A 55444-nucleotide genomic window follows, 5' to 3' on the forward strand; every position below is an offset into this window, starting at 1 on the left:
TCGGGGAAGCCCTTTTCTTCATCGATCTTGCGCCAGTATTCGGCGGGGAACTCCGCACAGAGAGCGCGTACGCCGTCACGGATGGCCTGGAGTTCGTCGTTGTTGTGGTTCATGGGGTTTCCTCTGGGGCAGCGCTGCCTGGGCGAGCGCGGGATTTCTTGTGTGTTGCTTTCGGATCGCCGGGGAGCTCAGTCGAACAGCACGTCGGCGCGCTGGCACAGGCCGCTGCCATTGGCGGCCCACAGTTCGGCCACGCCGGGCTCGGTATGGCGGCCGCCGACGCGAAAGGTTTCCGGCGCGATCAGCGGGCGCACGCCGCGGAAGCTGAAGCGGCGCAGGCGCGCCAGCGGGTTGGCGCGGGCGAAGGCGGCGAGGCTCAGGGTGGCGGTCAGCGGGCCGTGCACCACCAGGCCGGGGTAGCCCTCGCTGGCGGTGACATAGGGCCAGTCGTAGTGGATGCGGTGGGCGTTGAAGGTCACTGCCGAGTAGCGGAACAGCAGGGTCGGATCGGGCGCGATGCTTTCCTCCCAGTCCGCCTGGGGCGTGGCTTCGCCTTCGCCCAGCTTGGGCGGCGAGGGCTCGCGGTAGACGATGTCCTGCTCCTCGCGCAGGCACAGCTGGCGGCCCTGCCAGTACTCGTGGGCGAGGGTGACGAACAGCAGCGAACCGGTGCGTCCGGCCTTCTCGTCGATGCGCTCGATGCGCGTCTTGCGGAAGGCTTCGGCGCCGACCCGCAGCGGTTCGAGAAACTCCAGCCGGCCGCCGGCCCACATGCGGTTGCGCCCGTGGGCCGGCGGCATGAAGGTGCCCAGCGTCGGGTGGCCGTCCGGGCCCAGGCGATTGCCCGCCACCTGGTCGTTGAAGAAGCACCAGTGCCACAGCCACGGCAGTTCTTCACCATGGGCCGGCGCCGGTGCGCTGAAGGTCGCCGCGATGCGCTGCACGAGGTTGCGGCTGAGCTGGTCGTGTACTTCCTGGGTGCGCCCCAGCCATGCCGAGGGATCGAAGTCGGTCATGCCGTGTATCCGCTTTGAGGGTGATGACCGGCATGATGCGGGCGCGTGCGCGGAGGGAGGAATTTGCTTTTGCCGAAGCCGGCTTGAAGCCCAGGCTAATACGCGCGGCGCCGGGCCGGTCACGCCCGGGTTCGATCTGTGATATCTGTAGGAACCAGACGACGACTCCCTCGGCCCTGCGGTGATTGCCCCATGTCGGCCCAGCCTCCAGCTCCGTTTTCCGTGCTCATCCTGGTCTTCCCGCACTACAACCTGGCGGCGACCAGTGCCTTCATCGATCCCTTCCGGGCAGCCAACTACCTGAGCGGGCATACCCAGTTCCACTGGGAGGTCGCCTCCATGGCCGGCGGCCCGGTGGTGGCGAGCAATGCCATGAGCACCGACACCCTGCCGCTGGCAGACGTGCCGGGTGTGCCCGACCTGGTCATGCTGTCCTCCAGCTGGAACCCGGAAACCCTGCACAGCCCGGCCCTCAGCGCAGCCCTGCGGCTGTGGGCGCGCGAGGGCGTGGTGCTTGGCGCGCTGGACACCGGCACCTACCTGCTGGCCGAGGCCGGTCTGCTCAACGGCAAGCGCGCCACCGGGCACTACGAGCACATCGATTCACTGAAGGAGCTTTACCCGGAGGTGGACATCTGCGAGGACATGCTGGTGATGGACGGCAAGCGCATCACCTGCTGCGGTGGTGCTGCCGCGGCCGACTGCGCGCTGCACATCATCCGCTCGCTGCACGGCGACACCCTGGCCAGCGAGATGGCGCGCTACCTGTTCCATGAGCGCCTGCGCCCGCTGGGTACCCAGCAGAACCCCGAGGCGCCGCAACCCCTGGGCAACACCGTGCCGGAGCTGGTCAAGCAGGCCATCCGCCTGATGGAACAGCACCTGGAGGAGGCCGTGCCGATCCCCGAGCTCTGCGCGCGCCTCGGCATCTCCCAGCGCCAGCTCGACCGGCTGTTCCAGCAGATCGTGCAGAAGAGCCCGGCGCTGTACTACCGCGATATCCGCCTGGATCGCGCCCGCTGCCTGGTGACCCAGACCGGCATGTCGCTGATGGAAATCGCCGTGGCCTCGGGCTTCGCCAACCAGTCGCACTTCAGCCGCATCTATCGCCAGCGCTTCGGCCTGACGCCACGCCAGGACCGCCTGGACGGGCGCATCCCGTTCGAGTTCCGCGCCTGGCCGATGCACCAGATCACGCCCTGACGTTTCCCACCGCCCGGCCTGCCTGAGACCGCTCAGGCGGGCGGCTGCGCCGTGGTCGCGCGCTGGCCGCGAAAGCTGATACCGGGTCGCAAACGCGCCGCTCATATCCAAAAACGACCACGACCAGAAAAGAAAAAATCGCGGCGAATGCTGCACATTTGCCGCTCCGCGCAACGACCACTATCGGCCCCGGACAAGAACACAAACCGAAGAAAATCTTGTACGGGAAGGCCGCTGATATGTCTGAAGTCATCTCGAAGGACCAGCTCCAGAGTATTGCCCGGGGCTACCACCCCGACCCGCTGCTGTCGCAGTCCCTGCGCAAGGAAGCCTACGTCGAGCCGCAGTGGTTCGGCCTGGACGAGCAGCAGATCATCGCCCGCTCCTGGCAGTGGGTCTGCCATGTGGAGAAGGTCCGCGAGCCGGGCAGCTACACCACCTGCGAAATCGCCGGCAACCCGATCGCCGTGGTGCGCGACCAGGACGGCCAGCTGCGGGCCTTCTACAACGTCTGCAAGCACCGCGCGCATCCGGTGCTGAGCGGCGAGGGCAAGGTCAAGCGCATCATCTGCCCCTACCACTCCTGGTGCTACGGCCTCAACGGCCAGCTCACCGGCGCGCCCCATGTCGGCGTCCTGAAGGAGTTCGACAAGGGCGAGATCCACCTGAGCCCGGTGCAGGTCGAGGAGTTCTGCGGCTTCATCTTCGTCAACCTCGACCCCGCCGCGCGGCCGCTGCGCGAGCAGTCCGGCGAGCTGCAGGAGGAGGTGCTGCGCTGGGCGCCGGACGTGGCCAACCTGACCTTCGGCCACCGCCTGACCTACAGCATCAAGTCGAACTGGAAGAACGTCGTCGACAACTTCCTCGAGTGCTACCACTGCCCGACGGCGCACAAGGACTTCTGCACCCTGGTGGACATGGACACCTACCGCGTGCAGACCCACGGCATCTACTCCAGCCACATGGCCGAGGCCGGCAACGGGCAGAACAGCGCCTACGACACCTCTCAGGCCAAGGTGCGCACCCATGCGGTGTGGTGGCTTTGGCCCAACACCTGCCTGATGCGCTACCCCGGGCGCAGCTCGATGATCGTCCTGCACATCATCCCCGCCGGCCCCGACCTGACCTACGAGACCTACGACTTCTTCCTCGAAACCCCCGAGGCCAACGAGATGGAGCGCGAGGCCATCCGCTACCTCGACGAGGTGCTGCAGGTGGAGGACATCGCCCTGGTGGAGAACGTCCAGCGCGGCATGCGCACGCCGGCCTTCGAGCAGGGGCGGATCGTCACCGACCCCAATGGCTCGGGCAAGTCCGAACACGCGCTGCACCACTTCCACGGGCTGGTGCTGGATGCCTATCGCAAGGGCGCCGGGCTATGAGCCGGGCTATGAGTCGGGCCATGAGCGGCGCACTGGAAGGGAAGGTCGCCTTGGTCAGCGGCGGCCTCGGCGGGATCGGACAGGCAATCTGCGCGCGCTTCGTCAGGGAAGGCGCGACGGTGTTCGCCGCTGACCTGCGCGAGTCCGCCAGCGTGCCGGGAGCGCGCTTCATCGAACTCGACGTGAGCAGCGAAGCGAGCGTGCGCCGGGCCATGGCGAGTGTGCAGGAGCAGGCCGACCAGCTGGACATCCTGGTCAACGCCGCCGGCATCGAGATCGAGAAGACCATCGAGCAGACCAGCCTGGAGGACTGGAACCGGGTGTTCGCGGTGAACGTCACCGGCACCTTCCTCGTCTCGAAGTTCGCCCTGCCGCTGCTGCGCCGGAGCGGCTCGGCGAGCATCGTCAACTTCGGCTCCTACGACGGCTTCATCGCCGATCCCGGCCTGGCTGCCTACTGCGCCAGCAAGGGCGCGGTGCATGCGCTGACCCGCGCCATGGCCTGCGACCACGGCCCCGAGGGCATCCGCGTCAACGCCATCTGCCCCGGCTACATCGACACGCCGATGCTGCGCAGTTTCTTCCGCGACCACGGCGACATCCACAGCCTGGAAGCGGCGGTGCGCGACGTGCACCCGGTGCGCCGCTACGGCACCCCGGAGGACGTCGCCAACCTGGTCAACTGGCTCGGCAGCGACGAAGCCCGCTATGCCTCCGGGCAGTTGTGGGTGCTCGACGGCGGGCTGACCGCCCAGGTGCAGCAGATGCGCCTCTGAAAACGACCGCCCAACCAATGAAACTGTGAGAGCGACCATGCCCAAGTCCGTCATCATCACCTGCGCCTCCACCGGTGGCGTGCACACCCCGACCATGTCGGAATACCTGCCGATCACCCCTGATGAGATCGCCCAGTCCTCCATTGAGGCCGCCGAGGCCGGCGCGTCGATCATCCACCTGCATGCGCGCCACCCGCAGACCGGCAAGCCCGATCCGCGCCCGGAGCTGTTCCGCGATTTCATGGGGCAGATCAAGGGCCGCAGCGACGCGGTGCTCAACGTCTCCACCGGCGGCGGCCTGGGCATGACCCGCGAGGAGCGGCTGCGCGCGGCGGTCAGCCTGAGCCCGGAAATGGCCTCGCTGAACGTCGGCTCGATGAACTTCGGCATCTTCCCGATGAAGGCCAAGCACTCCACCTGGAAGCACGACTGGGAGCCGGCCTTCCTCGACAGCACCCGCGACTTCATCTTCCGCAACACCTTCACCGACATCGAATACATCGTGAAGGAACTGGGCGAGGGACACGGCACCCGCTTCGAGTTCGAGTGCTACGACCTGGGCCATCTCTACAACCTCGCCTGGGTCATCGACCAGGGCTGGATCAAGCCGCCGTTCTTCGTGCAGATGGTGTTCGGCGTGCTCGGTGGTGTCGGCGCCGACCTCGACAACCTGATGCACATGCACACCATCGCCCACAAGCTGTTCGGCCAGGACTACGAGTGGTCGGTGCTGGCTGCCGGCAAGAACCAGATGCAGTTCGCCACCCAGGCCGTGCTGCTGGGCGGCAACCTGCGTGTGGGCCTGGAAGACAGCCTCTACATCGGCCCCGGCGAGCAGGCGACCAGCAACGCCCAGCAGGTGCTGAAGATCCGCTCCATCGTCGAAAACCTCGGCCTGAAGGTCGCCACCCCCGCCGAAGCCCGTACGCGCCTCGGGCTCAAGGGCGGCGACAAGGTCGAGTTCTGAGGAGGCGATTGCCATGCACACCCGAATGCTGATCGACGGTGAACAGGTGACGGGCGAGGGCGCGGCCCTGCAGGTCATCGATCCCGCCAGCGGCGAGATCATCGCCCAGGTCCACGAGGCCAGCGCGCAGCAGGTGGACGCGGCGGTCCGTGCGGCTGAACAGGCTTTCCTGAGCTACGGCCGCACCACGCCGGCCGAACGCTCGGCGCTGCTGCTGCAGATCGCCGAGGTCATCCAGGCCAACGCGCCGGAGCTGGCCGCGCTGGAGAGTGTCAACGCCGGCAAGCCCTGGCCTTCGGCGCTGGACGACGAGATGCCGCTGACCCTGGATAGCTTCCGCTTCTTCGCGGGCGCCGCCCGCACCCAGGCCGGTGTCGCGGCGGGGGAATACGTGGCGGGGCACACCAGCCTGATCCGTCGCGATCCCATCGGGCCGATAGCCGCCATCGCGCCGTGGAACTACCCGCTGATGATGGCCGCGTGGAAGCTCGCGGCGCCGCTGGCGGCCGGCTGCACGGTGGTGCTCAAGCCGTCCGAGCTCACGCCGCTGTCCACGCTGCGCCTGGCTGAATTACTGCAGGACGTGGTGCCCAGGGGCGTGGTGAATGTGATCCATGGCAGGGGAGCGAGTATCGGTGATCGTCTTGTCAATGCTGCGGGCGTGGAAGGTGTCAGCGTCACCGGTTCGCCCGCCACCGGAGCCGCGGCGATGCGCGCCGCCGCGCAGCAGTTGCGCCAGGTCCATCTGGAACTGGGTGGCAAGGCGCCGGTGATCGTCTACGCCGATGCGGATATCGGCAAACTGGTGGCGACCCTGCGCGCCACCGCCTTCTTCAACGCCGGCCAGGATTGCGCGCAACCGTGCCGCCTGCTGGTGGCCGACGCCATCTACGAGCGGGTAGTCGCCGAACTGGCCGACGCCGTGGCCTCGATCCGCGTGGGCGCACCCCGCGAGGCGGGTACCGAGATGGGCCCGCTGATCAGCGCCGCGCACCGTCAGCGCGTGGCCGGCTTCGTCGAGCGGGCGCGGGGCAGGGCGGAGGTGGTCACCGGCGGTTACGCCGAGGATCGCCCCGGCTTCTTCTACCGCCCAACCGTGGTGGCGAACGTCGACAACGACGCGGAAATCGCCACCCAGGAACTGTTCGGCCCGGTGATCAGCGTGTCGCGGTTCCGCGCCGACGAGGACCCGCTGGCGATTGCCAATGCCGGACGCTACGGCCTGGCTTCCTCGGTCTGGACCCGCGACAGCGCGCGGGCGATGAGCGCCACCAGCCAGCTGCGCTATGGCTTCACCTGGGTCAACACCCACGGCGTGGCCACGCCGGAAATGCCCTGGGCGGCGATGAAGGGCTCGGGCCACGGCTGCGATATGTCGGTGTTCGCCCTGGATGCCTACACCGCGGTACGCCACGTCATGTTCGCGCACGGGTGAAGGCCATGACGGACAACAGAAAAGACATCGTGATCGTCACCGGCGGCGGCCGCGGGATCGGCCGCGCCATCGTCGAGCAGTTTCTCGCGCAGGGCGCGCAGGTCGCCAGCTGCGGGCGTGGCGAGCGGCCAATGGACCTGCCCGAAACGGTGCTGTGGGTGCAGGCCGACGTAGCGCAGAGCGCGCAGGCCGAGCGCGTGCTGCAGCAGACCATCGAGCATCTGGGCGTGCCCAGCGTACTGGTCAACAACGCCGGCGTGCAGGTGGAGAAAGCCCTCGACCAGACCTCCGACGAGGACTGGGAGCAGGTGATGGGCGTCAATGCGCGCGGCACCTTCAACTTTTGCCGCGCGGTGCTGCCAGTCATGGCGGAGCGGGGCGGCAGCATCGTCAACCTCGGCTCGATTTCCGGCCTGCACGCCGACCCCGGCATGGCGCTGTACAACGCCTCGAAAGCCTTCGTCCACGGCCTGACCCGTTCCATCGCGGTGGACCATGGCCCGCGCGTGCGCTGCAACGCGGTATGCCCCGGCTGGATCATGACGGCCATGGCCGAGGACGGTTTCGCCCAGGCCCGTGATCCGCAGAAAGCCAAGGCCGATGCCCTCGCGCGGCATGCCGCCGGGCGCTTCGGCCGGCCCGAGGACGTCGCCGGGCTGGTGGCCTGGCTCGCCTCTGATCAGGCCGCCTTCGTCACCGGCCAGTGCTATGTCATCGACGGCGGCCTGACCGCCGCTTCCCCCCTGCAACCGAGGTTCTTCTGATGCGTGAATTCCAGAATGTGGCGGTACTGGGCGCCGGCGTGATCGGCGCGAGCTGGTCGGCGTTGTTCCTCGCCTCCGGGCGCAATGTGGCGGTGTTCGATCCGGCCGAGGGCATGGAGGGCGACGTCCGCGAGTACGTGAAGAATGCCTGGCCCACTCTCGTCGAACTGGGTCTGGTGAAGGACGGTGCGCCGGGCGAACTGAGCTTCCATCGCACGGCCACTGAGGCGGTGAAGAACGCCGACTTCATCCAGGAAAGCGTCCCCGAGCGCATCGCCATCAAGCACGCGCTGTACGCCGAGATCGAGCCGCTGCTCAAGCCCGGCGCCATCGTCGCGTCCTCTGCCTCGGGGCTGCCGCTGAGCGAGATGCAGGCCGGCTGGCAGGACCCGTCGCGCTTCGTCCTCGGCCATCCGTTCAACCCCCCGCACCTGATCCCGCTGGTGGAAGTCATGGGCAACCAGCGCACCGCCCAGGACGCGGTCGAGGGAGCGGAGCGCTTCTACGAGCAGGTGGGCAAGGTCACCATCCGCGTCCATCGCGAGGTGCCCGGCCATGTCGCCAACCGCCTGCAGGCGGCGCTGTGGCGCGAGGCGATCCACCTGGTGAAGATCGGCGCGGCCAGCGTCGAGGATGTCGACACCGCGGTCTGGGCCGGCCCCGGCCTGCGCTGGGCGGCCATGGGCCCGACCCTGCTGTTCCACCTGGGCGGCGGCCCCGGCGGGCTGGAGTCGTTCTGCCAGAAATACAGCGAGAGCTTCCACCGCTGGTGGGACGACCTCGGCGATCCGCGCCTGGACGCCGAGACCGCCGCGCAGCTGGTGCAGGGCGTCGCTGCCGAGTCCGCCGATGGCACCCAGGCGGAGCTTGCGCAAGCCCGCGACGAGCTGATCACCGCGATGCTCAAGACCACCGCGAACCTGCGGCGCAAGTGAGCGCAACCCCGGCCAGCGCGGTGCTGGCCGGGGCCCTTTGAGGATGTCGAGGTAACCATGTCGGCCGAACGTCTGACCCTGCGGGTTTCGCAGATCACCCCAGCTGCCCGCGACGCCCTGGTCATCGAGCTGCGCGATCCGGCGGGCGCCGAGCTGCCCGCCTTCAGCCCCGGTGCGCACATCGAGCTGCACCTGCCTGACGGCTTGGTGCGCCAGTATTCCCTCTGCGGCGATGCCCGGCAGCGCGACTGCTACCGCGTCGGCGTCGGCCTGGCGCCGGCCAGCCGTGGCGGCTCACGGTATATCCACCAGCGGATGCGGGTGGGCGACCTGCTGCCGGTGACGGCGCCGCGCAATCATTTCCCGCTGTTCGAGGATGCCGCCGAGTTCGTCTTCTTCGCCGGCGGCATCGGCATCACGCCGATCCTCTCGATGATCCACTGGTGCGAAACCCATCGGCGGCCCTGGCGCCTGTTCTACCTGGTGCGCAACCGCGAGCGCGCCGCATTTCTCGACCAACTGGCCGGCGTCGGCGAACGCGTGACTCTGCATGCGGACGAAGAGGCCGGCGGCTTGTTCGATCTCCAGGGGGCAATCAGCCGGCTGCCGGCGCGGGCGCACCTGTACACCTGCGGACCGACGCCGCTGATGCTTGCCGTGGAATCGGCGGCGCAAGGCCTGCCGGCCGAGCAGGTGCATTTCGAATGGTTCACCCCCAGGGAGATTCCCCGGGCGGGGGCCGACAGCGCCTTCACCGTCAAGCTGGCGCGCAGTGGCAGGAGCCTGGAGGTCCCGGCCGACAGGAGCCTGCTGCAGGTGCTCGAAGCCCATGGGGTGGCGGTGGAGAACTCCTGCCGCGAAGGCACCTGCGCCTCCTGCGAGACCCGCGTGCTGGCGGGCATTCCCGAGCACCGCGACAGCGTGCTGAGCGAGGCCGAGAAGCGCCGCAACGACTGCATGATGGTCTGCGTCTCCCGCGCGCAGTCCGCCACCCTGGAACTGGACCTGTGAGCGCGCGCCGATGCTGACCTATTGCACCCGGGTGCAACCCGACTGGATCGATTACAACCAGCACCTGCGCGATGCCTACTACGGGCTGATCTTCAGCTACGCCACCGACGCGCTGATGGCGCACATCGGCCTGGACGAAGCCGGCCGCGCCGCCACCGGCCACACGCTGTTCACCCTGCAGGCGCACATCAGCTACCTGGCTCAGGCCAGGCTCGGCGAGTCGCTGCAGGTGCGCACGCGCTTGCTCGACCGCGACCTCAAGCGCCTGCACATCGAGCACAGCCTCTATCGCGAAGACTCGGACGAGCCGCTGGCCGTCAGCGAGCAGATGCTGATGAACATCGACTCGCGCATCGCCAGGGCCTGCGTTTTCGCCGAAGTGGTCGACGCGCGGATATCCACGCTGTTCGGGCAGTACCAGGGTGCGCGGCACTCCGGCTACTGCGGGAGAACCATCGCCATCCGGCGGTGATGCAGGGCCCCGTTGCCGGGGCGCGACAAGCCGTGAACAACAAGAACCGACAACAACCTCTGCCTTGAGGATTCATCAGATGAAAGCTTCATCGTTCCTGTTCCTGAGCGTGCTGGCCGGCCTTCCCCTGTTCACCCACGCCGCGGAGCCCGCGCAGTGCCAGCTGGTGCGCATGTCCGACCCCGGCTGGACCGACATCCAGACCACCACCGCCATTGCCAACACCCTGCTCAAGGGCCTGGGCTACAAGACCAAGGTGACCCTGCTGGGCGTGCCGCTGACCTACAAGGCACTGGCGGACGGCAAGACCATGGACGTCTTCCTCGGCACCTGGATCCCGACCATGGAGCCGGACCTGAAACCCTACCGCGACGCCGGCAGGATCGACATCGTCCGCTCCAATCTGCTGCACGCCAAGTACACCCTGGCCGTGCCCGAGGCGCTGTGGAATCGCGGGCTGAAGGATTTCGCCGATATCGCGAAATTCAAGGACGAACTCAACGGCAAGGTCTACGGCCTGGAGCCGGGCGACGGCGGCAACAACGCGGTGCTCAAGGCCATCGAGCAGAACGCCTTCGGCCTCAAGGACGCCGGTTTCAGCGTGGTGGCGTCCAGCGAGTCGGGGATGCTGTCCCAGGTCGACCGGGCGATCCGACGCAACAACGCAATCCTGTTCCTGGGCTGGGAACCGCACCCGATGAACACCCGCTTCAAGATGAAGTTTCTCACCGGCGGCGATGACTTCTTCGGCCCCGACTTCGGCGATGCCACGGTCTACACCAGCACCCGCAAGGGTTACGTGGACAAGTGCCCGAACGTCGGCCAGCTGCTGAAGAACCTCAGCTTCACCCTGGCCATGGAGAACACCATCATGGGCTCCATCCTCGACGACAAGATGGAGCCGGAAGAGGCCGCCCGCGCCTGGCTCAAGCAGAACCCGGAAGTGCTCGAACCCTGGCTCAAGGACGTCGCCACCGTCGATGGCAAACCCGGCCTGGAAGCGGTCCGGGGCAGCCTGTAGCGCGCCGGCGCACCGGCTCACTTGCCGGTGCGCAGTGCCAGGGCGGCCACGGCGCAGGCCAGCAGCGCCAGGAAGGACAGGTAGAAGGCGTCGCCGTACGCCATCAGGAAGGACTCGTGGCGGACCTGCACGGCCAGGCGGGCGAGGGTTTCGGCCTGTGCCGGCAGCCACTCGTTCAAGGCGAAGGCATCGCCGCTGTTCGGCAGGCGTTCCTGCAGGGCAGGGGAGAACAGGGTCAGCTGCTCGCCGATGCGCTCGGAGTGGAAGCGCTCGCGCTGCGAGACGATCTGCGTCAGCGCCGCAGTACCCACCGCGCCGCCCAGGTTGCGCAGCATGGAGAACAGCGCCGAGGCCGAGCCGGCTTCCTGCTTGGACAGGCCGGACACCGCCAGCACCGACAGCGCCACCATGATGAAAGGCTGGCCGATACCGCGCACCACGGTGGAGGGAATGATCACGTTGGCGGCGGCATCGGCATCCAGGAATACGCCCAGGTAGCAGCCGGCGGCCATGATCGCGAAGCCGCTGGCGACCATCAGCTTGGGCGGCAGCCAGCGCATCAGCCGCGGCATCAGCGGCGCCAGGAGCAGCTGCACGAGGCCGTAGGCGATCAGGCTGACGCCGATTTCGCGGGCGTTGTAGCCGTGCAGCTGGGACAGGTAGTTGGGCACCAGGAACACCAGGCCGAAGGTCGCCGCGCCGAAGATGAACATCGCCGCGCTGGCCACGCCGAAGTTGTAGCCGGCCAGCAGGCGCAGGTTGATGAACGAGCGCCGGCCGAACAGCTGGGTGTAGATGAACAGCAGCAGGGCGAGCACGCCCGCGACCAGCATCCAGACGATGAACTGCGAGCCGAACCAGTCCTTGCGGCCGCCTTCCTCCAGCACGATCTGGATCGCCCCCAGGCCGACGATCATGCTGGCGATGCCCAGCCAGTCGCCGTTGCGCAGCTTGTGCAGCTGCGCCGGCTTCGCCTCGATGGCCCAGGCCACGGCGGCGAGCAGCAGCACGCCGGGAATCAGCTGCAAATAGAAAATCCAGCGCCAGCTGTAGGCGTCGGTCAGCCAGCCGCCGATGGATGGCCCGGCGGCCTGGGCGACACTGTTGGACAGGCTGAACAGCGCCATGCCCATGGCCACCCGCGAGGCCGGCAGCTCGGTGATGATCAGCTGGAACGACAGCGGGATCAGCACGGCCAGGTTGGGGGCGAACGAACAGGCCACCGAGGCCGCCAGGAAGATGCCCGAGCCGACCAGCATCACCCGGCGCAGCGAGAACACTTCCACCAGCCAGGCGGTCAGCGGGATCATCACGATTTCCGCCACCAGGTAGGCCGTGGAAATCCATGAGCCTTCCTCGAAGGTGGCGCCCAGCGAGCCTTCGATCTCCGGCAGGGCGGCGCTGGTGACGTGGACGTTCATGCCGGCCATGAAGCAGCCGAACAGCCCACCGATCACCGCGACCCAGGCCTTCAGCGAGGTCTTTTCCGACTCACCGGCCATCGCGCTGTGCCTCGCTGCCTTCGCGGGTGTCCACCTCGGCGAGCACCGACATGCCCGGCAGGATCGGCACCTGCTGGCGCGCGTCGGCGTCGAGGGTGATGCGCACCGGGAAGCGCTGGACGATCTTGGTGAAGTTGCCGGTGGCGTTGTCCGGCGGCAGCAGGGCGAAGATCGCCCCGGAGCCGGGCGAGAAGCTCTCGACGCGGCCATGCAGGACGGCCGAGGGGAAACTGTCCACGCGCACCTCCACCGGCTGGCCGGGGCGCATGCGGCGCAGCTGGGTTTCCTTGAAGTTGGCGACGACGTAGGACTGCTCCACCGGCACCAGCGCCAGCAGCGGCAGGCCGGGGGTGACGTACTGGCGCTGGCGCACACGGCGCTGGCCGACCACGCCGGCGATGGGCGCGCGGATCAGCGTGTCTTCCAGGGCGTTCTGCGCCAGGGCGAGGCTGGCGTCCGCCTCGGCGGCGCGGGCCTTCTGCTGCTGCAGGCCGGCGGCGGCCTGTTCACGGCTGGCCTGCAGCACGCTGAGGCGGGTGCGTTGGCGGCTGGCGGCAGCTTCGGCGCGGCTCAGCGTCGAGCGCGCGCGGGCGAAGTCGGCGGTCACGCTTTCCAGGCGCTGGCTGCTGGCGGCCTGCTGGGCGACCAGCTCGCGATAACGCTGGAAGTCCAGTTGCGCGCGCTGGCGTTCGGCGCTGGCGGCGTCGATGTCGGCGCGGGCCTGGTCGATCCGTACCTGCTGTTCCTTGAGTTGCGCATCCAGGGTCAGAAGCGCGGCCTGCTGGGCGGCGACGGCGGAGCGAGACTCGCTCTGCCGTGCCTGCGCCTGCAGCAGGCGGGCCTGGTAGTCGCGGTCCTGGATGCGCAGCAGCGGGTCGCCGGCGGAAACGGCCTGGTTGTCCTGCACCAGCACCTGGGCGACGTAGCCGGAGACCTTCGGGCTGATGGTGATCCAGTCGGCGCGTACGTAGGCGTCGTCGGTTTCTTCCAGGTAGCGGCCGACGGTTTGCCAGTGCAGGCCGTAGCCCAGCGCAGCGACGACCAGCAGGCTGCCGCCAAGCCACAGCCGGCGGCGCTGGCGCTGTTTCTTCTGCTGCTGCAGCGCCTGTTCGGCGGATTCGGTGTGTGTTTCGTCGACGGCAATGTTCATCGCGCAGGTCCGGTGGCAGAGGTTGAGTGGTTGGCAAGCTGGTTGGCTGGCGCGTCCTGCCAGCCGCCGCCGAGGGCGTGGAAGAGGTCGATCTGCCGCTCGACCAGCAGCCGGTCGGCTTCGGCCTTGTCGGCTTCGAGGCGGACCATGGCGCGCTCGCTGTCGAGCACGTCGAGGAAGTCCAGGGCGCCGGCCTGGTAGTTGAGCTGTGCCAGGCGGAAGGCGTTGCGGCTGCTGTCCAGCGCGTTACCCAGCGCTTCGCGGTGTCCGGCCTCGCCGTGGTAGCGGGCCAGGCTCTGGCGAACCTCCTTGAGTGCCACCAGCGCTTGCTGCTGGAAGCGCGCGAGCTGCTGGCGCTCGTGGGCCTGGGCGCCGTCGAGGCGGGCGCGGCTGGTCAGCAGGTTGGGGAAGCTCCAGCTGATCAGCGGGCCGATGGCGTAGGTGATCGCCTCGTGCTGGCCTAGGTCGTGCAGGTGTTCGGCGGAGGAGCTGATCGACGCGCCGAAGGACACGCTCGGATAGAAATCCGCCTGGCGCACGCCGACTTCGTGGCCGGCGGCGACCAGCTCGCGTTCTGCCTGGCGGATATCCGGGCGCCGTTGCAGCAGCGCCCAGCCATCGCCCACCGGCAGTGCCTGGCGCAGCTGCGGGACGTTGCGGCAATCGCGGACCGCCGCCGGCAAGTGCCCCGGCTCGCTGCCGGTCAGCACGCCCAGCTCCTCCAGGGCTGCCTGGTGCTCGGCCTGCAGGCGTGGGAGCAGGGCACGGGTTTCCTCCAGCAGGCTGCGCACGCGGTCCACTTCCAGCTCGGTGACCAGCCCGGCGCGGCGCTGGCGGCGGGTCAGGTCGAGGCTGCGCTCCACGGCCTGCAGCGAATGCTGCTGGATGTCGGCCCGCGCGGCATAGGCACAGGCATTGGCATAAGCGCGGGCGGTGCCGGCGGCGACTTCGACGCGCAACTGGTCATGGGCGGCCTGCGCGGCCTCGGCGTTGGCCTGGGCGGAAAGGATCGACTGGCGCACCCGGCCCCAGAGATCGAACTGGTAGTCCAGGGCGAAGCCCGGTACCTGGTTCCACTGCGAGCCGGCGCGCCCGCCAGTGGCCTTGGCTTCGGTCTGGTCATCGCTGGTACGGCCGTAGAAGGTCTGCCAGCTCGCCGTGGTACTCGGCCAGCGCTGCGCCCGCGTCTGGCCCAGCAGCGCCAGCAGTTCGTCGATGTGGGCGAGGGACGCCTGCAAGTCCTGGTTGTGTTGCAGGGCCTGGGTGACCAGTTGGTCGAGATGCGGCTCCTGGTACAGGCGCCACCAGTTGGTGGGCGGCTCCTGCGCGACGGTGTCGCCGGCAAGGGCCTGCCAGTTGCCGCCGGAAGCGAGGTCAGGGGAGGGCGACACGTGCTCGCTGACGGCTGAGCAGCCGCCGAGCAGCAGGCCGGCGCTGGCCAGTGCGAACACCAGGTGTCGCGGGTGGGAAAGGGTCTTGGGCATGCTGAGGAGTCGTTCAGTTTCGGACTCCTGCAGGGTAGGGATTCAGCCCCTGGCGGCGCTCTCGCGATCCCGACAAGGATCGGCGCGAAAGTGACAACCGTGGAGGCGCGGCGCTTTCAGCCGCGTACGGCCTGGTAGTGGCTGGGCGACTGGCCGAGGATGCGCTTGAAGGTCTGCGAGAAGGCGCTCGGGCTCTGGTAGCCGTGCTCCAGGGCGACCTCCAGAACGGAGGCGCCGGCAATCAGCCGTTGCAGGCTGAGGACCATGCGCACGCGGCTGCGCCAGTCGCCGAAGTTCATCCCCAGTTCGCGCTGGAACAGGCGGGCGAGGGTGCGGCTGCTCATGTTCAGGCGCTGCGCCCAGTCCTCCAGGCCGCTCTCATCCGCTGGCGCGGCGATCACCGCGTTGCACAGGCGCAGCAGGCGCGGGTCCAGCGGCATGGCAAGGTGGATGGCGACGGTCTGCGCGGCGTCCATCTCCACCAGCAGCAGTTCGTGCAGGCAACGGCGCCGCTGCGGGTGGCCCTCGCCGGATTGCAGGGCACTGGCGGCCACCAGCAGCTCGCGCAGCAGCGGGGTCACCTCGATCAGCTGGCACTGCTCGCCGCCCCACGGCCAGGTGGAGGCCGGCATGAACAGCGTGCGCATGCGCACGTTGCCGAACATGCGGATCTGGTGCCCGGTGCTGGGCGGCACCCACAGTGCATGGCCGGGCGGCACCACCCAGTTCTTCTGCGCTGCGCCCACCAGCATCACGCCCGACAGGGCGTGGATCAGCTGCGCCTGCGTGTGGCAGTGGGGGAGGATTTCCTCGCCGTCGTGGTGATCGAAAGCCAGGGCTTCCAGGGACATGGCGCAGGTCATGGGCGGATTTCTGTCGGTAGTTGAGGTGAATAAGGCAAGTCTACTGGGGTTTATGTTGTATTTCTTTGCTGTATTGGTTTTGTTCTGGCAATTAAAATAATAATTTTTCGTGGTTATTGGTGTTTTTCTCTTCCTGCTCGCTCAGGTTCGGCGCCCGTGTCCTGGCGGGATAAACTGGCGTCTATCGGCTGCGTACTGACTCAAACCCGTTGCCAATCGCAAGGAAAGACATGACCGACGTCGTCGACCTGTTCGACATCCAGTACCTCTGGAACCTGTTTGCCATCCTCTGGTTCGTGTTCTGCTGGATCGGCTACACCCGCTACGCCAAGACCAAGGCCCGCGACACCGCGTGCCTGGCCAGCGTCCTGCACCTCTACCGCCAGGACTGGATGCGCCGCGTGCTGCTGCGCGACAACCGCGTGGCCGATGCCAGCGTGATCGGCAACCTGGAGCGCAACGCCTCGTTCTTTGCCTCCAGCACCCTGATCATCCTCGCCGGCATCCTCACCCTGCTGGGCTCGGCCGAGCGCACGGTGTCGGTGCTGGCCGACCTGCCGTTCGTCACGCCGCCGACCCGTGGCCTGTCGGAGTTCAAGCTGCTGTGCCTGGCGGTGGTGTTCGTCTACGCCTTCTTCACCTTCAGCTGGTGCATGCGCCAGTACAACTTCGCGGCGGTGCTGATCGGCTCGGCGCCCATGGTGGGCGAGCGCAATGTCGGCGAGCTGGAGCGCAAATCCTTCGCCGAACGCGCGGCGCGGGTGGTGTCGCTGGCGGCGCACCAGTTCAACCAGGGCCTGCGCACTTACTACTTCGGCCTGGCGATGCTGGCCTGGTTCATCAACCCGTGGATCTTCATGCTGGTGACGGCCGGCGTGGTGGGCGTGCTCTATCAGCGCGAATTCCATTCCAGCGTGCTGCACGTGATGGTCTACACGCCGACGGCCCAGGGCGATGCCCCACGGGATGCCGACATTCCTCCCAGTGGCTGAAGCCAGAAACGACAAAGCCCGCGAATGCGGGCTTTGTCTTGTGCAGCAGCAGCGACTTACTGCTTCTGCTCGCCGCCGGCAGGTTCCTGCGGCGCGGTGGCCGGGGCGGCCGGTGCAGTCGGGGCGGCGTCCGGAGCCGGCGGCGTGGTCGGTGCCGGGGTAGCCGGTTGCTCGGTCGCCGCGGGCGCGGGCGGTGCCTTGGGCTCTTCTTTCTTGTCGCAGGCGGCCAGGCCGAGGCCGGCGACGATCAGCAGAGCGAAGGGAAGGGTTTTTTTCATTGGAGCCTCCATGTGCGGCTTTCCTCGTGATGACCCTTGGAGCCGGCATTGTGTGAATTAGTTCAACGAATAACCCTGAGTCCCCTTATTCCCTCACTGCAGGATTGAACTCGACCGGGGTATGATGCGGCCCCCGTGCAGTCAATCGGTCGTCCTCCGCCCATGTCCGACAATCCCCTCCTGGAGCGCGCCCAGCGCTTCCTTTCGGCGCTGCGCCACTGCCAGCTGCTGGGCATCCGCGCCCATGCCGCGGACGCCAGCGGCCTGACCCTGTGCCTGCCGTACAGCGAGGCCATCGTCGGCAACCCGGAGACCGGGGTGATCCACGGCGGCGCCATCACCACGCTGATGGACACCACCTGCGGCATCTCCACCGTCTGCGTGCTGCCGCAGTTCGAGATCTGCCCGACCCTGGACCTGCGCATCGACTACATGCACCCGGCCGATCCGCACAAGGACGTCTACGGCTTCGCCGAGTGCTACCGGGTCACCCCGAACATCATCTTCACCCGCGGCTATGCCTACCAGGATGATCCGGCCGAGCCCATCGCCCACGTGGTCGGCACCTTCATGCGCATGGGCAAGGCGGTGTCCGCCGGTGGCGTCAAGCGTGATGTCGACGGGGGCCAGGCATGAGCACGGTGAACATCGAGGCAATGGTCCGCGCGGCCCACGACAGCAAGAACTACGACCCGCTGCTGGAGATGATCCCCTACGCCCGGCTGCTGGGCATCCGCTGCCTGCGCCTGGGCGACGACGCGATCTTCCACCTGCCGGCCAACCCCGACACCATCGGCAATCCGACGTTGCCGGCGCTGCACGGCGGGGTGATCGCCGGCTTCATGGAACACTCGGCGCTGCTGCACCTGCTGATGTTCATGGGCATTCCGCACATGCCCAAGATCATCGACTTCTCCATCGACTACCTGCGCGCCGGGCACTTCCGCGACACCTATGCCCAGTGCCAGGTCTGGCGCCAGGGCCGGCGCGTGGCCAACGTCGCGATCACCGCCTGGCAGACCACCCGCACCGAACCCATCGCCACCGCCCGCGCGCACTTCAAGGTCGACGGCGCCTGAATGGACACGCTGCTGATCCTGCTCGGCCTGCTGCTGATCCTCGCCGGTTACCTCTGGCTGATCAGCCGCGCCTTCTCCTGCAGCCTGCTGTGGGGCATCGCCAGCCTGCTGCCGCCGCTGGCCCTGCTGTTCGTCCTCAGCCAGTGGCGCCAGGCCCGCAGCGCCGTGGGCCTGGGCGCGCTGGGCTGCATCCCGCTGGTGGTCGGCCTGGCCCTGCTGGCCGCACAGGACGCCACGCGCCTGGAAGCCATCCTCAGCCTGCAGTGGCTCAAGCCCGAGCCGGTGGTGAAACCGGAACTGGCGATCGACCTGCGCGGCGAACTCAACGGCAAGCCGTTCGAGCCGGAGCAGGCGGAATTCATCGACGGCGTCCTCAGCCTGCGTGAAGGCCAGGACTTCTACGCCCACCGGGAAATCCAGGTGCGCCTGGCGGCCCCGGCCAGCGGCCCGCTGCGCCTGGACGTGCTGCCCGATGACAAGGGCCGCCTGCCGGAAATCGAGCTGAGCTGGCTGGCGCCGGGCCAGGACCTGCCCGAGGCGATGCGCCTGCAGCGCGGCTACAGCCTGCACCTGGACCTGGCGCCGAAGGCCCCGAACCGCCTGCAGGGCGCCTTCCACCTGGTGCTGCCGGCCGAACTGCACACCACGCTGTCCGGCACCATCGAGGTCTACACCGACCGCCTGCGCTACCGCGACGGCCAGGTCGACACCCGTTTCGACTCCCGCGACACCCTGCACTACGTGCTGCAGGACTACCTGCAGCGCCGCTTCGCCCGGCGTGACGTGAGCATCAGCCGCGTTCCGCCGCTGGACACCCAGCGCACCTCCCAGGAAATCCCCCTGAGCGTGAAGGTCGGCACTGACAGCCAGGACCTCTACCTGGTGCTGGAGAAGACCGAGGGGCGTGGCTGGGGCGTGCGCGGCGACCGTTACCCGCCGCTCAGGGCCGAGTCGCCCAGCGTCGCGCCGGTTGCCGCTGTCGTACCGCTCCAGGAGCGGCGCCCGGCGCCAGCCGCGGCAGAAACCGGGCACCTGGCGCTGGAGCGCCTGCAGGCGGCGCCGCAGCGCTACGTCAACCGTGCCATGCGCGTGACCACCGAGCGCGGGCGCACTGCCGAGGGCGTGTTCGTCGGCCTCAATCCCGAAGGGCGCATCGTCATCCGCCAGGTGCTCGAAGGGCCGGGCGAGGCCAGCTACACCCTGCGCCCCAGCGAAATCCTCGATATCGAGCTGCCGGCCCGCTGAGCGCGGGGGTTTTCGCAAATTTCATCCAAGCCCTTGAATTGGCTCGGGAAGCCCCCATCTCGCTGACATCGGCCGCATGACGCGGCATTTGTCATCCTCGGAGCGAGAAACAATGAGCGCGGAGACTCAAAAAGAAACACTGGGCTTCCAGACCGAAGTGAAGCAGCTGCTTCACCTGATGATTCATTCCCTGTATTCGAACAAGGAAATCTTCCTTCGCGAGCTGATTTCCAACGCCTCCGACGCCGCCGACAAGCTGCGTTTCGAGGCCCTGGCCAAGCCCGAGCTGCTCGAAGGCGGCGCCGAGCTGAAGATCCGTGTGAGCTTCGACAGGGACGCGAAAACCGTCACCCTCGAAGACAACGGCATCGGCATGAGCCGCGAGGAAGTCATCGCGCACCTGGGCACCATCGCCAAGTCCGGCACCGCCGACTTCCTGAAGAACCTCTCGGGTGACCAGAAGAAGGATTCCCACCTGATCGGCCAGTTCGGCGTGGGCTTCTACAGCGCCTTCATCGTCGCCGATAAAGTGGATGTGTTCACCCGTCGTGCCGGCGCACCGGCCAGCGAGGGCGTGCACTGGTCGTCCAAGGGCGAAGGCGAGTTCGATGTGGCAAGCATCGACAAGGCCGAGCGCGGCACCCGCATCGTCCTGCACCTGAAGGACGGCGAGGACGAGTTCGCCGATGGCTGGCGCCTGCGCAACATCGTCAAGAAGTACTCCGACCACATCGCGCTGCCCATCGAACTGCCGAAAGAGGCTGCGGGCGAAGACGCCCCGGCCGAGACCGAGTGGGAAGTGGTCAACCGTGCCAGCGCCCTGTGGACCCGTCCGCGCACCGAGGTGAAGGACGAGGAATACCAGGAGTTCTACAAGCACATTGCCCACGACTTCGAGAACCCGCTGACCTGGAGCCACAACAAGGTCGAGGGCAAGCTCGAATACACCTCGCTGCTCTACGTCCCGGCGCGTGCGCCGTTCGACCTGTACCACCGCGAGGCCCCGCGCGGCCTGAAGCTGTACGTGCAGCGCGTGTTCATCATGGACCAGGCCGACCAGTTCCTGCCGCTGTACCTGCGCTTCATCAAGGGCGTGGTGGACTCCAACGACCTGTCGCTGAACGTCTCCCGCGAAATCCTGCAGTCCGGCCCCATCGTCGATTCGATGAAGTCCGCGCTGACCAAGCGCTCCCTGGACATGCTGGAGAAACTGGCGAGCAACGACGCCGAGGCCTACAAGGGCTTCTGGAAGAACTTCGGCCAGGTGCTGAAGGAAGGCCCGGCCGAGGACTTCGCCAACAAGGACAAGATCGCCGGCCTGCTGCGCTTCTCCTCCACCAGCGACGAGAGCGGCGAGCAGAGCGTTTCGCTGGCCGACTACATCGGTCGCCTGAAGGAAGGCCAGGACAAGATCTACTACCTCACCGGCGAAAGCTTCGCCCAGGTGAAGAACAGCCCGCACCTGGAAGTCTTCCGCAAGAAAGGCATCGAAGTGCTGCTGCTCACCGACCGCATCGACGAGTGGCTGATGAGCTACCTGCCGGAGTTCGACGGCAAGCAGCTGGTCGACGTCGCCCGTGGCGACCTGGACCTGGGCAGCCTGGACTCCGACGAGGACAAGAAGGCCCAGGAAGAGATCGCCAAGGCGAAGGAGGGCCTGGCCGAGCGCCTGAAGGCCGCGCTGGGCGATGAAGTCGCCGAGGTCCGCGTGTCCCACCGCCTGACCGACTCGCCGGCGATCCTCGCCATCGGCGAACAGGACCTGGGCCTGCAGATGCGCCAGATCCTCGAGGCCAGCGGGCAGAAGGTGCCGGAAGCCAAGCCGATCTTCGAGTTCAACCCGGCCCACCCGCTGATCGAGAAGCTCGACGCGGAAGCCGACGAAGACCGCTTCGGCGAGCTGACCCACATCCTCTTCGACCAGGCCGCGCTGGCCGCCGGGGACAGCCTGAAGGATCCGGCCGCCTACGTGCGCCGCCTGAACAAGCTGCTGGTGGAGCTTTCCGCCTGAGCCCTGTAGAGGCTTGAACAGACGCCACGATTTCCATGCTGGAATCGTGGCGTTTTTCATTGGGCCTGGATGTGAACGACCCCGTGCCAGGATGATCGACTGCTCGGCAAGCGGATTCAGCGCGAATGCAAGCTACTGCGCAGCCAAGGGAGAAAGGCAATGACGCAAACCGTCGGGAGAACCACCGGGGCCTTCGAAGGCTTCGAGTTTGAAGGCTTCTGGGACGATGGAGACTACTCGCTCAGCCACTACACCGAGCCGGCCCCCAGCGACGAACTGATTGCCCGGATCGAGGCCGAGTGCGGCTATCGCCTGCCGGATGCCTACGTGGAACTGGCGCGCCTGCGCAATGGCGGCGCGGTCGAGCGCTGCTGCTACCCGATGAGCGAACCGACCTGCTGGGCCGAGGATCACATTGCGATTAGCGGTCTCTACGCCATCGGCAATACCGCGATCTATTCGCTGGGCGGTGAGCTCGGTTCGGCCTTCATGCGTGCCGAATGGGGCTATCCCGATATCGGCATCGCCATCGCCAATACGCCCAGCGCCGGGCACGAAATGATCATGCTCGACTACCGCCAGTGCGGGCCGCAGGGCGAGCCGCGGGTAGTGCATGTCGACCAGGAGGCCGACTACGCGATTACCGAAGTGGCGCCGGATTTCGCCACCTTCATCCGCGGGCTGGTCAGCGAGGACGAGTTCAACGACGACGCCGAAACCCTCGAAGCCGACCTCGCCACGGTGCAGCGCGGCACGCTGTCGCCCATCCTGCGCCGCGCGCTGGAAGCCGCAGCGTCGGAGCTGCCCGATGGCGAGCTGCGCATCCGCCGCCTGGCCGAGCGCATCGTGCGTGCCAAGGGCTTCTTTGCCCTGCATGCCGACGCGGATTCACATCTGATGTACGACGCCATGTTCTGGCTGTTCTCCCGGCTCAAGCTCGCCGAGTCGTACGAAGACTTCCACGACTGCTCCCGGGAGCAGAGCGACTACCAGCGCCCCTGCTACACGCTGATGCTGACCACCAGCTATGTGGCCGACCCCTACGGTTTCTGCACCGGCGGCTATGCCCCCGGCTTCCTGAGTGACTGGTGGGAGGCGCGGCTCGCCGCCGGCAGCATCGTTCATGGCGACGGTGGCTACCGCTTCACGGCCGACTACGCGGCTCAATTGGTTCGCACGCTGCTGGCGATAGACGAACCGTCAGGCCAGGCCGGCCATAGCGGAGAGTAAGGATGCCCGCAAAGCAGAAGTTCGACTGGAAAGCTCTTGAAGACGCTGCCGTGGAGCAGGTGGTCAACGCGGTGCGACGGATTCGCCAGAGCCATCCGGAGGAGACCGTCTACGGCGCAATGCTCCATGAGTTCTATGGCGACGGCTCAGTCCTCTACTGGCCGATGCTGACGGTGGCAACCGAGCAGGTCCTGGCCCAGGTGGCCGCTGACTATGGCGATGACGGCGAGAACCTGCGCTGGTCCGGCCCAGACCTGAGCCAGTGCGCCGAGGACCATGGCTTTGAACCGGGCGACGAGCAGGATCAATGGGCGACGCAGTGTGCCGAATTCGCCCAGGCTACGGCCGAGGGCAGCTTCAGCGCCTGGGAAGCGGTCTATGAACGCTTCCTGCACTGCTTCCCCCGTGCCGCCAGGCGCGCCCGTGCGCAGTTGCTCAGGGAAGGTCTGGTCGACAAGCACTTCATCGCCGTGGCCACGGACGAAGCCGGTGACCTGGTCCCGCTCAGCCTGACCCGGGCGCAGCTGCTACGGCACTTCCCGATGTACGACGAAGCCGAACGCGAGCGTGCCCGCCTCGCCGCATTGCCGCTGGCGGAACAGGTCGCCGAACTGGTACCGCAGGCCGTGCGCGCCGTACCGGCTGGTCCGCTGCTCGGCGAGTACGACGCCCTCGTCCGCGCCCTGGGCGAAGCCGCCGTGCCGGCGCTGCTTGACGTCGTCGCCGGGCGCAGCCCAGGCGAGGCGTGGCAGGCCAGCATGCTGCTCGCCGAGATCAATCACTCGACGGATGAAGTCATCGCCACCCTGGAGAGCGCCATGGGCGATGTCGCGGCCGGCGAAAGCGAGAGGGCCTGGGCCGCGTCCGCCCTGGCACGGCTCGGGCGCATGGACCTGATTGCTGCGCACCTTGGCGAGTTACCTGTCGAAGTGGCCGCGCGTGGGCTCAGCGCTCCCTACCGATCCTTCCGTGATCGCGGCAGGCACCGAACGCTGGATTATCGTCCGCTCGAAGATGTGTTGGCCCGGCACCCGCAGCTGGCTCCCGCCGTCGCCGAGGCCCTGGCGCCCGGCTGTGGCTTCTGCACGCTCAAGGCCGACGAAGTGGCGGCAGCCCGCCAGGGCCTGACCTCGACCTGGACCTTCATCCGCGAGCATGCCCGCGATGTGCTGGAGGAGTTCGAACAGCAGTGATGCTCGATCGCTCACCCGGAACAGCCATCCCCATTCAACGCCGGCAGGTAGCACCGACCTGGCAATCCTCGCTGTCTGCGCTCGCTTGCGTATCCATGGATATCCTGTCGAGACCGAGATTGTCGAACAGGATCCGCCGCGCTCCGATATGCTTTCCCGGCATTTACCAGAGGACAACCCAATGAGTCAGATCAGCGTGCAAGCCGTCGCCTACGCCGTCGATGGCCAATCCTTCGAAGGCCAGCTGCTGTTCGATGCAACGAACTCGACGCCGCGTCCCGGCCTGCTGATGGCGCCGAACTGGATGGGCATCAGCCAGGGCGCCCTGGACATCGCCCGCAAGGTCGCCGAGCGCGGCTACGTGGTGCTGGTGGCCGACCTCTACGGCAAGGATGTGCGCCCGAACGGCCCGGACCAGGCCCTCGCCGCCATGATGCCGCTGAAGAACGACCGCGCACTGCTGCGCCAGCGCATGCAGGCTTCGCTCAAGGTACTGCAGGAGCAGGCCGGCAAGGCCCCGCTGGACAGCGCGAAACTGGCCACCTTCGGCTTCTGCTTCGGCGGCTGCTGCTCCCTGGAGCTGGCCCGCGCTGGCGCTCCGCTGGCGGCTGCGGTGTCCTTCCACGGCACCCTCGACACGCCGAACCCGGCGGATGCGCAGAACATCCAGGGCGCGGTGCTGGTCCTCGACGGCGCCAGCGATCCGCTGGTCCCGCGTGAGCAACTGGGCGCCTTTGCCAGGGAGATGACCGAGGCCAAGGTCGACTGGGCCCTGACCAGCTACGGTGGCGCCTTCCACTCCTTCACTGACCCGCATGCGCAGGTGCCGGGCAAGATGCAGTACGACGCCAAGGTGGCGCGCCGCGCCTTCGCCGCGATGTTCGACCTGCTGGACGAGCGCTTCGGCGGCTGATCGCTGCGCTACGAAAAAAGCCCGGCTGAAGCCGGGCTTTTTCATGGGCGGTGCCGGGATCAGGAGGAGTGTGGCGCGGGTTGCGTCACGCCATCATCGGCGCGATAGCCGCGGACGCCGAACCAGATGATGTACAGGTAGCAGACCAGCGGCACGGCGAAGGAGGGCAGCAGGCCGATGTGGTCGGCGAAGAAGGCCTGCACCAGCGGCATCACTGCGCCGCCGACGATGGCCATGCAGAGCAGCCCGGAACCCTTGCTGGTGAGGTTGCCCAGGCCTTCCAGGGCGAGGGAGAAGATGGTCGGGAACATGATCGAGTTGAACAGGCCGATCAGGATCAGCGCCCACATGGCGACGTGCCCGCCGATGCTCAGCGCCACGCCGATCAGTACGGCGATGACCACCGCGTTGAAGGCCAGCAGGCGGTTCGGCGCGATGGAGCGCATCAGCGCGCTGCCGACGAAGCGCCCGACCATGGCACCGCCCCAGTAGAACGACAGGTACTTGCCGGCCTGGTCGGCGGGCAACCCGGCGATGTCGGGCTGGCCCATCAGGCTTACCAGGTAGCTGCCGATGGACACTTCGGCGCCGACGTAGCAGAAGATCGCGATCACCCCGAACACCAGGTGGCGGTGGGCGAAGATCGACTGGCGCCCGGCAGCGCCGTCGGTGGGTGCGCCGTGGTGGATCTGCGGCAGGCGGAACAGCGCGATCAGCACGGCGATGGCGAACAGCAGCCCGGCCAGCACCAGGTAGGGCGTCTTCACCGAGTCGGCTTCGCTGGCGGCGGAGCTGCCGATCTGCGTGGCGGCGCCGGCGCCGATGGCGAGGATGGTCACCGAACCCACCAGCGGGCCGACGGTGGTGCCCAGGGCGTTGAACGCCTGGGTCAGGTTCAGCCGGCTGGCGGCGGTGGATGCCGGGCCGAGCACGTTGACGTAGGGGTTGGCGGCGACCTGCAGCAGGGTGATGCCCGAGGCGAGGATGAACAGCGCGGCGAGGAAGAACGGGTAGGACTGCGCGCTCGCCGCCGGGTAGAACAGCAGGCAGCCGATGCCGGCGGTGGCCAGGCCGAGGATGATCCCGCGCTTGTAGCCAAGCGACTCCACCAGCCGGCCGGAGGGGAAGGACATGATGAAGTAGGCGCCGAAGAAGCAGAACTGCACCAGCGATGCCTGCACATAGGACAGGGTGAAGACTGCCTTCAGGTGCGGCACGAGGATGTCGTTGAGCGAGGTGATCAGCCCCCACATGAAAAACAGCAGGGTCAGCACGGTCAGGGCGCTGGTGTGACGCTGGGTGGTGGACTGGTCCATCACGGACTCCTTGGGCCAGGGGCTGGGCCTTGCCGGGGCAAGGGGTTGGGGAGGGGCGGCATACTGCTGGATCCGGCGTTGCGCTTCCTCATCCATTCACCCGATACGGCGGGAATCGGGTGAATTCCGATCGGTTTCTCTTTCTCGGGCATCAGCGTGGCAGTTCGATCCGCTGCGTCTCGCCCGGTACCGTCGGCCAGTCGCGCGCCGCCCAGCGTGCGCGGGCGCTGTCGATCAGGGCCGGGTCGCTGGCGACGAAGTTCCAGTTCATCCGTCGCGGGCCGTCCAGCGGTGCGCCGCCGATCATCACCGCGTGGCAGTCCCCGCAGGCGGACAGGGTGAAGGCCTCGCCTTCGGGCAGCACCACCAGTTCGTGCAGCGGCAGCGGGTCGTCGTCGAGCAGCGCTTCGCCTGCGATCAGGTACAGGGCCCGCTCCGGGTGCTCCGGCGGGATCGCCAGGGTGGCGCCGGCACCCAGTTGCAGGTCGGCATACAGGGTCGGGGAGAGCACCGGCACCGGCGACTGCAGACAGAAACCAGAGCCGGCGATCAGGCGGATGCGCACGCCCAGGCTGTCACTCTCCGGCAGGCTGGCACTGGCGTGGTGGCTGTAGCTGGGCTCGCGGCCTTCCTCATCCCTGGGCAGCGCCAGCCAGACCTGCAGGCCGTGCAGGCGCGAGCCGCTGTGCAGCAGCTCGGCCGGCGTGCGCTCGACGTGGGCGACGCCGCGTCCGGCGGTCATCCAGCTGACATCGCCGGGCAACACCAGTTGGTCCGAGCCCAGGCTGTCCTTGTGCTGCACCTGGCCTTCGAACAGGTAGGTGAGGGTGGACAGGCCGATGTGCGGGTGCTGGCGGATGTCCATGCCGTGCTCGGCCGCGAAGCGGGTTTCGAGCATGTGGTCGAAGAACACGAAGGGGCCGACGCTGCGGCGCTGGGCCGAGGGCAGGGGGCGCAGGATGGGCACGCCTTCGACGTCCTCGGCGCGCGGACGGATGCTCAGGGTCTCGCTCATGACGGTTTCCAGTGGGCTGATCCACGCATGATAGACGCTCGGCATCGCCGCGACCCGGCCGGCGTCAAGCTGTCATCAGCCTGTCACGGCGATGTCATAGCCTCGCGCGGACCCCAACAAGGAGCGCGACATGTCCATTTCCCGCCTGCCAGCCGTCCTGGCTCTCTCCCTGGCCTCCGTCTTTGCCGCCTCGGCCTTTGCCGAAGTGCGCGTCAACGGCCCGGTGGAGTACGGCGTCTTCGTCAGCAACTACAAGGATTACCAGCCCGGCGAGCGCGTGCTGAGCAGCAGCAAGGAGCAGCTCGAGTCCACCACCCGCGTGCCGGCCAAGCTGGGCACCAAGTTCGGCATGCGCTACCAGCTCAGCGGCAAGCAGGAAGGCGACACTCCGCTGACCCTGCTGTACTTCACCCCCGGCGTGGTGACTCCGGATGGCCAGCGCCACGACAAGTTCGAGGTGGTGCAGAAGCTGGTGGTCGGTGCGCCGAACGACGTGATGGCCTACCAGTTCACCGAGAACCACGAAGTGGTCCAGGGTCAGTGGCGCTTCATGGTGTTCCAGGGCGACCGCCTGCTCGCGGAAAAGACTTTCACCGTCGAATAATTCACGCGGTGTGACAGAGCCCGGCCCAGTGCCGGGCTTTTCTTTGCGCAGGAATATTCACGGATTGCATCCTGTGGATTGGCAGGGGGGAAACCTTTTGTTACTTTGCCTGCACGATAGTGCCAACTCGTAGTGGGGGAATCCTCGGCGAGGGGGTAGCGGAGTGCTTCGAAGCGCTCTGGCAGGAGTGTTACTGCACGGCCGCCCGATTTTCACGAGGCGACCGGCAGCCGAGAAACGAATAAGAACAGCGCCGGCCGCAATGACCGGGGCGATAAATCTTGGCCAAGGAGGTAATGCTGTCTATGAACAGTCAGATGGGTGTGCGCTCGTCAATTTTCTGGGCGCCACGGCGGGCGGGGGCGGTGATGGGACTTCTGCCGCTGCTGGTGGCGGGCTCGGCCCAGGCCCTGGAATTCAAGCTGGCCGACAACGAGATCACCGGCTCCCTGGACAGCACGCTGTCCTACGGTGCCATGTGGCGCGTGCAGAGCCGCGACAAGAGCAATATCAGCGACATCAACGCCGACGACGGCAACCGCAACTTCGATACCGGCCTGGTCTCCCAGGTGTTCAAGCTCACCTCCGACCTCTCCGCCAAGTACCAGAACTACGGCCTGTTCATGCGTGGCACCGCGTACTACGACACGCAGATCATGGACAAGCGCAACGACTACTACGACACCACCAACGGCGTGGAGCGTCCCAGCCAGTCGTTCCCTCAGGACGATCATTTCACCGATGACACCCGCCACATCGCCGGGCGCAAGGCCGAGCTGCTGGACGCCTACCTGTCGGGCAGCTGGGACGTCGCCGAGCACCCGCTGACCGGCCGCGTCGGCCGCCAGGTACTGAACTGGGGCGAGGGCGTGTTCTACCGGGGCGGCATCAACACCATCAACCCGGTGGACGCTGCGCGCTTCCACCTGCCGGGTTCCGAGCTCAAGGAAGTGCTGGTGCCGACCGAGGCCCTGAGCCTGAACTTCGGCCTGACCGACGACCTCTCCGTGGAAGGTTTCTACCAGTGGAAGTGGAAGGAGACCCGGCTCGATTCGGTGGGCACCTACTTCTCCGACACCGACCTGTTCAGCGATGGCGGCAACACCGCCTACACCACCGAGGACAACCCGCTGATCAAGGAGCTGCTGGCCGGCTACCCGACCGTGGCTTCCCTCGGCCTGCTGGGCAACGGGCCACATGGCCCCAATGCCTACCTCAACCCCAACACCGGCACCTTCAAGGTGGCCAACGTCGGCAAGGACATCGAAGCCAGCGACAGCGGTCAGTTCGGCGTGGCGTTCCGCTACATCGCCGAGGAGTTGAACTCGACCGAGTTCGGCTTCTACTTCGTCAACTACCACGCCAAGGAACCGCAGATCGCGGTCGACCTGCGCCGCTACCAGGGCGTCGACGTCGACCAGCTCAATGCGCTGCTCGGCCCGCTGGGCCTGGGCGAGGCGGTGCCGGGGCTGGCCACGCTGGACATGGCCAGCAACGCCGAGGCGCGCCGTGACTACGTCGAAGAAATCCGCATGTACGGCTTCAGCTTCAACACCACCCTGGGCGATGCCTCGGTGTCCGGCGAGATCGCCTACCGGCCGAACATGCCCATCAGCATCTCCGCCACCGACGACCTGCTCGGCGACCTGCTGACCCAGGGCGTGCTCGGCCAGACCAACCTCTACGACGGCAACGTCGCGGCCGGGCAGGCCTGCGCACCGGTGGCCGGCAAGCAGCTGTGCCGTGGCGAGCTGTTCGAGAACTACGAGCGTGCCGAGACCTACAACATCTCGCTGTCGACCATCTACAACTTCGGCCCGCACCTGACCTTCGACTCCATGACCGGCGTGGCCGAGATCGCCTCCGAGCACATCCGCGGCAGCAGCCTGGAATACACCGCCTGGGACGGCAGCAAGCGCAAGTTCGTCGGTGCCCAGGACAAGGCCTACGTCGGCGGCAACGGCGACGACGTGCAGATCAGCCGCGATAGTTACGGCTACACGCTGCTGCTCACCGGCAGCTGGAACGACGTCTACGCTGGGGTGAAGCTGTCGCCCTACGTCGTCTACCAGGACGATTTCAGCGGCAACTCCGATCGCACCGGCAACTTCATCGAGGGCCGCAAGGCCTACACCCTCGGCATCGACGCCAGCTACCTGAACACCTTCGAGGTCGGAACCCAGTACACCAACTACTACGGCGCCGGCTCCAGCAACTCCATGCGTGACCGCGACAACGTCTCGATCACCGCGAAATACTCGTTCTGATCCGGAGAGGACCATGTACAAGAAGAGTTCCCTGATCGTCCTTGCCACGCTGACTGCCCTGGCGGTCACCGATGCGCGTGCAGCGGTATCCGCCGACCAGGCCGCCCAGCTGAAAAGCAGCCTGACGCCCATGGGCGCGGAGAAGGCCGGCAACGCCGCCGGCAGCATCCCTGCCTGGAGCGGTGGCCTCACCTCGGCGCCGGCCGGCTACAAGGGGCCGGGTTCGCACCATGTCGACCCGTTCGCCGGCGAGAAGCCCAAGTTCGTCATCACCAAGGCCAACCTGGAGCAGTACAAGGGCAACCTGACGCCGGGGCAGATCGCGCTATTCAACGCCTACCCGGACACCTACCAGATGCCGGTCTACGAGACCCACCGCACCGGCTCCGCGCCGCAGTGGATCTACGACAACATCTTCAAGAACGCCACCAGCGCCAAGCTGGTCGAAGGCGGCAACGGCTTCTCCGATGCCTACGGCGGCGTGCCGTTCCCGATCCCGAAAAGTGGCGTGGAAGCGGTGTGGAACCACATCGCCCGTTACCGCGGCACCTACATCGTGCGGCGCTCCTCCCAGGCCGGCGTGCAGCGCAACGGCGCCTATGCACTGGTGACCTCCCAGGACGAGGCGCTGTTCCGCTTCTACGACCCGAAAGGCAGCTTCGAGAAGCTCGGCAACACCATGTTCTACTACATGACCTTCACCACTGCTCCGGCCCGTCTGGCCGGTAACGGCGCGCTGGTGCAGGAGACCCTCGACCAGGTCAAGGAACCGCGCCAGGCCTGGGGCTACAACCCCGGCCAGCGCCGCGTACGGCGTGCCCCGACGTTGGCCTACGACACGCCGATCGAAGACTCCGATGGCCTGCGCACCGCCGACGACACCGACATGTACAACGGCGCGCCGGACCGCTACGACTGGACCCTGGTGGGCAAGAAGGAAATCTACATCCCCTACAACAACTACCAGATCACCAGCCCGGAGGTTAAGTACAAGGACCTGCTCACCCCCGGCCACGTCAATCCCAAGTACACCCGCTACGAGCTGCACCGCGTCTGGGTGGTGGACGGTAAGCTGAAACCCGGCGCGCGGCACATCTACTCGCGCCGCACCCTGTATCTGGACGAGGACAGCTGGGGCGCCGCCGTGGTGGACCAGTACGACGGCCGCGGCGAGCTGTGGCGCGTATCGCTGGCCTACCTGAAGAGCTTCTACGAGCAGCCGATGGTGTGGACTGCCCTGGACACCTTCCACGACCTCCAGGCGCACCGCTACAGCATCCAGTGGCTGGACAACGAGGAACCCGGCACCGCCGACTTCAGCCAGCCGGCCCCCGACGACTCCAACTTCAGCCCCTCGGCGCTGCGCCGCAAGGCATCGCGCTAAACGCGCCAACGACAAAGGCCCCGCGAGGGGCCTTTGTTTTTTTGCGCCTCGCTGGAAGGCATGCACGATTCTGTAGGAGCGAGCTTGCTCGCGAACCCGCCCAGCTCTGCATTTCCCCGTATTCGCCAGTCCTCCCGGCGGATTCTGGGCAGAGCCCATTCCTACAGGTTGGCTGCGGCGTCACCTCCTGCGTAGGAGTGGACTCCGTCCGCGATGGCTTCGACGTTGTGCGGGGTACGTGCGTGGCACATCCCCACACAGCGCAGAGCCTCACCCCATCGGCGGCAACCGCCGCTTCACCGGGGACTTCTTGACGATGGCGGTGTTGGTCTCGGCAAAGCCGTTGAGGTGGTCGAGGATTTCGTCCAGCTGCTCCATGGAGCGCACGCACATCCGCGCGTAGAAGCAATCCTCGCCGGTGACCTTGTCGCACTCGGTGAACTCGGGAATGGCCAGAATCTGCCGCTCCACCTCCTGCAATTTCCCCGGCAGCGGGCGCACCCGGACGATGGCCTGCAACTGGTAGCCAAAGGCGCGCGGATCGACGTTCACCGTGTAGCCGGTGATCACCTGGCGTTCCTCCAGTTTGCGCAGGCGCTCGGCGACGCTGGGGGAGCTCAGGCCGCTGACCTGGGCCAGGGCCTTGAGCGACAGGCGCGAATCTTCCATTAGCGCGCCGATCAGCAATTGGTCGATCTCGTCAGTCATGATTGCCTTGAAAGGTAATTTCGAATATTCGCCTTGATAGTAAAGGTGACTGGCAGTTTTTGCCTGCGTCAGGCGATGGAGTGTACGGAATGGCCTGTTCATACTGATCACCACGGATTGGAGGTGAACCATGAACGAACAGACTCGACGCGGCACCCTGGAAATGATCAGCGCCATGCTGATCTGCGGCACCATCGGCTGGCTGGTGGTGGTCTCCGGGCAGCCGGTGCTGGACGTGGTGTTCTGGCGCTGCGCATTCGGCGCTGCGACCCTGCTGGTGATCTGCGCGGCCATGGGCTTCCTGCGCCCCGGCATTCTCACCCGCGCCACTTTCGGCCTGGCACTGCTCAGCGGCGCGGCCATCGTCGGCAACTGGGTGCTGCTGTTCGGTTCCTATTCGCGGGCATCGATTGCCATCGGCACCGCGGTCTACAACGTCCAGCCGTTCCTGCTGGTGCTGCTGGGCGCGCTGTTCCTCGGTGAGAAGGTGACGGCGCAAAAACTCGCCTGGCTCGGCGTTTCCTTTGTCGGCATGCTGGCCATCGTCAGCGCGCACGGTGACGCGGGGCAGGTGGGTAGCAGTTATCTGAGCGGCATCGCCCTGGCCCTTGGCGCGGCGGCGCTGTATGCGGTGGCAGCGCTGATCATCAAGCGCCTGTCCGGCGTGCCGCCGCACCTGATCGCGCTGATCCAGGCGGTGACCGGCGTCCTGCTGCTGGCGCCCTGGGCCAACCTGTCGCCGTTGCCGCAGGCCACCACGGCCTGGGCCAGTCTGGCGACCCTGGGCATCGTGCACACGGGGATCATGTACGTGCTGCTCTACGGTGCGATCCAGAAGCTGCCGACGGCGCTGACCGGTGCGCTGTCTTTCATCTATCCCATCGCCGCGATCTTCGTCGACTGGTTCGCCTTCGGCCACCGCCTGACCCCGCTGCAGTGGCTGGGCGTTGCAGCCATCCTGCTGGCCGCTGCCGGCATGCAGCGCGGCTGGAGCCTCGACCTGCGACGCCTGGCCTGGCGTTGAAATCCGTGCTTGCCTGAGAATGCGCAGGGAACCTGTGTCACCCGGCGCAGGTCCTGTAGGCGCGGATTTCAAGCAAGGATCGGACTATGACTGCGGCTGCCCTGACGGCAGATTCATTCAGCCTGAAAAGGCCTTCACCACGACTCCTCCACCTGCTGGGCGCGGCCGCGCTGCTGGCACTGGCCGGCTGCGGTACGCGCGCGCCCAGTGTGCCGGAGCCGACTCCGGAAGAGGTGCGCGGCAAGCTGGCGCAACTGATTCCCGCCGGCGCCTCCGACCGCCAGGGCTGGGCGAAGGACATCCAGGTGGCCTTCACCACCCAGCGTATTGCGGCGAGCACCGAGAACCTCTGCTCGGTGGTGGCAATCACCGAGCAGGAGTCCAACTTCAAGGCCGATCCGCCGGTGCCTGGGCTCGGCAAGATCGCCCGCGCCGAGATCGACCGTCGTGCCGGCAAGCTGCACGTGCCAGGCTTCCTCATCGATACCGCGCTGGCGCTGAAGTCGCCGACCGGGCGCAGCTACAGCCAGCGCCTGGCCGGTGCAAAGACGGAAAGGGAGCTGAGCGCGATCTTCGATGACTTCATCGGCGGCGTGCCGCTCGGTCAGCAGCTGTTCGGCCGCTTCAACCCGGTGCACACCGGCGGGCCGATGCAGGTCAGCATCGAGTTCGCCCAGGCCCATGCCGAGGGCTATCCGTACCCGGTGGACGGCAGCATCCGCCGCGAGGTATTCAGCCGTCGTGGCGGCATGTACTTCGGTATCTACCACCTGCTCGGCTATCCGGTGAACTACCCGCGCCAGCTGTACCGTTTCGCCGACTTCAACGCCGGCTGGTACGCCAGCCGCAACGCCGCGTTCCAGCGTGCAGTGACGGATGTCACCGGCATTACCCTGGCGCTGGACGGCGACCTGATTCTCTACGGCAGCTACGACGCCGGCAGCACCGAGAAGGCGGTGCGCACCCTGGCGCCGAAACTGGGCATGAGCGAGCGGGAAATCCGCCGCGACCTGGAGCTGGGCGACAAGCCGGAGTTCACGAAGTCCGAGCTCTACACCAAGGTCTTCGCGCTGGCCGAGCGCTCCGCCGGCAAGTCACTGCCGCGGGCGATGCTGCCGGGCATCACCCTGCACAGCCCGAAGATCACCCGCCAGCTCACCACCGCCTGGTTCGCCCAGCGCGTGGACGAGCGCTACCAGCGTTGCCTGGCGCGCGCGCCGCGATCCTGAACGAGGAACTGGGTCAGTCGCCCTCGGCCGGTTGGCAGACGCCGTGGGCGCCCTTGGCGCCGGTGTAGGACACCGCGGCGCTGCCGTCGTCATTGAGGCTGATGGAGATGGTCACGCCGTCGCCCCTGGCCTCGATGTACTTGTCGTTCTTCTGCTTGACCTTGGCTTCCTTGCCGTTGATGTACACCGGTCCACCTTCGTCGGTGTGAACCTGGATGTCGTCAGGGCAGTCGTAGTTGAGCATGGGGATGGCGGCAAAGGCGGGCTGCACAACGATCATCGATACAGCGATCAGTAGCGGTTTCATGGCGTCTCCCTGGGAATGCGAGCACGGCGCGTGACCGTGCGGACCTTCTCAGCGTAGTGCAGACGCCACCGGGTGCTACAGCGGCAAGGGTCGCAGGCGCGCGGCGGGCTCCGGCTCGGTGCCGCGCAGGACGAGGCGGGTGATGGTCGCGGCGGCGGCCTCGAAGTCATTGCCATCGGGTTGCGGCTTGCCGGTGATCATCGCGATCTGCCAGTCGAAATCCACGTAGGTGCGGGTCGCCGCCCAGATGCTCAGCAGCAGGTGCTGCGGGTCCACCGGGGCGAGCAGGCCGCGGTCGATCCAGGCCGCGATGCAGTCTAGGCTGCGGCGCGATTCGGCGTGCAGGCGTTGCAGCCACTCCGGCGGCAGGTGCGGCGCGCCGTGGAGCATCTCGCTGGCGAAGACCTTGTAGGCGTGCGGCCACTGGCGGGCGATGTGCAGCCGCGCGCGGATATGGGCCGGCAGCGCCCAGGCCGGGTCGTCGCATTCGCGTAGCAGGGCCGAGGCTTCCAGCACCGCGTCCACCACGTTCTCCAGCAGGCGCAGGTAGAGGTTCTCCTTGCTCTGGAAGTAGTAATAGACGTTGGACTTGGGCAGCTCGGCGCGGCTGGCGATGTCCTGGGTCTTGGTGGCGGTGAAGCCTTTCTCGGCGAACTCCTCGCCGGCCGCCAGCAGGATGCGCTGGCGGTTGCGGTCACGGATGCTGAGGGCGGGACGCTGGCGGCGGCGCTTCGGGGCGGGCGCGGTCTGGGGCATGGGGCAACATCGGGGCAGGGATACGGGGTATCAGAATATACTTTTCTATATAGCGATTGCCCACCCGTTCGGCCCGCTTGCCGATGGCCATTTATCTGCCATTGGATTGAACCTGCCGTGTGCTGGTTCTGTCAGAGCCAATCAGAAACCTGGGAAGGGGCTGAAATGCTGTTCGTAGTCATGCTGGGCGGACGCCATCCGCGTGCCCGGATCGAGGTCCATGACGTGGCCTTCGTTATCGGCGACAACCTGAAATCCACCTACCCGCAATTGCGTGAGGCCTGGTTCGGCAGCCCGGACGGGCTGCACATCGACTCCTGGCTGGAGGTCGACGGGGTGGAGGCCTACCGCGTCGAGTTCAGCCACGCGATGCCCGCAGCGGGCGATCTGCGGCTGTTCTTCGTCAACCTCGGCGGCTACGAGCTGGGCAGCTTCGGCGAGGCGCACCAGTATGTGCTGGTGGCCGCGCGCGATGCGGCCGAGGCCAAGGTCCGCGCCAAGCGCCGCATGCCGCGCAGCTGGGACAAGGCGCATACCGATGCGGTGATCGACGTCGACGACTGCATCGCCATCGATCAGGTCGGCGGCCGCTACGTGCACCTGGTGGAGGGCGAGAGCCGGGGCATCGTGCAGCGCAGCGACTACATCGTGCTGTGAACCCTCATGGTGCTGCGAGGCTTCATGGCGCTGACACGGCCCTGTCACAAAACCTGACGTATAAGAGGCGCAAAGCCGACCCCGCGCCGAGGTAGAGATGACCGAGAAACGCCGAGTGCTGTTCGTCTGCATTGCCAACGACGCCCGCTCGCCCATGGCCGAAGCATTGTTGCGACATACCGACGGCGAGCACTTCGAAGCCTTCAGCGCAGGCATTCATCCGACCGCCATCGATCCGCGCGCCCGCGATGTGCTGGAGCATGCGGGGATCAGTGCCGAGGGCCTGCGCAGCAAGTCCATCGGCGAGTTCCGTGGCCAGCATTTCGACTACCTGATCGACCTGTGCGACAAGTCCACCGACGAGGGCGACGAATTGCCCAGCTCCAGTGAGGTGATCGTGTGGAACTTCGTCGACCCGGCCAACAGCGACCAGCACGACCCGTTCCGCCACACCCTGCAGGAAATCAGCGATCGCCTGAAACTCTTCGAAATGGTGAAGAACCGCGACTGAAGTTTCTGGCGATGAGAAAGCAAAAAGCCCGCACGGATGCGGGCTTTTTGCTTCGTAGGCCACAGGATTCGCCGTTACCTGGGGAGGATTGCCGGCGGATTCCCGTAGAGATGGGGCGCTGGTCCTTCAGCACGAAGGCGATTCTGCTGGCGGCCGATGACAGACCGGTGACTGTCCCGTGAACAAGTGATGGCACTACGCCTTGATCGGTGTATCACTGGGGGACATGAGTACTATCGACTCCGACGAGTGGTCAGGCGCCGAGCACGCCGATAGAGTCACGGTCAAAGTCATGTCCGCGGCGCTGCATCCTGGCGTCGGCGCGACCCGAATCGGAGTGCCTATGAAGTCCCTGTCAGATATTGCCTTCTCCATGCTCGACCTGGTCCCTGTGCGCGACCAGGGCACCGCCGCCGAGGCGTTGAACAACGCCGTCGCGGTCGCCCGGCACGTCGAGCGCCTGGGCTTCAGCCGTTACTGGCTGGCGGAGCACCACAACATGGACGGCATCGCCAGCTCGGCCACCGCCGTGCTGATCGGCCATATCGCCGGCAAGACCGAGCGTATCCGCGTCGGCTCTGGCGGGGTGATGCTGCCCAACCATCCGCCACTGGTGGTGGCGGAGAACTTCGGCACCCTGGAAACCCTTTATCCGGGTCGCATCGATCTCGGCCTGGGCCGTGCGCCCGGCGCCGACCAGGCGACCATGCGTGCGCTGCGCCGCGATCGCCTGGGCGATGGCGCGGACTTCCCCGAGCAGGTCGCCGAGCTGGAAATGCTCCTCGGCCCGCGTCGCTCCCAGCAATCGCTGCTGGCGATTCCGGGGGAGGGCACCAACGTGCCGATCTGGCTGCTGGGCTCCAGCCTGTTCAGCGCCCATCTGGCCGCGCAGAAGGGCCTGCCCTATGCCTTTGCCTCGCACTTTGCGCCGCGCTACCTGCACGACGCGCTGCGCATCTACCGCGAGAACTTCCAGCCCTCTGCGGTGCTCGACAAACCCTACGCGATGATCGGTGTGCCGCTGGTGGCGGCGCCGAGCGACGAGGAAGCCGAGTACCTGGCGACCACCGCGTTCCAGCGTGTGCTGGCGTTGATCCGTGGCGACAGCCTGAAGCAGAAGCCACCGGTGAAGAGCATGGCCGGCCTGTGGCTGCCCCATGAGCAGGATGCGGTAGGCAATTTCTTCGGCCTGGCGGTGATCGGCGGCCCGGAAAAGGTGCGCGGCCGCCTGGAAATCCTGCTGGAGCAGACCGGCGTGGACGAGATCATCTTCACCAGTGACATCTATGACCACGAGCTGCGCTTGCGTTCGCTGGAGATCGTCGCGGGGCTTCGCTGAGGGCCCTGCAAACGCTATGGATGCCTGCGTGCGCAGGAGCGAGTTTGGTCCACGATGACTTGTCCGGCCTGCCGGCCACATCGCGGATGAATCCGCTCCTACAGGGGAATACCGCGTGGGATTGGTTCGCGAGCAAGCTCGCTCCTACAGGGTGTGCCGATGAGTTGCCGTAGGAGCGGACTCCGTCCGCGATCGAATCCTCTTCACTCGGCTCGACCAGGGAACAGGGGGAAGTCATCGCGGACGGAGTCCGCTCCTACGCATATTGCGGGGGCCTCAGGCCTGCCCGTCGTCTTCCTTCTTCTTCAGCAGATCGGCCAATCCGGCCAGGCCCTTGTGGGTGACCTTCGGCCCTTTCGCGCCCGCATCGTTGCTGTTCTGGTAGTGCAGATCGACCTGCCGCTGGTGTTCGTTGTCGTGGCAGAACAGGCAGAGCAGCTCCCAGTTGGAGCCGTCTTCGGGGTTGTTGTCGTGGTTGTGGTCGCGGTGGTGCACGGTCAGTTCGCGCAGGCGCACTCCGCTGAACTCACGGGCGCAGCGGCCGCAGATCCAGGGGTACATCTTCAGGGCTTTTTCGCGGTAGCTGGTTTCGCGGCGGCGCTGGGCTTCGGCGAGGACGGCGTCGACTTTGCTGGTGGGCTGGTTCATGGCTCGTGGCAGAGGTGTGGAATCGGACCTCCAGCATAAGTCCGGACCCGCGCGCTGACTACGGCCTGGGCGTATCCGGGCGCGACCAGATCCACAGATTGCCAACCGCCATGCCGAGGATCACCGCGTACAGCCAGAGGCCGTGGGGCAGGGTGATCAGCATGATCGCCAGCGCCGCGAGCATCGCCAGGCTGGCGCTGATCTTGGCGCGGCGGGCGACGGCGCGGCCGTTGCGCCAGTTGTGCAGGATCGGGCCGAACAGCCGGTGGTTCTCCAGCCAGGCGGACAGGCGTGGCGAACTCTTCGACGCGGCCCAGGCGGCGAGCAGGACGAACTCGGTGGTCGGCAAGCCCGGCACCACCAGTCCGACCATGCCAACGCCCAGGCTGGTGTAGGCCAGCAGGGCGAAGGCGAGGCGCGCCAGGCGCGAGCGAGCCGGGCCGAAAGGCTGGGCGCGTGCCGCTTCGACGGGCGCGCGCGGAGCGGCCTCAGGCGGCGGCAGGAGCGCTGTCATAGCTGTGTTGCAGCAACTGGGCGAAGCGCTCGAAGGCGGCGATGGCGCCGGCTTCGGCTTCGCGTTCTTCGGCTTCGCTCAGCTCCAGGGCATCGAGGGTGCGGGTGAAGCGCTTCCAGCCTTCGGCGCGGCCGCCTTCGGGCTCGCCCAGGTGGCGGGCGCCAGTATTCTCGTCCAGGCCCAGCGCGGCGACGCGCTTGATCAGGAAGGCGGCGCCGAGCTTGGAGCCTTCGGAGACGAACAGCCAACCCAGGGCGTGGGCCAGGCTCGGATTCTCGACGGCGCCGGCGACCGCAGCGGGCACTTCGGTGTCCAGATCGGCCAGGTCCAGGCGGGCCTGTTCGGCACGGCAGCGCTGCGGCAGATCGGGGAAGATCTTCGCCAGTTCGGCGTCCTGGTACAGCGCCTGCAGCTCGGACTGGAACAGGTACTGGGCGACCACGAAACGGGCGAAGCGCTCGCGGCTGGAGAAGGGTTCGCGGGCCTTCACGGCGTGGTCGAGGCGTTCGTGCGGGGCGTGGGTCAGCGCATTCAGGCGCTGCGAGCGCAGGGCGGGGAGTTCCAGGGTGGTCATGTCCAATTCCTTGAAATTACAGGGCTTTACAGACGAGACGAATCAGCTTGGGGAAAGCGTAAAGATTGTCGGGTATTACGTGGGTGTCGCCGGCGTGGGGCGGGTTCGCGAGCAATGACGATGGCGTCCCCCTCGCTCCTACAGGGGGTGATGCTTTTCGTAGGAGCGAGCTAGCTCGCGAACAAAGCGGGCACGGGATTCATCGGGAGCCCCGTGCCAGGCCGAAGCTGTAGGGCGGATAACGCGTCGGCGTTATCCGCCACGCTGGGCGGCGGATAACCTGTTCCAGGTTATGCGCCCTACGGTTAGGCAGGGCGCTTGCCCGTCAGATATCCCACACCAGGTTGACCGCAAAGTTGCGGCCCGGCTGGGTCAGGCGGTCGAGGTTGGCCGGGGCCAGCACCGCCGCTTCGCCGACGCCGTCGTAGCCGCGCACGTCATCCCACAGCCAGTACTTCTTGTCGGTGAGGTTGTAGAGGCCGGCGTTGAGGGTCAGGTCGTCGGTCAGCTTGTAGTAGCCGGTCAGGTCGAGGATGCCGAAGCCCGGGGTCTTGAACTGGCTGCTGGTGCCGTCCGGGGCGTTGAACTGGCTGTCGTCCACGCGGTTCTTGCGCTTGACCAGGGTCCAGTCGAGCAGCGCGCCGTATCGGCCGGCCTGCTCGTCGTAGCCCAGGCCGAACACGCCGGTGAGCGGGTTGACGCTGTTGATCGGCTCGCCGGTGTCCTTGTTGCGACCGTAGGCGTAGGCCACCGAGCCCTTGGTGTAGAGACCCTGTGGTGCACCGAAGGCGCCCAGTTCCAGGCGGCCCTTCACTTCCACGCCCTTGATGATGGCGTGCTTGATGTTGTTGCTGGTGAAGGTCGGCTCGTCGTAGCCGGGGGTGATGGCGTCTTCGTTGATGAAGTCGCGGTACTTGTTGTAGAAGGCCGCCACGTCGAACGAGCCTTCCTCGAAGTTGCCGCGCAGGCCGGTCTCGTAGCTCTGGCTGCGCTCCGGGTCCAGGTCCGGGTTGGGCTCCACGCGGTAGCCGCTGGTGGGGTTGTCGAAGCGGCCGTACAGCGCCTTGGCGGTCGGGGTGCGGAAACCCTGGGCGTACTGGCCGTACCACAGGTAGTTGTCGTTGAACGAATAGGTCACGCCGAGCTTGGGCGACATCTGGTGCCAGGTCTTGCTGTCGCTGCTGACTTCGCCGTCGCCGCTCTGGTCGACCGTGCGCAGGAACTCGTCGGTGACGTGGGGCTTCAGGCGGGTGTGGTCGTAGCGCAGGCCGGGCAGGAAGGTCCAGTCGTTCCAGCGGATCTCGTCCTGGGCGAAGAGGGCGTAGGTGTCGATGGTCGGATCGGGAAAGTCGCTGCTGCGGGCGAGGCGATCACTGGCCACGGTGCTCGGGCCGCCGATGGTCGGGCAGGTGCGGCTGACGGCCAGGCAGGTGGCGTCGCCTTCGCGGTAGCCGGTGACCTTCTGGCGTTTCAGGGTGGTGCCGTAGGTCAGCAGGTGGTCGGTGTCACCCAGGGCGAAAGCCTTGTCCATCTGCAGGTCGAGCACCCACTGGCGTTCCTTGTACTGGGTCTCGCGGGTCCGCAGCACCTGGCGGGTGATGGGGTAGTAGAACTCGTCGGTGCTCTGGTCGGTCTTGGCGATCTGGTAGTTGAAGGTCCACTTCAGGTGATCGGCCACCGCGCTGTCCAGCAGCATCTGGTGTTCCAGGCCGTAGCGCTCGCGGGTGATGGTGTCGTTGCCGGTGCGCCACTGGTACATGCCGCCGGGCAGCATGCTCTCGGGGATGGTCGGCGCGCCGTTGAAGTACGGGCCGCCGTAGGCACTCTTCTGGTTGGTGTCGACGTCGTCCTTGTACTTCTCGTAGACCAGGCCGAAGCGGCTGCCTTCGGCGTAGTTCCAGCCCAGTTTGGCCAGCACGTTGGTGGTGCGCACGTCTTCCGGGTTGGCCTCGGTGCGCGACAGACCGGTGCCGCCGGTGCTGCCGTAAGACTCGGTCTCGTGGCCGTTGCGCTGGCTCAGGTGCAGCAGGCCGTCGAAGGTGTCGAGGCGGCCGGCGACGGTGGCGGAGGTCAGCCAGCTGTCGTCGGCGGAGCTGTAACCGGTCTTCAGGCGCGCGCCGACGTCCTGGCCGTCCTTGATGATGTCGTCCGGATCGAGGGTGAAGTAGCTCACCGCGCCGCCGATGGCGTTGCTGCCGTACAGGGCCGAGGCCGGGCCACGGAGGATTTCGACGCGCTTGACGATTTCCGGGTCGACGTAATTGCGCTCGGTCTGCGCATAGGGGCCGTTGAAGAAGCTGCTGGGAATCTCCACGCCGTCGATCTGCGTCAGCACGCGGTCGCCGTCGATGCCGCGGATGTTATAGCCGGTGATGCCGGCACGGTTGCCGGTGCCACCGACCGATACGCCGGGCATGTCGCGCACCAGTTCCTTGATGGTGTTGACGTTCTTGCGGTCCAGCTCTTCGCGGCCGACCACGTTCACCGTGCTCGGTACCGAGGTGACGCTCTGCGCCTGGCGGGTGGCGGTGACGGTGAGCGGTTGCATCTCGGCGACGGAGGAGAGGTTGCGCTCCAGTACCACGTTGCGCGGGCCGAGCTGGCGCACGGTGAGGCCGGTGCCGCCGAGCAGGGTCTTCAGCGCGCGCTCTGCCGGCAGGCGGCCGCTGACGCCCGGAGACTCCACGCCATTGGCCAGATCGGCCGCCACGCCTACCTGCCAGCCGGTAACCGCGCTGAACTGGTTCAGTGCCTGGGGCAGCGGCTGGCGGGCGATGTCGAAGCTGTAGCCGGCCTGGGTCTGGCTGGCTTCGGCGGCGACGGCGGAAGTGGCCGGCAGGCTGGCGAGGCCGATGGACAGGGCGAGCAGCGAGATGCTGGCCGGCGCGGACAGCCGGCGCAGAGGGGCACGCGAAGAAGCAATGGTCATCGAAGGGCTCTCTTAGTCAGTCTTTGTTCGCATTCGTAAATGCGAATCTATTGCATTGGCTTCTGACTAAACGAACGAGCCTTTCGGATCGCGTAAAAATATTCTCGAATTAATTGAGAATCAGCAGTTTCGGGTATTCGTGCAGCTCGGCGGAGGTGATCTGCGCCAGCGAGCGGGCCACGCCCAGCGGGTCGTCCAGGCGCCAGTTGCCGGTGACGCTGACGTTGTCCAGGCGCTCGTTGGTGTTGACGATCCAGCCGGGGTAGTAGCGGCGCAGCTCGGCCAGCACCTGGCTGAGCGGGCAGTTCTCGAACACCATGCGGCCCTTCACCCAGGCCAGCTGGGAATCGGCGCCGGCCGCATGCTGGCGCTCGCCGAAACCCTGCGGGCCGACGCGGATGCTGTCGCCGGCGCCGAGGCTGACACGGGCGTCGTCCAGGCGCGTGCGCAGGTCGACTTCGCCGCGCTGCACGCTGACTTCCGCTTCGTTGCCCAGGTAGCGCACGGCAAACGCAGTACCGCGCACCGTGACCTGCACCGGTCCGGCTTCGACTTCGAAGGGGCGGCTGCGATCATGGGCGACGTCGAAGAACGCCTCGCCGCGATAGAGATGGGCGACGCGCTGCTGGTCATCGACCCGGCTGGAGAAGGCGGTGTCGGTGTTGAGCAGCACGTTGGAGCCGTCGGCCAGCTGCACTTTCTGGCGTTCGCCCACGGCGGTCAGATGGTCTGCGCGCAGGCGCGTCAGCAGGTCGCCCTGCACCACGACACCAACCGCCAGCACCAGCGCGGCGGCGGTGGCGAGAGGTTTCCAGAGGCGCCGTCGACGCTGCAGGGGCAGGACACTGGACTGCGTCCGCTGCAGCTCCAGGCGCGCCGCCGCCACCGGCAGCAGGGGCGATTGCCAGGCCTCGCGCACGCGCTGGTAGGCCTGCGCGTTGCCTTCGCTGGCGCCGAGCCAGGCCTCGAAGCGCGCGCGGGTAGCGGCGTCCATGTCGTCCTCGAGGATCAGCCAGTCGAGGGCCTGGGCCATCGCTTGCTCATCGGGCGGCGCGGAGTGGGGCACGGTGCGGTCCTCGGGGCGGTCACGGTCTTGGAGGGCGCGTATTCTTGTCGAATCCGCCGGCGAACGGTAGTCCGTCATACCGATTCCTCCAGGCGACTGACCAGTCCGATGCAGATCGCCATGATCAGCTTCAGTTCCTTCTGCACCGTGCTGGACGAGACATCGAGCTGCTCGGCGATCTCCGCATAGCCGCAGCCGTGCAGGCGGCTGAGGATGAAGATGCGTTGCTGGCGTTCGCTGAGCTGGCTGAGGGTAGAGCCGAGGCGTTCCAAGAGCTTCTCCGCGTGCAGTTGGTCTTCCGCGCTGGAGCCGGGGGCGGGCACCGCCTGGACCACGTCGAAGGGCACGTCATCGAGCATGGTCCGCGACTGCATGCGCAGGTGGCGCAGGTGATCCAGGGCGAGGTTGCGGCCGGTCTGGAAGAGGAAGGGTTCCAGGTGATCGATACGGCGTTCGAGCAGGGTGCGGGCAACGCGCAGGTAGGTTTCCTGCACCAGGTCTTCGGCGATGCTCGGGTTCTTCACCATCCGTACGAGCGTGCGCAGTAAGGGCAGGCGCTGGGCCAGAAAGACCGCGTCGAGGTTGGAAGTGCTCACAAGGGCGTCCAGCAGGATTTTTCAAATGATAATCAATATTATTCAGGCGAGACGCAGGGCACAAGCCCATCCGTGTTTCCGCATGCTGGCGCGCCAATGAAAAAAGGGCGAGGCGCGCGGGGCGCCTCGCCCATTCCCTCAGCCGGCCGGTGAGGGGAAGGGGGGATCAGGAACGGACCGGGCGGGCGTTCAGCGCGGGTTCGTCGCGGCCGGATTTCGCCGGAGGAGTGGTTTCCGGGCGACTGTTCCAGTGCGGAATCAGGATGCCGGCGGCGATCAGCGCGGTGACGGTGAAGCCGATGAACACCGTGTAGGTGTCGAAGTAGCCCGGCAGCAGGCCGCCGAGGATCGCGCCGATGGAGCCGCAGCCGTTGACGAAGCCCGCCGCGGTGCCGGCTGCTTCGCCGGTGCCGAAGTCCACGGCGGCGGCGCCGCTGATCATCGAGTCCGGTCCGTACAGGGTCAGGCCCATCATGAACAGCAGGGCCAGCACCAGCAGGCTGCTGCCGGTCTGCATGGCCGGGACGAACAGCGCCAGGCACACGGTAAGGCCGAGCAGGCTGATCACGCAGGCGGGCATGCGCCGGGCGCCGAAGATGCGGTCGGAGGCGAAGCCGATGAGGATCGGCCCGAGCAACCCGGCGACCTCGAAGGCCGACGGCAGGATCGCCGCGCCGACCTTGCCCAGCCCCGGCATGCGTTCATAGACGATCACCGGGCCCCACAGCAGGATCGCATAGCGCGCCGGCTTGAGCAGGAAGTAAGCCAGCCCCAGGGTCAACACGGTGCGGTTGCGCAGCACCTTGCCGAGGATGCGCAGGGACTTGCCGTTCTCTCCCTCGTGCTTGAAGCCGGCGTAGTTCACCGCCTCGGGTTGCTGTACATCGGCTTCCACCGGCGGCAGGCCGACGTCCTGCGGGCGGTTGCGTTGCAGCAGCAGGAACAGGATGGCGACGGCGCCGACCACGGCGGCGGTGGAGTAGAACGCCGCGTGCCAGGTGCCGAACACCTCATACGCCCACCAGCCGGCGAAGGGCGAGGCGACCAGCCCGCCGAAGGCGTAGCAGGTGCTCCACAGGCCGAGCACGCGGCCTCGCTCGTGGGTGGCGAAGAAGCTGCCGATGTTCTTGCACAGGCCCGACCAGCCGGTGGATTGCGCCAGGCCCTGGACCACCATGCAGGTGGCGAAGATCGGCAGGGTAGCGAAGCTGCCCATCACCAGCGCGGCGGCGGCGGAGATCAGCAGGCCGCCGAACACCACCACCCGCGGGCCGTAGCGATCGGCGAAGACGCCCCAGGTGAACTGGCCCACCGCGTAGGCGGTGAGGTAGATGGCGTCGAGGTTGGCCATCGCGATCTTGTCGAGATGGAAGGTCGGGTCTTCGGCGATGCCGAGCTTGGCCACCGAGAAGGCCTTGCGGGTGAAGTAGAAGGCCGCGTAGGCCAGCCAGGTGATGGCGAAGATCTGCCATTTCCAGCGGGCGAGGGAAGCGCGCGGCGATGCGATGCCGTGAGGGTTGAGCATGGTCTGACCTCGTTGTTGTTGTGCTGTGCCGGCAGTCAGTGGGTAACGCCTTTTTTATTTTTGTTTTCGAAGCACGTCGCACCGTCCTGGCGGTGCGGGTCAGAAACGCTGCAGCAGTTTCATACCGCCGCTCCACGGATGTGGAAGAGCGGCGGTGGAGGGATGGAAACAATTCCGAATAAATAACTGAAATCGATTTATCAGATTTCAAAAATAAGCTGGGCTTGTATGACAACCGGCCATGACGCTAGTGTTCTGCGCGAATGACCTTGTGGTCGCTTTCCGCCTGACGGCGAAAAGACGGTCAGAATCTTCCCGCAGAGGCGCACCCATGTCCGTTTCCCACGCCCAGCTCAAGGCCTTCCACGCCGTTGCCGTGCACGGCAGCTTCACCCGCGCCGCCGAGCGCCTGTTCCTCACCCAGCCGGCGATTTCCGACCAGGTGCGCAAGCTGGAGGAGCGCTATGGCGTGCTGCTGTTCCACCGCAACAAGCGCTCGGTGCGCCTGACCGAACTAGGGGAAAGGTTGCTGGCGGTGACCCAGAGGCTGTTCGTGATCGAGGCCGAGGCGCAGGAGTTGCTGCAGGAGTCCAGCGCCTTGCAGACCGGCAGCCTGACCCTGGCGGTGGATGCTCCGGTGCACGTGCTGCCGCAGATCGCACGCTTCTGCCAGCGCCATCCGGGCATCCGCGTGAAGCTGGAAACCGGCAACACCGACGAATCCCTGCAACGGCTGTTCGACTACCAGGCGGACCTGGCCTTGCTCGGCCGCGAAGTGCAGGACGAACGCCTGCTGACCTTCACCCTGCGCAGCGATCCCATCGTCGCCTTCGTCGGTCGCAGCCATCCCTGGGCCGGGCGCGAATCCATCGAGCTGGCCGACCTCGACGACATGCCGCTGGTATTGCGCGAGCAGGGCTCGGTGACGCGGCAGATGCTCGAAGCGGAGATGGCCCGCGCCGGCCTGCGCATCCGCCCGGCCATCGAAGTGGAAGGCCGCGAGGCATCGCTGGAGGCGGTGGCGGTGGGGATTGGCGTGGGCGTGGTGTCGGCCGCCGAGCTGGGCGCGGATGCGCGCGTGCATGCACTGCCGATCCTCGACTGCCACTGGCGCATGAGCGAGACCCTGGTGTGCCTGCGCGAGCAGAGCACCCGGCGGATCGTGGCGACCTTTCTTGATCTGGTGAAAGAGGATCTGCCGGCGGAGTAGCGGCTGTTCGCAAGCTTGCTCGCGATCCCATGTGTGCTGCAGAGCAGCCTGAAAACAATCGCGGACAGAGTCCGCTCCTACGCAAAACCCACCCATCGCACCGAACAAAAACGTAGGAGCGGACTCCGTCCGCGATTGGCTATGGCGCGCAGCTGTTGTCACGGCATGTGCTGGGTCGGCATCGCGGCACTGGCGGGTGATGCTGTGTTTGCTAGCCGCGCTTGCTCCTGCAGACAGGCTTCATCGCAACAGCGAACGGAGGGCTAAGCCTCCGCCAACTCCAGAAACGCACTCACCACCCGCAACCCCCGGCGCCGTTCCAGGCAGCCGATGGCATGGCGGTTGAGCAGGCCGTCACCGCTCAAGGGAATCGCCTTCACCCGCGGGTCAGGGCTGACTTCCAGCGACGACACGATGCCGATCCCCAGTTCCGCCGCCACCGCCTCGGTGACTGCTTCACGGCTGTCCAGCTCCAGCAGCACGCGGGGTTCCACCGATTGCGCCGTGCAGGCCGCATCGAAAGTGCGGCGGGTAATGGAGTCGGGCTCGCGCAGCACCATGATCTGCTGGTTCAGCTCGCCCAGTGGCAGCTCGCCAACGTGCGAAGCCCAGGCATGGCTCGCCGGCACCAGGGCGCAGATGCGCGACTCCACCAACTCGCGCAGGAACAGCCCTGCACGCGGCTCCACCTCGGTCAGCACGGCTATATCCACGTGCTCGTCCAGTAGCGCGGCGAGGGTTTCCTGGGCGTTGCCCAGGCGCAGGTTGACGGTGATGCCGGGGTAGCGCACACGCAGCCGGGCCAACATCGGCATCACCAGGTGCGGGCCGTCGGCGGCCACTTCGATGCGCCCGGTGACCAGTTCACGGCTGGCATCGAGCATGGCCTCGGCTTCTTCCTCCAGGGCGAACAACGTGCGGCTTATCGCCGACAGGCGTACGCCATCTTCTGTCAGTTCCACGCCCCGCGCGGTGCGGCGGAACAGATTGACCTGGTAGTGCTCCTCCAGCGCCTTCACGTGCCCGGTCACCGCCGGCTGGCTGATGAACAGGCGCTCGGCGGCGCGGGTGAAGCTGCGTTCGCGGGCGACGGCGTCGAAGGCGCGGAGCTGGAAGAGGTTCATGAGGTATATGTCCGGCTTATGCAGTGCATCGTGATAAACAATTTGAACGATATCTGCTCGGCCGGCAAGTTATGCCCAGGCCGCCGCGAACCCGCCGGCCCACACCGAATTCAGCTTTGACGACGTTCCCAAGACAAGAGGAATCGAGCATGAGCACTGCCGAGCGAGCCCCCATCCTGCTGACTCCCGGTCCGCTGACCACTTCCCCACGTACCCGTCGCGCCATGATGGTCGACTGGGGCTCGTGGGACCGCGACTTCAACGACCTGACCGCCGATGTCTGCAAGCGCCTGCTGGCGATCATCCGCGGTGAAGCGACCCACACCTGCGTACCGCTGCAGGGCAGCGGCACCTTCTCCGTCGAAGCCGCCATCGGCACCCTGGTGCCCCGCGATGGCAAGGTGCTGGTGCTGATCAACGGTGCCTACGGCAAGCGCCTGGCGAAGATCTGCCAGGTGATCGGCCGCGAGTTCAGCACCTTCGAAACCGAAGAAGACGTGCCGACCACCGCCGCCGACGTCGACCGCCTGCTCAGCGCGGACCCCAGCGTCACCCACGTGGCACTGATCCACTGCGAAACCAGCACCGGCATCCTCAATCCGCTGGCCGACATCGCCAAGGTCATCGAGGCCCACGGCAAGCGCCTGATCATCGATGCCATGAGCTCCTTCGGCGCCCTGGACATCGACGCACGCAGCATTCCCTTCGATGCGCTGATCGCCGCGTCCGGCAAGTGCCTGGAAGGTGTACCGGGCATGGGCTTCGTCTTCGCTCGCACAACCGCCCTGGACGCCAGCGCTGGCAACTGCCACTCGCTGTCCATGGACCTGCAGGACCAGCACGCCTACATGGCCAAGACCGGCCAGTGGCGCTTCACCCCACCGACCCATGTAGTGGCGGCGCTGCACGAGGCGCTGACGCAATACGAGGAGGAGGGCGGCCTGGCGGCCCGTCATCAGCGTTACGCAAACAACTGTCAGACTCTGCTGGCAGAAATGGCTGAACTCGGCTTGCGCAGCTTCCTGCCGGCGGAGATCCAGGCGCCGATCATCGTCACCTTCCATGCCCCGAGCGACGCCCGCTACAGCTTCACCGAGTTCTACAACCGGGTGCGCGAGAAGGGCTTCATCCTCTACCCCGGCAAGCTGACCCAGGTGGAAACCTTCCGCGTCGGTTGCATCGGCCAGGTCGACGCCAGCGGCATGCGCGCCGCCGTCGCGGCCATCGCCGAGACGCTGAAGGAAATGGAAGTCTTCGAAATCTGACGCCCGCCCGAATTCACACAGGATTGAACGCCATGAATTACGCACAACCCAAGCAACTGCAAGCTGTCATCCTCGACTGGGCCGGTACCGTGGTCGACTTCGGCTCCTTCGCGCCGACCCAGATCTTCGTCGAAGCCTTCGCCGAGTTCGGCGTCCAGGTCAGCCTGGAAGAAGCCCGCGGCCCGATGGGTATGGGCAAGTGGGATCACATCCGCACCCTCTGCGATATCCCGGCCATCGCCGAGCGCTACCAGGCCAAGTTCGGCCGCGTACCGAGCGACGATGACGTCACTGCGATCTACGAGCGCTTCATGCCGCTGCAGATCGAGAAGATCGCCGAGCACTCGGCGCTGATCCCTGGCGCGCTGGACACCATCGCCACCCTGCGCAAGGGCGGGCTGAAGATCGGCTCCTGCTCCGGCTACCCGGCGGTGGTGATGGAGAAGGTCGTGGCCCTGGCCAGGACCAATGGCTACGTCGCCGACCATGTGGTCGCCACCGATGAAGTCCCCAACGGCCGTCCGCACCCGGCGCAGGCGCTGGCCAACGTGATTGCCCTGGGCATCAACGACGTGGCGGCCTGTGTCAAGGTCGACGACACCTGGCCAGGCATTCTCGAGGGTCGCAGTGCGGGCATGTGGACCGTGGCGCTGACCTGCTCGGGCAATGCCCTGGGGCTCACCTACGAGCAGTACAAGGCGCTGCCGGCGGATAAGCTGGAACAGGAGCGCCGCCGTATCGGGCAGATGTTCGAGGGCGCGCGGCCGCATTACCTGATCGACACCATCGTTGAGCTGCCGGGGGTGATTGCCGATATCAATGCGCGGTTGGCGCGGGGGGAGATGCCGCAGGGTAGTTGAGCTTCGGCGTGAGTTTTAAAGGCCCGCTATGTGCGGGCCTTTTTTATGGGAGTATTGCGCCGCTTCGGCGTGTTCGAAAACTCTGTGTTTCGCCCCCTCGGGCGACCTACTTTGGAAAATACGGATGGCCGCCCCACCCAAAGTAGGCAAAGGTCTTCGCCCCTGCCATCCGGCTTTTCGCTTCGCGAAAAGTACCCTCGGTTCCTCGGAGTTCCAGGGGCCCGCGTTGACGGGCCATCCCTGGCCCGACAACGCTCTCGCGACATCCATGTCGCTCGACCCCTGGAACTCCGATCACCTTCGGCCTCCTGAAAGGGGCACTCCGGCGCGTGCGGATATTTCTCTGGAAGCCCCTAAGAGACAGATCAAGGAAAAGGGCTGCTTGGGCACTGCTTTCGTAGGAGCGGACCTTGTCCGCGAAATCTATGTGGATGAACCGGCGCTCACCAGGAGGAACGGTTGCTTCCTGCCCGCGGAGGAGTGGACTTCGTCCGCGATCAGCGCCGACAGGCGCACACGCCAGCGAACCTCAATTCACCACGTTGCGCACGAACCGCACCAGCACATCCCCGTGGTTCTGATAGGAAAACGGCTGGTTACTCTTGAACACATGGAACCCGCCGGCGGCGACCTCCAGCGTTTCCTCGGCGAGGACGATGGTCAGGCGGCCTTCGATCACATAGGCCATGTCGTACCAGCCCTCGGCGTCGGGTTCGGCGTTGTAGCTGTCGCCGGGGGCGAGGGCCCAGTGCCAGAGTTCAGCCTGGCGCGCGGCGGGGGTGCTGGCGAGGAGGGTGCCGCGGCTGTCGGCCTGCTGGCCACCCCAGGCAACGGCGTCGACGCGGGTCAGGCCGCCGGTGGAGGGCGGGCGCACCAGGTCGGCGAAGGTGACTTTCAGGGCGGCGGCGATGCGGTCGAGGGTGGCGAGGCTGACGTTGGTGTCGCCGCTCTCGATGCCGACCAGCATCCGCCGGCTGACCCCGGAGGCCTTGGCCAGGGCGTCCTGGCTGAAGCCGGCGCTGCGGCGGTGGGTCTTCACGTTATCGGCGACGTGCACCAGCACGCTGGGACGTTCGGAAGGAGTGGGCAGTATATTGCTCATTCTGGCCTTTTTGCGCATTATGTTGCGCATAACAGTCAACCAAGATTTCCCTACCGTTGCAACGCCTGTTCAGGTCCGCATCATGCCTCGCTCCCGCTTTCTCGCTACCGTTTTCCCCATCGCCATCCTGATCGTCTCGATGGCCTCGATCCAGACCGGCGCGTCCGTGGCCAAGAGCCTGTTCCCGGTACTCGGCGCCGAAGGTGTGACCAGCATGCGGCTGATCTTCGCCGCGATCATCCTGCTGGCCATCCTGCGGCCGTGGCGCACCTCGCTGCAGGGCAAGGCGCTCAAGCCGCTGTTCATCTACGGCCTGAACCTGGGGCTGATGAACCTGATGTTCTACATGGCCCTGCAGACCATTCCGCTGGGCGTCGCCGTAGCGCTGGAGTTCACCGGGCCGCTGGCCGTGGCGCTGTTCTATTCGCGCAAGCCGCTGGACTTCCTGTGGATCGCCCTGGCCGTGGTTGGCCTGGGCCTGCTGCTGCCGATCGCCGACTTCGGCGCCGGCATCGATCCCAAGGGCGCCGCCCTGGCGCTGGGCGCCGGTGTCTGCTGGGGGCTTTACATCATCTTCGGCCAGCGCGCGGGCAATGACCTGGGCGCCCAGGGCGCGGCGCTGGGCATCACCATCGCGGCCGTGTGCATGGCGCCCATCGGCATCGCCCACAGTGGCATGGCGCTGCTGGATATCAGCCTGTTCCCGGCGCTGCTGGGCGTGGCGATCCTTTCCAGCGCCTTGCCCTACACCCTGGAGATGATCGCCCTGACCCGCCTGCCGGCGCGTACGTTCGGTACGCTGATGAGCATCGAGCCGGCGTTCGGTGCGTTGTCCGGCCTGTTCTTCCTGGGTGAGCAACTGACTTCGCACCAGTGGATCGCCATCGGCGCCATCATCGTTGCCTCGGTGGGCACCACGCTGAGCAGCCGGCCGAAGCCGGCTCTGGTGACCGACTGACACTCGCAGCCTTGATCGAAAAGCCGCCCTCGGGCGGCTTTTTCGTTGTTGCACGAGCGAGCTTGCTCGCGAACGGAGTTCCCGCAGGCACCCGCATCAAGCGGTTCGCGAGCAAGCTCGCTCCTACAGGATGTTCGGGGTTGCGCAAAGTAGGATGGGTGGAGCGAAGCGATACCCAGCAGTCCGTGCGATGGATCGATGGGTAGCGCTGCGCTCCACGCCATCCTACGTGGTGATTTTCCGCTGAGATTCCTCAATGAAAAAGCCGCCCTCGGGCGGCTTTTTTGCGTCGCGGGTCGTCAGCCAGCCGTGCGCATCTCGTTCAGCACGATCTGCCGCCTGGCGCTGCGCGACAGGCGGATGCACAGCATGATCGCCGCACAGGTCAGGCCGACGATCAGGCCCTCCCACAGGCCGCGCGGGCCGGTGGGTTCCTGCAGCCAGTGGGTGAGGCCGAGGCTGTAGCCCACCGGCAGGCCGATGCCCCAGTAGGCGAACAGGGTCATGATCATGGTCGCGCGAGTGTCCTGATAACCGCGCAGCGCGCCGGCGGCGGTGACCTGCACGGCGTCGGAGAACTGGAACAGCGCCGAGAACACCAGCAGCGTGGCGGCCAGGGCCAGCACTTCCGGGTCCTGCGTATAGAGCCCGGCGATGTGCTCGCGCATCAGCAGCATGCCGCTGGCGGAAATGCACGCGTAAGCCAGTGCCGCACCCATGCCCACACCCGCCGCGAAGCGCGCATCACGCGGCGCGCCGGCGCCCAGCGACTGGCCCACGCGCACGGTCACGGCCATGGCCAGCGAGTAGGGGATCATGAACACCAGCGCGCTGAAGTTCAGCGCCACCTGGTGGCCGGCCACCACCTTCTCGCCCAGTTCGCCGATCAGCAGGGCGATCACCGAGAAGATGCTGGATTCGGCGAACACCGCGATGCCGATGGGCAGGCCGACGGCGACCAGGCTGCCGATGACCTTGAGGTTCGGCAGTTCCCAGTGGGCGAACAGCTGGCTGGGCTGGTAGACCTTGGCGATGTTCACCCAGGCCAGCATGCCCAGCAGCATGAACCACATCACCGAGCCGGTGGCCCAGCCGCAGCCGGGACCGCCCAGGGCCGGGAAGCCGAAGTGGCCATAGATCAGCATGTAGTTGATCGGGATGTTCAGCAGCAGCCCGCAGATGCCCAGCACCATGCTCGGCCGGGTGCGGCCCAGGCCGTCGCTGAAGCAGCGCAGCACGTGATACAGCGCTACCGCCGGCAGGCCGCAGGCAATGCCGCGCAGGTAGAAGCAGCTGGGTTCGATCAGTGCTTCCTCGACCTTCATCGCCCGCAGTACGGGTTCGGAGAGCAACCACAGCGTCGCCCCCGCCAGCGGGCCGACCAGCAACGCCAGCCACAGTGCCTGGCGCACCAGCGGACCGGTGCCGGCCTGGTCGCCCGCGCCATAGCGCTGGGCCACCTTGGCGGTGGTGGCGAGCAGGGTGCCGGTCATCAGCAGGAAGATCGGAATCCAGATCGAGTTGCCCAGCGCCACTGCAGCCAGGTCGCGCGGACCCACGCTGCCGGCCATCACCGCATCGACGAAGCCCATGGCGGTGGTCGCCAGCTGGGCAATCATGATCGGCGCTGCCAGGGTCAGCAGTTCCTTGAGTTCGGTGGCGGTACGCCGTCCACGGGAGACGGGCTGGGCGAGGCTGGTCACGGCTTTCCTTGGCAGAAGAATTGAGCGGGAAGCCGGCCAGTTTAAGGGTTGACGGGCCAGTCAGGAAGCCTCGCCTGCGCCGCACGGGACCGCACGCAGGGCTGCGGGGCGATGCATAGTAGGGCGAATAACGCGCCAGCGTTATCCGCCGTGAGGGGCAGACGGCGGATAACCTGTCCCAGGTTATGCGCCCTATGTTCCTAACCAATGCCGCGGGAAAAACACCGTGTCTCACTTGTAGGAGCAACTGTCTTTGTTCCTGAATTCTGGACCTGGGTTTCCCTCTCCCTAACCCTCTCCCTGAAGGGAGAGGGGACTAGTTCGGTGCAGGATGACGCCGTGTCATCAGCCGGCACATTCGGCTCCCTCTCCCTTCAGGGAGAGGGCGGGGGGAGAGGGTATTTCCCTAGCACCGGAGTTCCGTTGTAGGAGCGTTGTGGATGTTCATGCCTGCGCGCAGCGACTCGCTGGTAAAGTACCCGCAGCCGATTTCTGGAGTCAGCCCATGCGTATCCTTGCCGATGAGAACATTCCCCTGGTCGAAGCCTTCTTCGGCGCCCATGGCGATATCCGCCGCCTGCCCGGCCGCGGCATCGACCGCGCTGCGCTGGGCGACGCCGAAGTGCTGCTGGTGCGCTCGGTCACCGACGTCAGTCGCGAGCTGCTCGCCGGCAGCCAGGTGAAGTTCGTCGGCACCTGCACCATCGGCACCGACCACCTGGACCTGGACTACTTCGCCGAAGCCGGCATCGCCTGGTCCAGCGCGCCGGGCTGCAACGCCCGTGGCGTGGTGGACTGGGTGCTGGGCAGCCTGCTGGCGCTGGCCGAGGTGCACGGCGCCAGGCTCTCCGAACGACGCTACGGCGTGATCGGCGCGGGCCAGGTCGGTGGGCGTCTGGTGGACGTGCTGCGTGGCCTGGGTTGGGACGTACGCGTCTGCGACCCGCCACGGGCTGCCGCCGAAGGTGGCGACTTCTGCAGCCTGGAAGAAGTGCTGCGCGAGTGCGACGTGATCAGCCTGCACACACCGCTGACCCGCGACGGCGATCACCCGACGCGCCACCTGATCGACGCGCAGCGTTTGCAAACACTGCGCCCCGGCACCTGGCTGATCAACGCCAGCCGTGGCGGCGTGGTCGACAACACCGCGCTGCGCATCCACCTGGAATCCGGCGCGGACATCGACGTGGCGTTGGACGTCTGGGAAGGCGAGCCGGAAGTCAACGTGCAACTGGCGCAGCTCTGCCGCATCGCCACCCCGCACATCGCCGGCTACAGCCTGGACGGCAAGCTGCGTGGCACGGCGCAGATCTACGAGGCCTTCTGCGTCT

General features: G+C 66.6%; 53 protein-coding genes (1 of these 53 cut by a window edge). 31 read left to right on the plus strand and 22 right to left on the minus strand.

Annotated features, from left to right (window positions below):
- Both HNP46_RS35810 and HNP46_RS09620 read right to left on the minus strand, forming a co-directional pair.
- Positions 1 to 113, minus strand: a 113-nt coding sequence (locus HNP46_RS35810; RefSeq protein ID WP_260403128.1) for an acyl-CoA dehydrogenase family protein, incomplete at its 3' end; no start/stop codon positions are given.
- Positions 114 to 188: 75 nt separating this feature from the next.
- On the minus strand, positions 189 to 1016 hold the full coding sequence (locus tag HNP46_RS09620; RefSeq protein ID WP_184588181.1) for an FAS1-like dehydratase domain-containing protein: 828 nt from the start codon (positions 1014 to 1016) through the stop codon (positions 189 to 191).
- Positions 1017 to 1208: 192 nt separating this feature from the next.
- On the opposite strand from HNP46_RS09620, the gene HNP46_RS09625 reads away from it, so the two are divergent.
- The 10 genes from HNP46_RS09625 to HNP46_RS09670 all read left to right on the plus strand — a co-directional run bounded on the left by HNP46_RS09625 (position 1209) and on the right by HNP46_RS09670 (position 10982).
- On the plus strand, positions 1209 to 2219 hold the full coding sequence (locus HNP46_RS09625; RefSeq protein ID WP_184588183.1) for a GlxA family transcriptional regulator: 1011 nt from the start codon (positions 1209 to 1211) through the stop codon (positions 2217 to 2219).
- A gap of 239 nt (positions 2220 to 2458) precedes the next feature.
- The gene (locus HNP46_RS09630) at positions 2459 to 3601 is read left to right on the plus strand and encodes an aromatic ring-hydroxylating oxygenase subunit alpha (RefSeq protein WP_184588190.1); all 1143 of its coding nucleotides are present in this window, start codon (positions 2459 to 2461) and stop codon (positions 3599 to 3601) included.
- A gap of 20 nt (positions 3602 to 3621) precedes the next feature.
- Positions 3622 to 4377: an SDR family NAD(P)-dependent oxidoreductase gene (locus tag HNP46_RS09635; protein WP_184588192.1), complete on the plus strand. Its 756-nt coding sequence runs from the start codon at positions 3622 to 3624 to the stop codon at positions 4375 to 4377.
- Between the two features lie 37 nt (positions 4378 to 4414).
- A complete protein-coding gene (locus HNP46_RS09640; RefSeq protein ID WP_184588194.1) occupies positions 4415 to 5344 on the plus strand; it encodes a 3-keto-5-aminohexanoate cleavage protein in 930 nt (309 codons plus the stop codon).
- Positions 5345 to 5357: 13 nt separating this feature from the next.
- Entirely contained in the window at positions 5358 to 6779 is a 1422-nt protein-coding gene (locus tag HNP46_RS09645; RefSeq protein WP_184588196.1) for an aminobutyraldehyde dehydrogenase, read from the plus strand.
- A gap of 5 nt (positions 6780 to 6784) precedes the next feature.
- Positions 6785 to 7543: an SDR family NAD(P)-dependent oxidoreductase gene (locus HNP46_RS09650; protein WP_184588198.1), complete on the plus strand. Its 759-nt coding sequence runs from the start codon at positions 6785 to 6787 to the stop codon at positions 7541 to 7543.
- Positions 7543 to 8478: a 3-hydroxyacyl-CoA dehydrogenase NAD-binding domain-containing protein gene (locus HNP46_RS09655; RefSeq protein WP_184588201.1), complete on the plus strand. Its 936-nt coding sequence runs from the start codon at positions 7543 to 7545 to the stop codon at positions 8476 to 8478. Before HNP46_RS09650 ends, HNP46_RS09655 begins: the two co-directional genes overlap by 1 nt.
- 57 nt (positions 8479 to 8535) lie before the next feature.
- A complete protein-coding gene (locus tag HNP46_RS36050; RefSeq protein ID WP_184588203.1) occupies positions 8536 to 9489 on the plus strand; it encodes a PDR/VanB family oxidoreductase in 954 nt (317 codons plus the stop codon).
- A 10-nt stretch (positions 9490 to 9499) separates the two neighbouring features.
- Positions 9500 to 9961 (plus strand): thioesterase family protein, encoded by a 462-nt coding sequence (locus HNP46_RS09665; RefSeq protein ID WP_184588205.1) that lies wholly within the window; start codon positions 9500 to 9502, stop codon positions 9959 to 9961.
- Positions 9962 to 10040: 79 nt separating this feature from the next.
- Positions 10041 to 10982, plus strand: a complete 942-nt coding sequence (locus HNP46_RS09670) for a choline ABC transporter substrate-binding protein (RefSeq protein WP_184588207.1) — start codon at positions 10041 to 10043, stop codon at positions 10980 to 10982.
- A gap of 17 nt (positions 10983 to 10999) precedes the next feature.
- Here HNP46_RS09670 and HNP46_RS09675 read toward each other — a convergent pair whose 3' ends face one another.
- The 4 genes from HNP46_RS09675 to HNP46_RS09690 form a co-directional block, all read right to left on the minus strand.
- Entirely contained in the window at positions 11000 to 12484 is a 1485-nt protein-coding gene (locus HNP46_RS09675; RefSeq protein ID WP_184588210.1) for an MDR family MFS transporter, read from the minus strand.
- Entirely contained in the window at positions 12474 to 13634 is a 1161-nt protein-coding gene (locus tag HNP46_RS09680) for an HlyD family secretion protein (RefSeq protein WP_184588212.1), read from the minus strand. Before HNP46_RS09680 ends, HNP46_RS09675 begins: the two co-directional genes overlap by 11 nt.
- Positions 13631 to 15118, minus strand: a complete 1488-nt coding sequence (locus tag HNP46_RS09685) for an efflux transporter outer membrane subunit (protein ID WP_184588214.1) — start codon at positions 15116 to 15118, stop codon at positions 13631 to 13633. The genes HNP46_RS09680 and HNP46_RS09685 overlap by 4 nt, the downstream gene beginning before the upstream one ends.
- Before the next feature lie 116 nt (positions 15119 to 15234).
- Positions 15235 to 15969, minus strand: coding sequence for an AraC family transcriptional regulator (locus HNP46_RS09690; protein WP_184588216.1), 735 nt, complete (start codon positions 15967 to 15969; stop codon positions 15235 to 15237).
- Positions 15970 to 16211: 242 nt separating this feature from the next.
- Here HNP46_RS09690 and HNP46_RS09695 point away from each other — a divergent pair, with 242 nt between their 5' ends.
- Positions 16212 to 16973 (plus strand): DUF599 domain-containing protein, encoded by a 762-nt coding sequence (locus tag HNP46_RS09695; protein WP_184588218.1) that lies wholly within the window; start codon positions 16212 to 16214, stop codon positions 16971 to 16973.
- 56 nt (positions 16974 to 17029) lie between these two features.
- Here the strand turns inward: HNP46_RS09695 and HNP46_RS09700 are convergent, their stop codons facing one another.
- Positions 17030 to 17251, minus strand: coding sequence for a hypothetical protein (locus HNP46_RS09700; protein ID WP_184588220.1), 222 nt, complete (start codon positions 17249 to 17251; stop codon positions 17030 to 17032).
- Positions 17252 to 17413: 162 nt separating this feature from the next.
- Between HNP46_RS09700 and HNP46_RS09705 the strand changes: the two genes are divergently transcribed.
- The 7 genes from HNP46_RS09705 to HNP46_RS09735 all read left to right on the plus strand — a co-directional run bounded on the left by HNP46_RS09705 (position 17414) and on the right by HNP46_RS09735 (position 24922).
- Positions 17414 to 17887, plus strand: coding sequence for a PaaI family thioesterase (locus HNP46_RS09705; RefSeq protein ID WP_184588222.1), 474 nt, complete (start codon positions 17414 to 17416; stop codon positions 17885 to 17887).
- Complete coding sequence (locus HNP46_RS09710) at positions 17884 to 18330, plus strand: PaaI family thioesterase (protein WP_184588224.1); 447 nt, start codon at positions 17884 to 17886, stop codon at positions 18328 to 18330. The genes HNP46_RS09705 and HNP46_RS09710 overlap by 4 nt, the downstream gene beginning before the upstream one ends.
- Positions 18331 to 19575, plus strand: coding sequence for an MFS transporter (locus tag HNP46_RS09715; protein ID WP_184588226.1), 1245 nt, complete (start codon positions 18331 to 18333; stop codon positions 19573 to 19575).
- A gap of 112 nt (positions 19576 to 19687) precedes the next feature.
- Entirely contained in the window at positions 19688 to 21586 is a 1899-nt protein-coding gene (htpG, locus tag HNP46_RS09720) for a molecular chaperone HtpG (protein ID WP_184588228.1), read from the plus strand.
- A 159-nt stretch (positions 21587 to 21745) separates the two neighbouring features.
- Complete coding sequence (locus HNP46_RS09725; RefSeq protein ID WP_184588230.1) at positions 21746 to 22816, plus strand: SMI1/KNR4 family protein; 1071 nt, start codon at positions 21746 to 21748, stop codon at positions 22814 to 22816.
- Between the two features lie 2 nt (positions 22817 to 22818).
- On the plus strand, positions 22819 to 24009 hold the full coding sequence (locus tag HNP46_RS09730) for a DUF4303 domain-containing protein (RefSeq protein WP_184588233.1): 1191 nt from the start codon (positions 22819 to 22821) through the stop codon (positions 24007 to 24009).
- 181 nt (positions 24010 to 24190) lie between these two features.
- Positions 24191 to 24922, plus strand: coding sequence for a dienelactone hydrolase family protein (locus HNP46_RS09735; protein ID WP_184588235.1), 732 nt, complete (start codon positions 24191 to 24193; stop codon positions 24920 to 24922).
- 59 nt (positions 24923 to 24981) lie between these two features.
- Here HNP46_RS09735 and HNP46_RS09740 read toward each other — a convergent pair whose 3' ends face one another.
- Positions 24982 to 26238: a sugar MFS transporter gene (locus HNP46_RS09740; protein ID WP_184588237.1), complete on the minus strand. Its 1257-nt coding sequence runs from the start codon at positions 26236 to 26238 to the stop codon at positions 24982 to 24984.
- Between the two features lie 151 nt (positions 26239 to 26389).
- Entirely contained in the window at positions 26390 to 27253 is an 864-nt protein-coding gene (locus tag HNP46_RS09745; RefSeq protein ID WP_184588239.1) for a pirin family protein, read from the minus strand.
- A gap of 130 nt (positions 27254 to 27383) precedes the next feature.
- On the opposite strand from HNP46_RS09745, the gene HNP46_RS09750 reads away from it, so the two are divergent.
- From HNP46_RS09750 to HNP46_RS09760, 3 genes are all read left to right on the plus strand, one after another.
- Positions 27384 to 27857: a DUF3859 domain-containing protein gene (locus HNP46_RS09750; RefSeq protein ID WP_184588241.1), complete on the plus strand. Its 474-nt coding sequence runs from the start codon at positions 27384 to 27386 to the stop codon at positions 27855 to 27857.
- Between the two features lie 317 nt (positions 27858 to 28174).
- Complete coding sequence (locus tag HNP46_RS09755) at positions 28175 to 30124, plus strand: DUF1302 domain-containing protein (protein ID WP_184588723.1); 1950 nt, start codon at positions 28175 to 28177, stop codon at positions 30122 to 30124.
- Between the two features lie 13 nt (positions 30125 to 30137).
- Complete coding sequence (locus HNP46_RS09760; RefSeq protein WP_184588243.1) at positions 30138 to 31508, plus strand: DUF1329 domain-containing protein; 1371 nt, start codon at positions 30138 to 30140, stop codon at positions 31506 to 31508.
- Positions 31509 to 31778: 270 nt separating this feature from the next.
- Here the strand turns inward: HNP46_RS09760 and HNP46_RS09765 are convergent, their stop codons facing one another.
- Positions 31779 to 32216: an Lrp/AsnC family transcriptional regulator gene (locus HNP46_RS09765; RefSeq protein WP_184588245.1), complete on the minus strand. Its 438-nt coding sequence runs from the start codon at positions 32214 to 32216 to the stop codon at positions 31779 to 31781.
- Positions 32217 to 32346: 130 nt separating this feature from the next.
- Here HNP46_RS09765 and HNP46_RS09770 point away from each other — a divergent pair, with 130 nt between their 5' ends.
- Together HNP46_RS09770 and HNP46_RS09775 are read left to right on the plus strand one after the other, a co-directional pair.
- The gene (locus tag HNP46_RS09770) at positions 32347 to 33240 is read left to right on the plus strand and encodes a DMT family transporter (RefSeq protein WP_184588246.1); all 894 of its coding nucleotides are present in this window, start codon (positions 32347 to 32349) and stop codon (positions 33238 to 33240) included.
- Between the two features lie 155 nt (positions 33241 to 33395).
- Positions 33396 to 34469 (plus strand): DUF1615 domain-containing protein, encoded by a 1074-nt coding sequence (locus tag HNP46_RS09775; protein WP_184588725.1) that lies wholly within the window; start codon positions 33396 to 33398, stop codon positions 34467 to 34469.
- A 13-nt stretch (positions 34470 to 34482) separates the two neighbouring features.
- Here the strand turns inward: HNP46_RS09775 and HNP46_RS09780 are convergent, their stop codons facing one another.
- Positions 34483 to 34776 carry a hypothetical protein gene (locus HNP46_RS09780; protein WP_184588248.1) on the minus strand — a complete coding sequence of 98 codons (294 nt, stop codon included), beginning with the start codon at positions 34774 to 34776 and terminating at the stop codon, positions 34483 to 34485.
- Between the two features lie 75 nt (positions 34777 to 34851).
- Positions 34852 to 35532 (minus strand): TetR/AcrR family transcriptional regulator, encoded by a 681-nt coding sequence (locus HNP46_RS09785; RefSeq protein ID WP_184588250.1) that lies wholly within the window; start codon positions 35530 to 35532, stop codon positions 34852 to 34854.
- 165 nt (positions 35533 to 35697) lie between these two features.
- On the opposite strand from HNP46_RS09785, the gene HNP46_RS09790 reads away from it, so the two are divergent.
- The 3 genes from HNP46_RS09790 (at position 35698) to HNP46_RS09800 (ending at position 38039) form a co-directional block, all read left to right on the plus strand.
- Positions 35698 to 36189 (plus strand): DUF1543 domain-containing protein, encoded by a 492-nt coding sequence (locus tag HNP46_RS09790; RefSeq protein ID WP_184588252.1) that lies wholly within the window; start codon positions 35698 to 35700, stop codon positions 36187 to 36189.
- Positions 36190 to 36286: 97 nt separating this feature from the next.
- A complete protein-coding gene (locus HNP46_RS09795; protein WP_184588254.1) occupies positions 36287 to 36700 on the plus strand; it encodes an arsenate reductase ArsC in 414 nt (137 codons plus the stop codon).
- A 343-nt stretch (positions 36701 to 37043) separates the two neighbouring features.
- Positions 37044 to 38039 carry an LLM class flavin-dependent oxidoreductase gene (locus tag HNP46_RS09800; RefSeq protein ID WP_184588256.1) on the plus strand — a complete coding sequence of 332 codons (996 nt, stop codon included), beginning with the start codon at positions 37044 to 37046 and terminating at the stop codon, positions 38037 to 38039.
- 276 nt (positions 38040 to 38315) lie between these two features.
- Here the strand turns inward: HNP46_RS09800 and HNP46_RS09805 are convergent, their stop codons facing one another.
- The 7 genes from HNP46_RS09805 to HNP46_RS09835 all read right to left on the minus strand — a co-directional run bounded on the left by HNP46_RS09805 (position 38316) and on the right by HNP46_RS09835 (position 45891).
- Positions 38316 to 38687: a YajD family HNH nuclease gene (locus HNP46_RS09805; RefSeq protein ID WP_184588258.1), complete on the minus strand. Its 372-nt coding sequence runs from the start codon at positions 38685 to 38687 to the stop codon at positions 38316 to 38318.
- 58 nt (positions 38688 to 38745) lie between these two features.
- Entirely contained in the window at positions 38746 to 39201 is a 456-nt protein-coding gene (locus HNP46_RS09810) for a YbaN family protein (protein WP_260403124.1), read from the minus strand.
- Complete coding sequence (locus HNP46_RS09815; protein ID WP_184588260.1) at positions 39176 to 39775, minus strand: biliverdin-producing heme oxygenase; 600 nt, start codon at positions 39773 to 39775, stop codon at positions 39176 to 39178. Before HNP46_RS09815 ends, HNP46_RS09810 begins: the two co-directional genes overlap by 26 nt.
- A gap of 325 nt (positions 39776 to 40100) precedes the next feature.
- Positions 40101 to 42704 carry a TonB-dependent receptor gene (locus HNP46_RS09820; protein ID WP_184588262.1) on the minus strand — a complete coding sequence of 868 codons (2604 nt, stop codon included), beginning with the start codon at positions 42702 to 42704 and terminating at the stop codon, positions 40101 to 40103.
- A gap of 109 nt (positions 42705 to 42813) precedes the next feature.
- Positions 42814 to 43737, minus strand: a complete 924-nt coding sequence (locus HNP46_RS09825; RefSeq protein WP_184588727.1) for a FecR family protein — start codon at positions 43735 to 43737, stop codon at positions 42814 to 42816.
- A 107-nt stretch (positions 43738 to 43844) separates the two neighbouring features.
- Entirely contained in the window at positions 43845 to 44366 is a 522-nt protein-coding gene (locus HNP46_RS09830; RefSeq protein WP_184588264.1) for an RNA polymerase sigma factor, read from the minus strand.
- 166 nt (positions 44367 to 44532) lie between these two features.
- Positions 44533 to 45891, minus strand: coding sequence for an MFS transporter (locus HNP46_RS09835; RefSeq protein ID WP_184588266.1), 1359 nt, complete (start codon positions 45889 to 45891; stop codon positions 44533 to 44535).
- A gap of 331 nt (positions 45892 to 46222) precedes the next feature.
- Here HNP46_RS09835 and HNP46_RS09840 point away from each other — a divergent pair, with 331 nt between their 5' ends.
- Positions 46223 to 47101: a LysR substrate-binding domain-containing protein gene (locus tag HNP46_RS09840; RefSeq protein WP_184588268.1), complete on the plus strand. Its 879-nt coding sequence runs from the start codon at positions 46223 to 46225 to the stop codon at positions 47099 to 47101.
- A gap of 263 nt (positions 47102 to 47364) precedes the next feature.
- Here HNP46_RS09840 and HNP46_RS09845 read toward each other — a convergent pair whose 3' ends face one another.
- A complete protein-coding gene (locus HNP46_RS09845; protein WP_184588270.1) occupies positions 47365 to 48225 on the minus strand; it encodes a LysR substrate-binding domain-containing protein in 861 nt (286 codons plus the stop codon).
- A gap of 149 nt (positions 48226 to 48374) precedes the next feature.
- Between HNP46_RS09845 and HNP46_RS09850 the strand changes: the two genes are divergently transcribed.
- Together HNP46_RS09850 and phnX are read left to right on the plus strand one after the other, a co-directional pair.
- Positions 48375 to 49490: a 2-aminoethylphosphonate--pyruvate transaminase gene (locus HNP46_RS09850; RefSeq protein ID WP_184588272.1), complete on the plus strand. Its 1116-nt coding sequence runs from the start codon at positions 48375 to 48377 to the stop codon at positions 49488 to 49490.
- Positions 49491 to 49522: 32 nt separating this feature from the next.
- Positions 49523 to 50350, plus strand: coding sequence for a phosphonoacetaldehyde hydrolase (gene phnX, locus HNP46_RS09855; protein WP_184588274.1), 828 nt, complete (start codon positions 49523 to 49525; stop codon positions 50348 to 50350).
- Positions 50351 to 50879: 529 nt separating this feature from the next.
- Here the strand turns inward: phnX and HNP46_RS09860 are convergent.
- Complete coding sequence (locus HNP46_RS09860) at positions 50880 to 51482, minus strand: helix-turn-helix domain-containing protein (protein WP_184588276.1); 603 nt, start codon at positions 51480 to 51482, stop codon at positions 50880 to 50882.
- Between the two features lie 52 nt (positions 51483 to 51534).
- Here HNP46_RS09860 and rhtA point away from each other — a divergent pair, with 52 nt between their 5' ends.
- Positions 51535 to 52410, plus strand: coding sequence for a threonine/homoserine exporter RhtA (gene rhtA / locus HNP46_RS09865; protein WP_184588278.1), 876 nt, complete (start codon positions 51535 to 51537; stop codon positions 52408 to 52410).
- Positions 52411 to 52709: 299 nt separating this feature from the next.
- Here the strand turns inward: rhtA and HNP46_RS09870 are convergent, their stop codons facing one another.
- Positions 52710 to 54113 (minus strand): MATE family efflux transporter, encoded by a 1404-nt coding sequence (locus HNP46_RS09870; protein WP_184588280.1) that lies wholly within the window; start codon positions 54111 to 54113, stop codon positions 52710 to 52712.
- 505 nt (positions 54114 to 54618) lie between these two features.
- Here HNP46_RS09870 and pdxB point away from each other — a divergent pair.
- A protein-coding gene (gene pdxB, locus HNP46_RS09875; protein ID WP_184588282.1) for a 4-phosphoerythronate dehydrogenase PdxB crosses the window boundary here: on the plus strand, positions 54619 to 55444 show its 5' portion. Its footprint extends 323 nt past the window's final position; 826 of the gene's 1149 nt are visible here — the first part of the coding sequence; the start codon lies at positions 54619 to 54621; its stop codon lies off the right edge, out of view.

Source organism: Pseudomonas nitroreducens (assembly GCF_014204515.1).
Lineage (GTDB): Bacteria > Pseudomonadota > Gammaproteobacteria > Pseudomonadales > Pseudomonadaceae > Pseudomonas > Pseudomonas nitritireducens_A.

Bases quoted from the DNA above. Each gene is read 5' to 3' on its own strand.
- HNP46_RS09620 (WP_184588181.1), bottom strand. From the start codon at position 1,016: ATGACCGACTTCGATCCCTCGGCATGGCTGGGGCGCACCCAGGAAGTA.
- HNP46_RS09625 (WP_184588183.1), top strand. From the start codon at position 1,209: ATGTCGGCCCAGCCTCCAGCTCCGTTTTCCGTGCTCATCCTGGTCTTC.
- HNP46_RS09630 (WP_184588190.1), top strand. From the start codon at position 2,459: ATGTCTGAAGTCATCTCGAAGGACCAGCTCCAGAGTATTGCCCGGGGC.
- HNP46_RS09635 (WP_184588192.1), top strand. From the start codon at position 3,622: ATGAGCGGCGCACTGGAAGGGAAGGTCGCCTTGGTCAGCGGCGGCCTC.
- HNP46_RS09640 (WP_184588194.1), top strand. From the start codon at position 4,415: ATGCCCAAGTCCGTCATCATCACCTGCGCCTCCACCGGTGGCGTGCAC.
- HNP46_RS09645 (WP_184588196.1), top strand. From the start codon at position 5,358: ATGCACACCCGAATGCTGATCGACGGTGAACAGGTGACGGGCGAGGGC.
- HNP46_RS09650 (WP_184588198.1), top strand. From the start codon at position 6,785: ATGACGGACAACAGAAAAGACATCGTGATCGTCACCGGCGGCGGCCGC.
- HNP46_RS09655 (WP_184588201.1), top strand. From the start codon at position 7,543: ATGCGTGAATTCCAGAATGTGGCGGTACTGGGCGCCGGCGTGATCGGC.
- HNP46_RS36050 (WP_184588203.1), top strand. From the start codon at position 8,536: ATGTCGGCCGAACGTCTGACCCTGCGGGTTTCGCAGATCACCCCAGCT.
- HNP46_RS09665 (WP_184588205.1), top strand. From the start codon at position 9,500: ATGCTGACCTATTGCACCCGGGTGCAACCCGACTGGATCGATTACAAC.
- HNP46_RS09670 (WP_184588207.1), top strand. From the start codon at position 10,041: ATGAAAGCTTCATCGTTCCTGTTCCTGAGCGTGCTGGCCGGCCTTCCC.
- HNP46_RS09675 (WP_184588210.1), bottom strand. From the start codon at position 12,484: ATGGCCGGTGAGTCGGAAAAGACCTCGCTGAAGGCCTGGGTCGCGGTG.
- HNP46_RS09680 (WP_184588212.1), bottom strand. From the start codon at position 13,634: ATGAACATTGCCGTCGACGAAACACACACCGAATCCGCCGAACAGGCG.
- HNP46_RS09685 (WP_184588214.1), bottom strand. From the start codon at position 15,118: ATGCCCAAGACCCTTTCCCACCCGCGACACCTGGTGTTCGCACTGGCC.
- HNP46_RS09690 (WP_184588216.1), bottom strand. From the start codon at position 15,969: ATGTCCCTGGAAGCCCTGGCTTTCGATCACCACGACGGCGAGGAAATC.
- HNP46_RS09695 (WP_184588218.1), top strand. From the start codon at position 16,212: ATGACCGACGTCGTCGACCTGTTCGACATCCAGTACCTCTGGAACCTG.
- HNP46_RS09700 (WP_184588220.1), bottom strand. From the start codon at position 17,251: ATGAAAAAAACCCTTCCCTTCGCTCTGCTGATCGTCGCCGGCCTCGGC.
- HNP46_RS09705 (WP_184588222.1), top strand. From the start codon at position 17,414: ATGTCCGACAATCCCCTCCTGGAGCGCGCCCAGCGCTTCCTTTCGGCG.
- HNP46_RS09710 (WP_184588224.1), top strand. From the start codon at position 17,884: ATGAGCACGGTGAACATCGAGGCAATGGTCCGCGCGGCCCACGACAGC.
- HNP46_RS09715 (WP_184588226.1), top strand. From the start codon at position 18,331: ATGGACACGCTGCTGATCCTGCTCGGCCTGCTGCTGATCCTCGCCGGT.
- htpG (WP_184588228.1), top strand. From the start codon at position 19,688: ATGAGCGCGGAGACTCAAAAAGAAACACTGGGCTTCCAGACCGAAGTG.
- HNP46_RS09725 (WP_184588230.1), top strand. From the start codon at position 21,746: ATGACGCAAACCGTCGGGAGAACCACCGGGGCCTTCGAAGGCTTCGAG.
- HNP46_RS09730 (WP_184588233.1), top strand. From the start codon at position 22,819: ATGCCCGCAAAGCAGAAGTTCGACTGGAAAGCTCTTGAAGACGCTGCC.
- HNP46_RS09735 (WP_184588235.1), top strand. From the start codon at position 24,191: ATGAGTCAGATCAGCGTGCAAGCCGTCGCCTACGCCGTCGATGGCCAA.
- HNP46_RS09740 (WP_184588237.1), bottom strand. From the start codon at position 26,238: ATGGACCAGTCCACCACCCAGCGTCACACCAGCGCCCTGACCGTGCTG.
- HNP46_RS09745 (WP_184588239.1), bottom strand. From the start codon at position 27,253: ATGAGCGAGACCCTGAGCATCCGTCCGCGCGCCGAGGACGTCGAAGGC.
- HNP46_RS09750 (WP_184588241.1), top strand. From the start codon at position 27,384: ATGTCCATTTCCCGCCTGCCAGCCGTCCTGGCTCTCTCCCTGGCCTCC.
- HNP46_RS09755 (WP_184588723.1), top strand. From the start codon at position 28,175: ATGGGTGTGCGCTCGTCAATTTTCTGGGCGCCACGGCGGGCGGGGGCG.
- HNP46_RS09760 (WP_184588243.1), top strand. From the start codon at position 30,138: ATGTACAAGAAGAGTTCCCTGATCGTCCTTGCCACGCTGACTGCCCTG.
- HNP46_RS09765 (WP_184588245.1), bottom strand. From the start codon at position 32,216: ATGACTGACGAGATCGACCAATTGCTGATCGGCGCGCTAATGGAAGAT.
- HNP46_RS09770 (WP_184588246.1), top strand. From the start codon at position 32,347: ATGAACGAACAGACTCGACGCGGCACCCTGGAAATGATCAGCGCCATG.
- HNP46_RS09780 (WP_184588248.1), bottom strand. From the start codon at position 34,776: ATGAAACCGCTACTGATCGCTGTATCGATGATCGTTGTGCAGCCCGCC.
- HNP46_RS09785 (WP_184588250.1), bottom strand. From the start codon at position 35,532: ATGCCCCAGACCGCGCCCGCCCCGAAGCGCCGCCGCCAGCGTCCCGCC.
- HNP46_RS09790 (WP_184588252.1), top strand. From the start codon at position 35,698: ATGCTGTTCGTAGTCATGCTGGGCGGACGCCATCCGCGTGCCCGGATC.
- HNP46_RS09795 (WP_184588254.1), top strand. From the start codon at position 36,287: ATGACCGAGAAACGCCGAGTGCTGTTCGTCTGCATTGCCAACGACGCC.
- HNP46_RS09800 (WP_184588256.1), top strand. From the start codon at position 37,044: ATGAAGTCCCTGTCAGATATTGCCTTCTCCATGCTCGACCTGGTCCCT.
- HNP46_RS09805 (WP_184588258.1), bottom strand. From the start codon at position 38,687: ATGAACCAGCCCACCAGCAAAGTCGACGCCGTCCTCGCCGAAGCCCAG.
- HNP46_RS09810 (WP_260403124.1), bottom strand. From the start codon at position 39,201: ATGACAGCGCTCCTGCCGCCGCCTGAGGCCGCTCCGCGCGCGCCCGTC.
- HNP46_RS09815 (WP_184588260.1), bottom strand. From the start codon at position 39,775: ATGACCACCCTGGAACTCCCCGCCCTGCGCTCGCAGCGCCTGAATGCG.
- HNP46_RS09820 (WP_184588262.1), bottom strand. From the start codon at position 42,704: ATGACCATTGCTTCTTCGCGTGCCCCTCTGCGCCGGCTGTCCGCGCCG.
- HNP46_RS09825 (WP_184588727.1), bottom strand. From the start codon at position 43,737: ATGGCCCAGGCCCTCGACTGGCTGATCCTCGAGGACGACATGGACGCC.
- HNP46_RS09835 (WP_184588266.1), bottom strand. From the start codon at position 45,891: ATGCTCAACCCTCACGGCATCGCATCGCCGCGCGCTTCCCTCGCCCGC.
- HNP46_RS09840 (WP_184588268.1), top strand. From the start codon at position 46,223: ATGTCCGTTTCCCACGCCCAGCTCAAGGCCTTCCACGCCGTTGCCGTG.
- HNP46_RS09845 (WP_184588270.1), bottom strand. From the start codon at position 48,225: ATGAACCTCTTCCAGCTCCGCGCCTTCGACGCCGTCGCCCGCGAACGC.
- HNP46_RS09850 (WP_184588272.1), top strand. From the start codon at position 48,375: ATGAGCACTGCCGAGCGAGCCCCCATCCTGCTGACTCCCGGTCCGCTG.
- phnX (WP_184588274.1), top strand. From the start codon at position 49,523: ATGAATTACGCACAACCCAAGCAACTGCAAGCTGTCATCCTCGACTGG.
- HNP46_RS09860 (WP_184588276.1), bottom strand. From the start codon at position 51,482: ATGCGCAACATAATGCGCAAAAAGGCCAGAATGAGCAATATACTGCCC.
- rhtA (WP_184588278.1), top strand. From the start codon at position 51,535: ATGCCTCGCTCCCGCTTTCTCGCTACCGTTTTCCCCATCGCCATCCTG.